This is a genomic window from Pseudomonas sp. LS2P72 (genome assembly GCF_054897865.1).
In genome coordinates this window covers 173,014-228,309 of record NZ_CM142708.1, presented here as the reverse complement: position 1 = coordinate 228,309, position 55,296 = coordinate 173,014, and the positions used below count along the sequence as shown (strand labels likewise).

Genomic DNA, 55,296 nt, shown 5'->3' with positions numbered 1-55,296 from the left:
TACCAGGCCCTGGTGGAGGAACACCACCTCGCTGGACACCTGACGGGCGAAGCCCATTTCATGGGTGACCAGCAGCATGGTGCGGCCTTCTTCGGCCAATGCGCGGATGACATTAAGTACTTCCTGGACCATTTCCGGGTCAAGGGCGGAGGTCGGTTCGTCGAACAGGATCACCTTGGGCTGCATTGCCAGCGTACGGGCAATGGCCGCGCGTTGTTGCTGACCGCCGGAGAGTTGCGCCGGGTAAGCGTGGCGCTTGTCAGCGATGCCGACCTTGGCCAGCAAGGCTTCGGCGACTTCAATGGCTTCGGCTTTGCTCTGGCCGAGTACGCGACGCGGGGCTTCGATGATGTTGTCGAGCACGCTCATGTGCGGCCAGAGATTAAAGTTTTGAAACACAAAACCGATCTCGCTGCGCAGGCGGTTGATCTGCTTGCCGTCGGCTGCGACCAGTTCGCCGTTCTTGGCGGCTTTAAGCTTGAGTTCTTCGCCGGCCACCAGGATCTGGCCCTGATGCGGGTTTTCCAACAGATTGATGCAACGAAGGAAGGTGGACTTGCCGGAACCGGAAGAACCCAGGATCGAGATCACGTCGCCGTCGCGGGCGGTCAGCGAGATGCCTTTGAGCACCTCAAGCTGTCCGTAGCGTTTGTGCAAGTTGCGGATTTCAAGCGCGGGCGTGGCCTCAGCCATGTGCGTTCCTCATAAGTATTTCGCTCCTGCTATTGGCGGCCTTCCTGGCGAGGCGGCCAAGCTAGCATAGCGTCTGAATGGCAGCCAACAGCGCTATGGGCGGTAAACGGGTGACCTGTGGCAGGTTGTCGCATCGGTACAGCAGACTGTCGCGCTGCTATCAACCGAACAGCCGTTTGAACCTGCTTTTAAATACAAAACAGCTACGGGTCCCGTAAAAAAGGGCGCGATGTTGCCAGCTTTGGCGGGGTGTTGGAAGCGCTAACCGGCCAAACGTTCCTGAGCCGCACTTTTATTGTGCGTCGCTATATTTTTGGGTGTGTTTCTGGTGCGCCGCTTCGTTCCTAAAGTGGGTGGCAGGGTAACGCTCTGGCGAATTGCCATTAATCTCAATGACTTGCGATGACTGTCCGGTCCGGCGGAGAGCCCCATGTCTGGGTGTTCTGTAACATTTTGGCGCAATTATTGCGTGCAGAATACGGAACGCCCCGTTGGTTTCTTTTTACGAGAAGGAACGCCACGCCGGGTGGACGCAATCGCTTTTCCTTACAAAGGTAGTTTCAATGAGCAGTACCCCAAGCTCCAATGGCCTCGAACAGGGTCTCAAACCGCGACATGTGACCATGCTGTCGATTGCCGGGGTAATCGGCGCCGGCTTGTTCGTCGGCTCGGGTCACGCCATCGCCGCCGCAGGCCCGGCCGTGCTGTTGGCGTATGCTGCCGCCGGTATGCTGGTGGTGCTGGTGATGCGCATGCTCGGCGAAATGGCCGTGGCTTCGCCGGACACAGGCTCCTTCTCGACGTATGCCGATCGCGCGATCGGTCACTGGGCCGGTTTCACCATCGGCTGGCTCTACTGGTGGTTCTGGGTGTTGGTGATTCCGCTGGAAGCCAACGCCGCCGCGACCATCCTGCACGCCTGGTTCCCGAATGTGGCCATCTGGGCCTTCACTTTGGTCATCACCTTGCTGTTGACGGTGACCAACCTGTTCAGCGTGAAGAACTACGGTGAATTCGAATTCTGGTTCGCCCTGGTCAAAGTCATCGCGATCATCGGATTCATTGGTCTTGGCATCCTGGCGATCTTCGGCTTCCTGCCGACCAGCCAGGTCAGCGGTGTTTCGCACCTGTTTGACACCCAAGGCTTCCTGCCAAACGGCATGGGCGCAGTGTTGGGCGCGATCCTGACCACCATGTTTTCCTTCATGGGCACCGAGATCGTGACCATTGCGGCCGCGGAATCGAAGAACCCTGGTCAGCAAATCTCCAAGGCAACCAACTCGGTGATCTGGCGGATTGGCTTGTTCTACCTTGTATCGATCTTCATCGTTGTGGCCCTGGTACCTTGGAACGACCCGGTACTGGCAGCCGTCGGCTCCTACCAGACCGTGCTTGAGCGCATGGGCATCCCGAATGCCAAGCTGATCGTCGACATCGTGGTGCTGGTTGCTGTGACCAGTTGCCTGAACTCGGCGCTGTACACCGCCTCACGCATGATGTTCTCCCTGGGCAAACGCGGTGATGCACCGGCCGTTTCCCAGCGCACCAACAAGAGCGGCACGCCGTACTGGGCCGTCATGTTGTCCACCGGCGCTGCGTTCATCGCGGTTTTCGCCAACTACGTGGCCCCGGCCGCCGTGTTCGAATTCCTGCTGGCCAGCTCCGGCGCTATCGCGCTGCTTGTGTACCTGGTGATCGCCATCTCGCAATTGCGTATGCGCAAGCAGCGCATGGCGCGCGGTGAAAAAATCGCTTTCAGCATGTGGCTGTTCCCGGCCCTGACCTACGCGGTGATCATCTTCATCGTTGCGGCCCTGACCATCATGCTGTTCCAGGAAGCGCATCGCGTGGAGATCCTCGCGACCGGTCTCCTGAGTTTGCTGGTGGTGGCTGCCGGTTTGTTTGTGGCTCGTCGTCGCAAGCTGCAGAAGATGGGTGCGGTGGTGCTTAACTGATTCGTGCCGCATAACGCAAAACGGCCGCTGTCAGTGATGACAAGCGGCCGTTTTTGTTTCTGTCGGTTGTACTGGCTCAATCGGGGTGAACCCAATCTTCTACGCGTAGCCCTGGCACCCGTTCAAATTCTCGTAGGTTGTTGGTGACCACTATGAATCCGCGTGAACGTGCGTGGCCGGCAATCATGTGGTCGTAGGGCCCGATAGGCGTTCCAGCCTTAGCCAGCTCGGATCGAATCATTCCAGTATGCGCGGCCGCTTCATTGTCGAAAGGCAAGACCTCAAGGCGTGCCACAAAACCCTCGATCACTGCGAGGTTCTTTTCTGGTGCCGCCGATTTTTCGGCGCTGTAGAACAACTCCATCAACGTGACGGCACTGATGCATAGCTGCCCGTTATGACGGTTGAAAGCTTCTCGTACGATTTGCGGTTTGTTCTTGATGGTGAAGATGCAGATGTTGGTATCGAGCATGTATTTGATCATCAGAACGACTCACGTTCCTGATCGGCGGGTTGATCACGATCGGTCATGAAATCTGCACTCACGCCATCCCCGTCGAACCAGCTGTCCCATGTTTCATCTGCGGGAGTGATGATGCGAGCTCTGCCGATGGCAACTACGTTGACTCGTTTCACGTCGCTTGGCATCGCAACAGCTTTGGGGAGACGGACAGCCTGGCTTCGATTGCTCATGAAAAGGGTGGTCTGTTCCATTTTGGCCTCCTGCGGTTTTGTAGGTGCTGTGAGTCCAAAGAATAGGTTTCTCAAGGGATATGTCAATGGGATATACGCGGTCGCTGACGAGGGGTCATGTCAAATCGTTTTGGGTTATTGGCTTCTCAAACAAAAACGGCCGCTGTCAGTGATGACAAGCGGCCGTTTTGGTTTCTGGGGCGAGTGTTTACTCAGCCTTTTCTTCCTGCGCATCCAGCGACTCGCGATAGCTGTCGAGCGCCGTGCCGAAGTCGGTGATGAACTGCGGGTCTGTCAGCCAGGCCTGGGCGGTGTCGCGGTCCATGCCGTCGGCCCACATGCGGTAATCGATCAGCATGTCGGCGGCCAGGTGAGTGGCGGCCATGGCTTCGTTGTCGGCGTTTTCCATGTCCAGCAGTTCTGGATGGTCGCTGATGATTTCGGCGAGGTTCGACAGCAGGGTCAGCAGCATGTCGTTGCGGCTGGTGGCTTCCGCGTCACGCATTTTGCTGAACATTGCCAGGGTGTATTCCGGGATCGGCTCGCCGATTTCTTCCAGATCATCGTCCAGTGCGGCGGGTTTTCTGCCGTGTATGTTGATTTGCTTGGCTTTGATCTTGGCGCGTTTGGCGCGTTTCTGTTGCTTGTTCAAAGAGGCCATGGGAACTCAGTTCGGTTTCTGTTGGTTTTGGGTCGCGATAGCTTCGGAAGCTGCCACGTAATCAATCTGGAAGGCCGGGGATTCGATCCAGGCCAGGGCACTGGCTTCGTCCGCTTCGGTGGACCATTGGCGGTACTCGATCAGCGCAGCGATGATGAAGTCTGTCGCTGTTTCTTCGCCTTCCTGCACCAGCACCAACGCGAGCAGCGGATGTTCAAGGAAGGCCCTGCACATGGCTTGTTGGCTGATCTTTTGCGCGTCGATCATTTCTTTGAACAGCTCGGTCAGGTCCACCGATTCGAAGTCGATGCGATCGTCGTTCGGGTCCAGCTCGACCGGCGCGGCGGCCCGTTGGGTGCGGTTCTGCTTGGCCTTGGCTTTGGCGCGCGTGGCGCGTTTGTTTTGCTTGTTGGCGGATGCCATGGGCGTTGTTCCGTATTCCGTTGAGTGGGCACATCAGTCAGTTGCGTGGCACTAGCCGCCCAGGTGTGTCGGGGGCCAGTTTGCCGGTCTGCAACCAGGACAATGCAATGGGCCATAGTGTGGCTTGGTATGGGCTACGAAAAAAGGCGAAATGTCCGACTTCTTGTTCGCCGATGTCTGCGGGGGTGATTCGCAGATGGCTGTTTGTTGCTCCGGTGAAGTAACTGAGCAGGCGTTCGATGGCCGGAATCGTACCGTAAGGATCGTCGCTGATGCTGATGGCCAGGTTTTGTGCGGTGACGGATGAGAAGGGCAGTCGCCCGGATTTTGCGTGAAGGACGCGACCGCTGGGGCGTTTCTCGTAGTGCGCAGTAGGCATGCTCCAGTCGCGAACCACGCCGGCGGGGGTGTCCTCTAGCCAGCCGAGACGTTTGCCGGGGAAGTAGCCGCAAAGCAATGTCATCAACGGCATCACCAGATGCCACTTGCCGAACATCCGCCAGCGATGGGCGGGCGCGTAATCGCGCCAGTAAGCGAATTGCGCACCGACGGTCACCAGGCGTCGAATCATATGCCCGGAAGCTCCCAGGCCCGCTGCACAGCCTCCAAAGCTGTGGCCTACAACATCGATGGGTTGCCCGGGAAATTCACGCTGAGCGCGCTTGAGCATCGCCTCAAAGTCCAGCGCGCCCCAATCTGACCATGATGCCCGAAGCCCTTTCAGCGACGCGGGTCGCGATTCGCCGATGCCACGGTAGTCGTAAGTGATCACATCGAAGCCGTTGGCGTACAGGTAATCGGCGAAGCGTGAGTAGTGGCGACAGCGGACTGAGGTGGCGGCGTTGATGATGACCGCAGGACGGGTCGAGTCTTGATTCGCATGCCGCCAGGTGAAGCCGCCAAGGATGAAACCGTCGGCGGCGGGTTCCTTGAAAGAGTCACCAGGTGTGCCGGTGGGTAACGGCAATTCAAGTTGCGACGGGGCCAGTGAGGGCATGTCCTGAAAATTCATCGGCTTTGAACCTTTGCGGTAAGCCAGTCACCATAGTCTTCACGCCGTTTATGAACAATCCACCCGTGCTTGTCGGGGCCTTTGCTTGAGTAACCGCTCCTCAAGCACCGCCCACTCCCGATCCAGTTCTGTGCGAAGTTCCTCCTCGCTCGGCAGTACCAGTCTGTAGGTACTGGCGAACAGTTGTTCGTTGCCTTGCAGCACTGAATAGCGCACCACCGATTCATCTTTTTGCGCGCAGAGAATGAGGCCGACGGTGGGGCCATCCTCCGGTCCGCGCTTGAGGTCGTCGTACATGCGCACGTACATGTCCATCTGGCCGACATCCTGGTGGGTCAGTACGCCGCGCTTGAGGTCGAAGATGACGAAGCACTTGAGCAGGTAGTTGTAGAACACCAGGTCGATGTAGAAGTCTTTGCTCTCGGTACTGATGCGTTGCTGGCGAGCGATGAAGGCGAAGCCTTTGCCCAATTCGAGCAGGAAGCCCTGGAGTTGATTGATCAATGCTTGTTCAAGTTCACTTTCCTGGATCAAGCCCGCATTGGGCAGGCCGAGAAACTCCAGTAGCACTGGGTCCCGGATGAAATCCCGAGGGCTGGCGTTCATTTGCTGGATGTTGGTGGCGGCTTCCTGTTTGACAGCAGCCCGGTCGCGGCTCGCCAGCAAGCGTTCGTAATAGAGGGTATTGATCTGGCGCTCGAGGGCGCGACTTGACCAGTTCTGCAGGGCTGATTCGTTCATGTACCAGTGGCGAGCGTTGTCGTTGTCGACTCGTAGCAGTCTGCGGTAGTGGGTCCAGCTCAATTCGGAACGCACTGCGTTCCAAATTGGAAAGGTCTGATAAAAGTCCCGCATGTATCGCAGGTTGCGCTCGTCAAAACCTTTCCCAAACTTCGACGTCAGTACTTTCGCCAGCGTCGATAGCAACTGCTTGCCATACACCGCCCGCCGAGCGCCTTCCTGCTCGAACTCCACAATATGCCGTCCAATCTGCCAACAGGTTTGCACCTGTACGGTATCGACCGCTCGCAGCACCTTCTGCCGCGCTTCGCGGATCAATTCGCCAAAATTGCCGAGCAGTGAAGTGATCTGTGGATCTTGAGTGTTACCGGGTTTGAGGGAGGTCATGACATTTTCCGCAGCTGAAGGAAACAGGCGGAAGAGGATGGCAAGAGAGTGATAGCCCGCGATGCCGGGCACGGCTGGTAAATCGGAAGGAAAGTCCGACTGGTTTTGCGGGATCACGCCGACGGCAATCCACGTTTGAGGAATACAACGTGTAGTCCGATTCGCAGTGAACCCAAGTACTAATCAATCTAAAACTTGAGCATTCAGCGAGAAATCTAAAAGGAGTAACGATTGGGTTCTATAGAACCCGGGAGTCGCCATCATGAAATGCGTCCATTCACTCGTATTGCCACTTGCTGCCATCGGTGCGTTGATGTTCCCGGCCGTCCTGCCGCATGGCGCCAGCCTCGATCCCATTGACAGCACAGGCGTGCAAGTTCAGCCGCAGCAACAAAACGGGATTTCTTACCTGTCCGGTGGTATCGGCGAGGATGAGGCAAAAGCCATTCAGCAGGCCAAGGGCTACAACTTGCACATGACTTTCTCTATCGGGGTTGAAAACAAATACGTTCCCGATGTGGATGTGGTCATTCAGAAAGAACCAGGGCAGACGGTGCTGACGCTGAGTCAGGCTGGCCCGCTGGTGTACGTTCAACTACCTACCGGCAAGTACACCGTGGTGGCGACGCGTAGTGGTGAGGCGAAGCATGACACTGCGGATGTAGGAAGCGGCACGGCCCGTAATCTGGTTTTCCACTGGAGTGGTGAAGAATAAATGGATGAGGTATTTAAGTTGATCAGCCTTCCTTTGCCATTACACTCCCGCGCCTCATAAAGCGCGTTGGAAGGGATGCTGAACTTGAAAGGGATTTTGCGTATGGGGTCTGTCGTGAGCCTTGTATTGATGCTGGCGGGTTGCGGAACAATGATCGGCCGAATGAATGGCGCGTCGGAAGAGAATTACTACAAGGGTGTTGATGGCGACCTGCACTTGCTTGGCGCAAGGGGGGGCGGTAGCAGCGGAATGCCGGCGGCTGTTATTTGTTACTTCATGATCGTCTGCCCGCTTATCACGGTGGTGTCGCTGCCGGTGGATGCAGCGCTGGACACCGTGTTGTTGCCAGTGGATTACGTCAACACGCTATGACGCTTGCTAAAGCCTGAAGCGAAGGTTCATCAGCCAAAAAAGGCGACTCGGCTTTCGTGATGCGGCGGCGGATGGGCCGGGGGATGCGAGTTTTCTTCTGGCTCATGGCGTTTGTTGCCTATTCCGTAAGAGAAGCTCGGCTGCCATCAAAATTGAAGGCAATAAGCGCTGATCAGCGCAGACCGTATTCATAACGAAGCCAATGAGTTGATGACCGCAACGCGCAAAGGATTGCTTTCTACGCTCAGCAGCTTGATGGCCAAGGCGCAGCAGACGACGATCAACATGGGTTTAATCAACCGTGGACCGACCCGAACGGCAGCTCGTGCACCCAATTGAGCACCGATGAAGGCCGCTAAAGCCATGGCTATGGCAATCGGCCAGATAATCACACCTTTGGTAATGAAGACCGACAGCGAACCCAGGTTGCATGAGGCGTTAGCAAGTTTGGTAAAACTCATGGCCCGCATCATGCCCAAGCCGCAAAGAAGTACAAACGCGACAATAAAGAAAGAGCCTACACCGGGGCCAAATATACCGTCGTAAAAGCCCAGGATCGGCGCCACGGTAAACGAAAAAAGCAGAATACCGATTCTCTTGCGTCGATCTTCATTGGCCAGCTTTGGAGAGAACGCAAAATAGACGGCTACCAGAATCAACATGATAGGCACGCAAACTTCTAGATATTGCTTATCAATAGAGCTGACCAGCAAGGCACCACTGGCACCGCCAATAAATCCGCAGAAAACCAGGAAACGACCTTCGCGCCACTCGATCAATCCTTTGCGAGCAAAGGTAATAGTTGCCGAAATAGTTGCCGACGCGGCCTGAAACTTGTTCGTTGCAATTGCACTGATCGGATCTACGCCCGCCAGAAATAAAGCAGGCAAGGTGATCAAGCCGCCACCACCGGCAATCGCATCAAAAAAACCGGCGCAAAAAGCGACGAGCGCCAACATGCCAATGACATCCCAAGACATTACATTCCCTCTTTTTCGATATTGGCCAGTCATCAAATGACGGGTTGTTCAACGGCCTGAATACTTGAAAAATCAGCCCTGTAGCAGCAACGGGTTCTCTGAAATAACGAGAGGGGAAGAAAATTTTGAAAGTCCGAAAATGCGAACCAGGACTCGTCTGTTGTCTTTGATGACATCGCGACAGTGCAAAGCCCGGATGTTATTGATAGCCATGGCCGACTCCTGGGTCAGCGTGTATTCAACCGGGGTTGCTTCGTCCACACCCCGGCAAAGGGCGGTGTAAGCCGTTTTGACAAAGGTCGAGGCGTTGTCATTGACCGAAAAGCGATAGGAGTTAAAGCGAGCTGCGAACCCGACCTTGTCGTCGAACTCCAGAATCGAAACATTGCGGCCATCTTCCCCTTTGCCACTGACAAAGGAGTCGCTACGAGTGAAATGGAAGTTTTCCGTGGTCAGCGCGAGGCAGTTGGTGACGCCAATTTTTTCAAGTATGGAAGGTAGTGGAATGATCCGCGTAGGTTCCAGGCTCGGGTTCCACAAGGCGGAAAGTATGAGCGACGACGGAGAGGGCGAGTGCCCGTCTTTCGCGTTCACGGCGCACCAGTAAGGCGCCTCGGTATGCGGGCCAAGTGCGAGGCCGGAATGGGAGCTCAGTTCTTTGATTTCCGGCTCGGCATTGATTTTGATCAGCCCGCCACCCTTGAAGTTGGCCACCAATCGAACCAGTTTTCCTTCGTTGTCCATGTCATAGGCAAAGGCACTGTTATCCACCAGTTTCAACAAGATCTGATTACGGGCGGCCAGGCAAAGGACGTCGTATCGATTTTCCAGGAATATCAGGTCTGGCAGTTCATTTGGAGGGCTGACATCGGTGATTTTTTGCAGACCTTCAAAGATCAACACGGAAACAAGGCCGTCGGAGTAGGCGTTCAGCAGTTCGCATTGGTCTTTCGAAAACGAGGACTTTAATTCGGTGGTTGCCAGAGCGGCTTTGGACTTGGCTCCTGATGCCTGTGGCCCGCCGATGGCGGCCAGTTCTTCGGCGAACTTGTGAAGCAATGTTGACTGCCGAGTATCAAAGCTGAAAGTTCTGATTTCTTGTTCAGTAAGCTCAGCGGTTTCGATGTCCGGTTTAACAGCGTCAATCATTGTCTACATCCTTGTTGTGTATCTGCTCCCGTTTATGCGGCAGCTCCTGTTCCGATTCTGCCCAATCCGATGATCAGCGTATGTCATCCATTTCCGTTAAAGCATACGGAGCGTTCCGACAGGCCCGAGAGACTATCAAGAAGGGCCGATCACCAATGTCTGAAACGTTTGTCGGGACTCGGCCTCGGCAAGCGTTACAGGCGCGTGCTGGCGTCGACAGGGGGTGGGGAACTGATGCTTCGTCCGGCGCTTCGATAGTGGCTGGAAGAGTGCCTCATCAAATCCCGGACATAAAAAAACCCTGAATCTTGCGATTCAGGGTTTTCGGTATTTGGTGCCCAGAGACGGAATCGAACCGCCGACACGGGGATTTTCAATCCCCTGCTCTACCGACTGAGCTATCTGGGCAACGGGGCGCATTAAACTGGTTTTTCAGGGGGTCGTCAAGAAAGTTTTCAAAAAAATTTTAATTATTACCGTCGCTTACGTTCCGACCCTCGAAAATGCGGGATTATTCAGCCGGCGGAACGTAGCCGTCAGCCTTGGCGTATTCCTCGCCGGAAAAGAACTTGTCCATCTCGCCTTGAAGATATTTGCGGTCTTCGGCGTTCATCATGTTCAGGCGTTTTTCGTTGATCAGCAGAGTCTGGTGCTTTTGCCAGTCTGCCCAGGCTTTGGCCGAGACGTGGTCAAAAATGTCCTGACCTTTTGCGCCTGGAAATGGAGCGCGCTCCAGGGCGGGCAATTCTTCTTTGTACTTGCGGCACATGATGGTGCGGGTCATGACGACTCTCCTGCGTTCAATACGGCGGCCGCGCGTTCGAGCAAGGTTTTGACCGGGGCGGCAAGGCCCAGGCGCGGCGGGGTGGCGAGGTTATACCAGAGCCAGTCGGCCTCGGCCACGTGATGGCCGGCCTCCTGGACCTGAACCAGCCAGGGTTCGATGGACAACTGAAAATGACTGAAGGTGTGTACCAGGCTCGGCAGCGCCTGTTGGCTGCCCAGCTCCAGCGAATGCTGCGAAGCCAGATGTTGCAGGTCGTCGAGGTCGTCGAGTTCCGGCAGGCTCCATAACCCACCCCACAAGCCCGTGGAAGGGCGACGGTAAAGCAGAATCGCGCCGTCACTGTTGGCGAGCATCGGCATCAGCGTGCGCTTCTGTGGCACGGTTTTACGCGGTTTGGGGATCGGGTAGCGCGTCTCCAGGCCAAGCATGTGCGCTTCGCAGCCCTTTTCGAGCGGGCAGAGCAGGCAGCTCGGCTTGCTACGGGTGCAAAGCGTGGCGCCCAGATCCATCATCGCCTGGGTGTAGGCATTGACCCGATCATGCGGTGTGAAGCGCTCAGCGTTCGCCCACAGCTGTTTGGCGACCTTTGGCTCGCCCGGATAGCCCTCTTGCGCGGTAAAGCGCGCCAGCACCCGTTTGACGTTGCCGTCGAGGATCGGCGCCCGCAGGCCCATGCTCAGGCTGGCGATGGCGCCCGCTGTGGACAGGCCGATGCCCGGTAGATCAACCAGCTTCTCCACATCGCGGGGAAACTCGCTGCCGTATTTGGCGACAACGATCTTCGCGGTCTTCTGCAGATTGCGTGCGCGGGTGTAGTAACCGAGGCCGGTCCACAGGTGCAGGACTTCGTCTTCCGGCGCGGCGGCCAAGGCTTCGACCGTTGGCAACGAGGCCATGAAGCGGTCGAAGTAGTTCAGCACGGTGCTGACCTGGGTCTGCTGCAACATGATTTCCGAGACCCACACCCGATATGGGGTGATGCCTTGTTGCCAAGGCAAGTCGTGGCGGCCGTGACGGTCGTACCAGTCCAGCACCGCCGATGAAAACTGCTCGGCTCTCATCGCTTGAACAGCCCCTTCAACGCGTCTTTCAGTTCCGGGCTGACTTTGTCGCCAAGCTTCTCGTCGATTTTTTCACCGATCCGTTCGCCGGCCAGTTTGCTCGCGACCTGGCCCATGCGTTCGTTATCGAGGCGGCAAGCCTTGGCGCCCAGTTCCAGCGGGCCACGGCAGCGCAGCGGCCACTCGATGCCGACGAACTTCTCGCCGACCTGGCAGGCCGGGTCCGGCATGTCGCTCTTGTCGCCTTCGACGATAACGCCCACGCGGTAATCCATACCCAGCACCCGCAGATCGACATCGCCATCGCCCTTGACGGTCATGCCCGGGATGCGCACTTTCAGGTCCGGGTTGCTGGCCACGCCGTTACGGAAGGTCAGGTTGCCTTTGAGCTCCTGGAACGGTGTGTCCTTGCCCCGTGGCTCGCCGTTGAGGGATTTACGGTTCAGGGTGGCGATGCCTTTGCACAGCTGTTGCTCGAGGTTGGCATTGAGCAGCACGCCGTTGTTGATGATGAAACTGGCGTTGCCGTTGAGGGTTTCGATCAGCGCTTTCTGGCTGTTGCCGCTGCCGGTCAGGTTGCTGTTGAGCGTCACCAGGCCTTTGACCGGTGGATTTTTACCCTGGCTTTCGAGGATTTTTTCCACCGGTACTTTGGTGATGCTCGACTGCATGTTCAGCGCTGGCACTTGTTGGCGCACGTCGAGCGTACCTTTGGCGTCGAAGTTGCCGTCGTACAGGTCGCCGCGAAGACTTTCGAGTGTCAGCAGACCGCCCTGGCCTGTGGCTTTGAGCGCAGCGTTCTGGATCGGCAATTTATCGAGCGTCAACTGACCGAAGGTCAGGTCAGCGTCCACGTCGAGTTTGCTCAGGCGTTCCACCGGCAGCAGGCGCTCGTTGCTCCACGCTTCTTTGGTCGGTGCTTGCGGCAGCGGTGTGCTGCCCGCGCCAGCCAATGCATCGGCTTCGGTGCTGGCCACTTCGGCCTTACGCACTTGCGTCGCGCTACTGGCTTCGGCGGATTTTGGTGGCAGATAACGGTCGACGTTGAAGGTGTCGGCCTTGAGGTTCGCCCGCAGCGATTGTTTGGCGAAGTCCTCGACGGCGATGCGGCCGCTGAAGGTGCTGTCGTCGACTTTCAGGTTGATGTTGTCGAGCACCACGCTGGTTGGCGTGCCGGCAAGGCGGCTGACCAGTTCGACTTTGCTCAGGCTACCTTCAGCCATCGCCGGAAGCTTCTGGCCGATGCTGTCGACGAATTTCGCCAGATCGAACTGGGCAATCGACAGGCCGCCGCTGATTTGCGGGGTTTTGTCGAGGTCGTTGACCTTCAGTTCACCCAATGCGCGCAGTTGGTTGGCAGAGATCTTGATGCCAGTCCATTCGGCGACGTTCGCGGCTTTATCGAGCAGTAACTGACCCTGAGCAGCGAAGGTCATGGTTTTGCCTTGCAATGGATCGCCAGACACTTCGCCGGAGAGTTTCATGTCTTCGAGTTTGTAGCGCTGCAGTGCGCGCTCGAAACGCAACTCGCCATTGAGCTCGGTACGCACACGCAAAACCGGCTGGTTGGTGCCCAGGAACGCGGTGAGTTTGACCGGGATATTCGTGGAGTCATGCACCGGCCCGGTACTCAGCTGGATGCTTTCGGCGCTGAATTGCTTGCCGGTTTTCTCGTCGCTGTATTCAACGCGGGCGTTGTTGACGGTCAGGCTGTCGATGTCCAGGCGAATCGGCTGGGCCGGTTTTTCCGCTTGGGCGGTGGTCTCGGTCGCGGGTTCGCCAGTGGTCGCGGGCGGCGTAGTCGGAGTGGCCGACGCCGGTGCCTTGCCGATGTCTTGCCAGTTGCCGTGGCCATCCTTGTCGCGGGTCAGGCGCAGGTTCAGGCCCTCGACGCGCACATCGCTCATCTGCACTTCACGGCGCAGCAGCGGCAGTACGCGAACCGAAAGGCCGAGCATCTGCAAATCAGCGAACGGTTCGGCGGGTTTGGCCAGGGTCGCGACACTGGCTTCGTGCAATTCCAGGCCCAACCACGGGAACAGGCTCCAGCCGATATCGCCATTGAGCGTCAGCTCGATGTGGGCCTTGTCGCGGGCTATCTGGCGAATCTCGTCTTTATAGTCGTTGGGATCAAAGAGGTGGGTCAGGGCAAAGCCCAACGCCACAATGATCAGCAACAGCCCGAGAAGTACCAGACCCAGGATTTTGCCGAACGCTTTCATGGGCGAGTCCTTGTAGTTAATCGAATTCGAAATTTAGCCGGGGAGTATAGCGCTCCGTAGCGGACGACCGGTCAGCGATCACGTCGGCAACTCATCCAGCGGCATTTTCAGTTTGGCCGCCAACGCTTGTGCCTCCAGATGTCCGGCAGGCGCCAGCAAGCGCAATGTCGCACCCGCTTGCGACGCCATTTTCTGCGCTTCGTTCACCAGGCGCTCGGCCACGCCACGCCGACGGGTAATTTTTCGTACGCAAAGTTGGGACAGATGCCAGACATCCGAATGCCGTTGCAGACGTGCCGCGCCTAACAGTCGATCGTTGAAGCGGCCAGCGATCAGCGAACCGTCCAGCAGGCAGGCTTCGATCAGCTGCAAATCTCCGGCAAACGGGGCAAACAGCCAGTCCGGTGCATCGCGGTAGATCTTCTGCAGATCTTGCTGATCCTGATAAGTGGCTTCGTTTAGCGGCTCGACAATGATCGGCATGAGGGCTCCTTCAGTGGTACGAGAACTGATGACATACAAAAGGTGATATCACTTTGATTTTTCTGTCACGTACAGATGGTAACCTCTGCCGGTTCGTCCGTCCTTCTGCGACGTGATGTCGCATCAAAATGGAGCCTCACCTCAAAAACAGTCATGCGTGCGCATAAAGGCTGGGGGTGAGGAGCGCTGACGAACCATTCTAATAATTGGGGGATACACAATGACCACGAGCATCACGGCGGACGGCTTCAAAGCCGACCAGCCCGCGTTCCTGTCCAAGGAACGCATCATCGCCAAGCCCGGTTTCAACCGTTGGCTGGTACCACCGGCCGCCCTGGCCATCCACCTTTGCATCGGCATGGCCTACGGCTTTTCGGTGTTCTGGTTGCCACTGTCCAAAGCCCTGGGCGTGACCAAGGCAGTGGCCTGCGCGCCGGACATGAGCTTCATCTCGCAAGTCTTCTCGTCCCAATGTGACTGGCCGATCTCGATGCTCGGCTGGATCTACACCCTGTTCTTCATCTTCCTGGGTTGCTCGGCCGCTATCTGGGGTGGCTGGCTGGAACACGCCGGACCACGCAAGGCTGGCGTTGTATCGGCACTGTGCTGGTGTGGCGGTCTGCTGATTTCTGCGCTGGGGGTCTATACCCACCAGATATGGCTGATGTGGATCGGCTCCGGGGTCATCGGCGGTATCGGCCTGGGCCTGGGTTACATCTCGCCCGTGTCGACCCTGATCAAGTGGTTCCCGGACAAGCGCGGCATGGCGACCGGTATGGCGATCATGGGTTTCGGTGGTGGCGCGATGGTCGGTGCTCCGCTGGCCGCAGCCTTGATGGGCCACTTCGCTTCGGCAGAGAGCGTCGGCGTATGGCAGAGCTTCCTGGTGATGGCCGCGATCTACTTCGTGTTCATGATCGGTGGCGCACTGTCCTACCGCGTTCCGCCAACCGGCTGGAAGCCTGAAGGCTGGACTGCTCCGGCGAAGAAAGCTTCCAACGCGATGATCACCCACCGTCACGTCCACGTGAATGTGGCGTGGAAAACCCCGCAATTCCGTCTGGTGTGGCTGGTGCTGTGCCTGAACGTTTCGGCGGGTATCGGCATCCTCGGGATGGCGTCGCCGCTGTTGCAGGAAGTATTCGGCGGCAAATTGATCGGTGTGGACCTGCCATTCGGTCAACTGGACGCTGGGCAACTGGCCTCGATCGCGGCGATTGCTGCCGGTTTTACCGGTTTGCTGAGCCTGTTCAATATCGGTGGCCGGTTCTTCTGGGCCTCGTTCTCGGATTACCTGGGCCGCAAAAACACCTATTTCGTGTTCTTCGCGCTTGGTTTTGCCCTGTACGCGTTGATCCCGAACCTTGGTCACCTGGGCAACGTTGCGCTGTTTGTGGCTGCGTTCTGCATCATCCTGTCGATGTACGGCGGTGGTTTTGCGACGGTGCCTGCGTATCTCGCGGACCTGTTCGGTACGCAAATGGTCGGCGCGATCCACGGTCGTCTGCTGACGGCGTGGGCGGCGGCGGGCGTGTTGGGTCCGGTATTGGTGAACTACCTGCGTGAGTATCAGTTGAGTATCGGCGTTGAACGCGCCGCGGCTTACGACATCACCCTATACATCCTCGCAGGCCTGCTGGTGCTGGGTTTCATCTGCAACCTGCTGGTGCGTCCGGTGGCTGACAAGTACTTCATGACCGACGCTGAACTGGCCGCCGAGCAGGCGCTTGGCCACGACAAAGGTGCTGACAGCAGCACCGTATTGGAGTGGAAAGCGGATGCGGGCACCAAGCCTTTGGCAGTGGCTGCGTGGCTGGTGGTGGGTATTCCGTTGGCGTGGGGTGTTTGGGTGACCCTGCAGAAAACTGCTGTCCTCTTCCACTAAGTTCAGTTAAACGCATCATCCCTTGTGGGAGTGAGCCTGCTCCGGGCGGCGCTCCGACGATAGCGGTCTGACAGTCGACAGAGATGTTGAGTGTGATGGCCTCTTCGTCGGAGCGCCGCCCGGAGCCGGCTCGCCCACATTTGATTATGTCGTCATCAAATCCGCTTGTATGGACATGTCTATCCCCGACAGCATGGGGTTCAGTCCGTCAGTCATATCACCTCCCGTGTTTCTGTTTCGCGCCCGCGCCCCTATAATGGCTGCCTTTTTCGCCCAATGATTTTGCGGAGCTGGTGATGGCCGAACGTAAGGCGTCAGTCGAGCGCGACACTCTGGAAACCCAGATCAAAGCCTCGATCAACCTGGATGGCACCGGAAAGGCCCGATTTGATATCGGTGTTCCTTTTCTTGAGCACATGCTGGACCAGATCGCCCGTCACGGGCTGATCGACCTGGATATTGTCAGCAAGGGCGACCTGCATATCGACGACCACCACACCGTGGAAGACGTCGGTATCACTTTGGGTCAGGCCTTCGCCAAAGCCATCGGCGACAAGAAAGGCATCCGTCGCTACGGCCACGCCTACGTGCCGCTCGATGAAGCGCTGTCGCGTGTGGTGATCGACTTCTCCGGCCGCCCTGGCCTGCAGATGCACGTTCCCTACACCCGTGCCACCGTTGGCGGCTTCGACGTTGACCTGTTCCAGGAATTCTTCCAGGGCTTCGTCAACCACGCGCTCGTCAGCCTGCACATCGACAACCTGCGCGGCACCAACACTCACCACCAGATCGAAACCGTGTTCAAGGCTTTCGGCCGCGCCCTGCGCATGGCGGTAGAGCTGGATGACCGCATGGCCGGTCAGATGCCATCGACCAAAGGCGTTCTGTAATGCAGACGGTCGCGGTTATCGATTACGGCATGGGCAACCTGCACTCGGTGGCCAAGGCCCTCGAGCACGTCGGTGCCGGCAAGGTCCTGATCACCAGCGATGCCGATGTGATTCGCGAAGCCGACCGGGTGGTATTCCCCGGCGTCGGCGCGATTCGCGACTGCATGGCGGAGATCCGTCGCCTGGGCTTCGATTCGCTGGTGCGTGAAGTGAGCCAGGACCGTCCGTTCCTCGGCATCTGCGTCGGCATGCAAGCCTTGCTCGACAGCAGTGAAGAGAACGACGGCGTCGACTGCATCGGCCTGTTCCCGGGCGCGGTGAAGTTCTTCGGCAAAGACCTGCACGAAGACGGCGAACACCTGAAAGTCCCGCACATGGGCTGGAACGAAGTGAAGCAGACGGTCACACATCCGCTGTGGCACAACATTCCGGACCTGGCGCGTTTCTACTTCGTGCACAGCTACTACATCGCTGCCGGCAACCCGCGGCAAGTGGTGGGTGGCGGTCACTACGGTGTCGATTTCGCCGCCGCGCTGGCCGATGGCTCGCGTTTCGCCGTGCAGTTCCACCCGGAGAAAAGCCATACCCATGGCCTGCAATTGCTGCAGAACTTCGCCGCGTGGGATGGTCGCTGGTAAATGGCCGTCAAGAAGAAGCCGCCGATCCTGACCCTCACTCCTGAACAGGAGAACGAGGCCAATCACAAGATCAAGCGCTTTATGGAAGATCGCTTCGAACTGGACCTTGGTTCGTTCGAAGCGGCTGAAATCCTTGAGCTGTTTACCCGTGAAATTGCGCCGCACTATTACAACAGGGCGATTTTCGATGTGCAGACGCACCTCAAAGAGAGGTTCGAAAGCATCGAAAGCGACTTGTGGGCGCTCGAGAAAAACTGATTTTCGAGCGAAGCTGAACAATCGAATTTGAAGGTTTGCCAGATGCTGATTATTCCCGCTATCGATCTTAAAGACGGTGCCTGTGTTCGTCTGCGCCAGGGCCGCATGGAAGATTCCACGGTGTTCTCCGATGACCCGGTGAGCATGGCTGCCAAGTGGGTGGAGGGCGGTTGCCGTCGTCTGCATCTGGTCGACCTGAACGGCGCTTTCGAAGGCCAGCCGGTCAACGGCGAAGTGGTCACCGCCATCGCCAAGCGCTACCCGAACCTGCCGATCCAGATCGGCGGCGGTATCCGCTCCCTGGAAACCATTGAACACTACGTGAAAGCGGGCGTGAGCTACGTAATCATTGGCACCAAAGCCGTGAAAGATCCGGCCTTCGTCGCCGAAGCCTGCCGCGCGTTCCCGGGCAAGGTGATCGTCGGTCTGGATGCCAAAGACGGTTTTGTCGCCACTGACGGCTGGGCTGAAATCAGCACCATTCAGGTGATCGACCTGGCCAAGCAGTTCGAAGCTGATGGCGTGTCCGCGATCGTTTATACCGACATCGCCAAAGACGGCATGATGCAGGGCTGCAACGTTTCGTACACCGCCGCCCTGGCCGCCGCGACGAAGATCCCGGTCATCGCTTCCGGTGGCATCCACAACCTCGGTGACATCAAGTCGCTGCTCGACGCGAAAGCGCCAGGCATCATCGGCGCGATCACCGGTCGAGCGATCTACGAAGGCACTCTCGATGTCGCTGAAGCGCAAGCTTTCTGCGATTCGTACAAAGGCTGAGGACTGACCATGGCGCTGGCCAAACGCATCATCCCTTGCCTGGACGTGGACAACGGTCGGGTCGTCAAAGGTGTGAAGTTCGAGAACATCCGCGACGCCGGTGATCCGGTGGAAATCGCCCGTCGCTACGACGAGCAGGGTGCCGACGAGATTACTTTTCTCGACATCACCGCCAGCGTCGATGGCCGCGATACCACGCTGCATACCGTCGAGCGCATGGCCAGCCAGGTGTTCATCCCGCTGACCGTGGGCGGCGGTGTGCGTACCGTGCAGGACATTCGCAATCTGCTGAATGCTGGCGCGGACAAGGTTTCGATCAACACCGCTGCGGTGTTCAACCCGGAATTTGTTGGCGAGGCTGCTCAGCATTTCGGTTCGCAGTGCATTGTCGTCGCCATCGACGCCAAGAAGGTTTCACTGCCGGGCGAAACCCCGCGCTGGGAGATTTTCACCCACGGTGGTCGCAAGCCAACCGGTCTCGACGCTGTTGAATGGGCGAAGAAGATGGAAGGCCTGGGCGCCGGCGAAATCCTGCTGACCAGCATGGACCAGGACGGCATGAAAAACGGCTTCGACCTGGGCGTCACGCGTGCCATCAGCGATGCACTGGGCATTCCGGTGATTGCTTCGGGCGGCGTCGGCAACCTGCAGCATTTGGCCGACGGCATCATCGAAGGCCACGCCAGTGCGGTATTGGCGGCGAGTATTTTCCACTTCGGCGAATACACCGTGCAGGAAGCCAAGGCTTACATGGCTCATCGCGGCATCGTGATGCGCTAAACAAACCGATACAGGCCAGTGGACATCATGGCGGGCTCAGGGCACTCTTGGGTACGCCATGGATCTCGGTAGCCAGACATGCTTAAACGCCTTCTTCTTGTTCTCGCCAGCGCTTCTCTATTGCTCGTCAATGGAGCGCATGCCGCAGAAAATCCCGACACCGGTCTGGTGTTGCTGACTGAAAATTTCCCCCCTTACAACATGGCGAAGAACGGCAAGAACTTCGCTCAGGACGAGAACATCAATGGCATCGCGGTGGACATCGTCCGCGAGATGTTCAAGCGCGCCGAAGTCACCTACAGCCTGACGTTGCGTTTCCCTTGGGAGCGAATCTACAAGCTCGCCCTGGAGAAGCCCGGCTACGGCGTATTTGTGATGGCGCGGTTGCCGGACCGCGAAAAGCTCTTCAAATGGGTCGGCCCCATCGGCCCCGATGACTGGATCATGCTGGCCAAGGCCGATAGCAAGATCAGCCTTGAGTCGCTGGAGCAGGCGCGCAAATACAAGATCGGCGCCTACAAGGGCGATGCGATTGCCGAGACGCTGGCCAAGCAAGGACTGAAACCGATCGTTGTGCTGCGCGATCAGGACAACGCGAAGAAGCTGGTCAATGGCCAGATCGACCTTTGGGCGACGGGTGATCCTGCCGGCCGTTACCTCGCTCGGCAGGATGGTGTGACCGGGCTCAAGACCGTGCTGCGATTTAACAGCGCCGAGCTGTATCTGGCATTGAACAAGGATGTGCCGGATGACGTCGTGGCCAAGCTGCAAGCCGCGCTGGATCAGCTACGCAAGGAAGGCGTGGTGGACGACATCATGGCGAAGTACCTGTAACCATCACTTCGATACCACCTGAGACGGAGCGGCCGGCGTCGCGCTCAAGTACACGGCACTTGTAAACACGTTATTCAGCATCGCCCTTGTCAGCTGCTGTTCCCCTGAGGCGACGCCGATAATGCACAGTGCATATGCGCCGCTTTGTGGCCCGATTTCACTATTGATGTAAGCCTCTTCAGTGCTGATGGCGGCACTGTAATTGTCGGAAGCTTTGCAGTCCCTGGCGTTACGGACCGTTTTGTAGCGATAGAAGGGCGCCTCGAGGGAAAACCTGAAGTCCCACGTAGGCAATACGATCTGCTCATCCGGGTTTTGCGTTCTATCAACGGATGACTTGAGCTTCCAGGGCTCCGTGACAGTCAGTTCGACTGGCTCCAACGAACAGTTCGCCCCATCGCTGGTGAAGACACCGTCAATAAAGCAGTTGTGTAGAAAGTTGGCAGAGTAGCTGTAGTTGAAACGTGCAGCTGTACAGGACGTCGAGTGTTCACAGCCCGGCGGCGCTGGTGTATTGCGCGAGCTCACGACTTTACTGACGATGCCGGTGATTTCATTGGTGCGGCGGTCCAGCATCGGGCTACCGGAGCTGCCAGGGCGAAGGTCGCAGCTGTTTTTCATGGCCAAAGGGAACACCCCGGGGTGATCAATGAACGTTCCGGCGGTTTGTTCCGCGCAGGCGCTCAATCGAAGCCCTTGTTCGGTGAAGCCGCCCGGCGCACCAATGTTAAGCGCATCATGACTCTCGTTGGTTTGATGGGACGCCAGCTTGAGCGGGTTGACCCCGGCCTGTATCAGCGACGCCAACGTTGCGTCGACCTCCAGTACAGCAAGATCGGTCCCGACCAGACTGCTCCATCGGGCAGTCCGGATGGCGTATTGGCGCTTACGCTGTGGCGTGTCATGAAAGTAGTGGAAGGTGACGCTGGCTTGCAAAGGCAGATTGGTCCGCGCCGAACCATACTGAAACAACACGCAATGACCGCTGGTGAGCAGGTAAGCAGGGCCGGTGGCTCGGCCTTGCCTGTTTCGCGTATCCAGTAAAGCGGCGCCGCAGGTCGCGCCCGATTGGAGACTGAGTAGTCCCACGCCGCTCCAGATTTCATAAAGATGTTCGCTGTTTTGCAGTGCCCTTGACGGTGAGTCGTTGACGGCGCCTTCGCCCAGGTCGCGGGCCTGCACTGCGGAAATAGCCAGCAGACCAATCAGGCCAGCGAAGCAAAAGAAGCTGTGGTATTTCATGTCCATTCCTTGGTGATGAAATTCAGGGTGAGTCCTATCCTGACACGCATCATTTGCCCAGAGAGATAGATAGTTATCGCTTCGAATGCGCTGCTGAAGCCGCGTGGATCAGTTACGCAATAACGGCTTCATGGCGCGGTATCTGTGACCGTTGTCGGGGCTTGCACCAGGACTGTGTGTACCTCGGAAGTATTAAAATTCCTGTCCTCGATGTAACTGCAAAACGACAGCGGAAGAAATTCCAGTGGAATAAGAAGACTATTATCTGTTTGTTCATACTTCCTGCGATCTATATCACCGCAATTATGTTCGCCAAGGTTGTTATCGTAGAATCGAGTCCACATGGAACGGGAAGACTTTTCGAACCATTCGACAGAAACATATTTCTCTGAGTATTTAAAAGTGACAGTTGGTTCAGGTAATGTGGCGACAGTCGGTTCGGTTAGCCGGGCAGACAGTATTTGGGTGTTTCTGCGTAATCCGACGCTAGGTCGTTGCTTGGCTGACTCGACACCCACCAGGCAAAGATAATACAAACCTTCCTCTCGACCGATCTCTGCATCAATTTTTGCATTGGCTGTGCTGATCGGGCGGCTATAGTGATCAGGCAAATAACAAGCGTGTGCGTCGCGTACTGTTTTAAAGCGATAGAAAGCGGTGCTCATCGAAAACTCGACATCCCAGGCAGGTGCTTGATCATTGTGGTCGACGGGTTTTCTATGAAGTGTGATGTCAGCGTTTCTTTTGGATTTGAAGTTGAAGTTCGGGTTTGTTGTGCAAGTTTTGGCGTCCGTATTAAAGCGTCCGTTGGTGAAGCAGTAAGAAAGATAGTCAACAGGAAAACTGTGGCTTGCCTGATCAGGCAAGATGGATTTTTTCTGATTATTTCCACAAAGTGCGTGCCAGAAACATAACTCATCCGTTGAGATACCATAAGTCGTTCCGGACAATACACCGATAATTTCTCCTGTCGCCGCATCAAGAACGGGAGACCCTGAAGAGCCTGATGCAATACCCTTGCAGTCGTGCTTCTGGTAATCGGTGTGGACGGCCAAGTGCTTGATCAATGTGGTGTTGGTTGGCTCCAGGGTACAGGTTGACAGCCTGAGGCCGGCGGCGATTCCAGGTGCGCCAAGGACTTGAATCGGGCGCGGTTTTACGGGTGCTTTAGACGCTAGCTTGAGTGGTGTAATTCCGTCTTTCAGTAGTGTTTCCAGGGAGTCGGTCAGTTCCAGGATAGCGACATCAGAACTGGCGAGACTATCCCAATTTACCTTGTGGATGTCGTAACGTTTGGCGCCTTCCATCGTATCGTGGAAAAAGTTGAATTGTACCTGGCCGCTGTATGGAGTATCGGCTGCTGTACCGGAGATGATTGAAGCGCAGTGCGCATTGGTCAATAGGTAAGCAGGGCCTGTTGAGATACCCATTGCGTCACGAGTATCAAGCAAACTTGCCGTGCAATTGCGGTAGCCATCCTTGAATGTACCTCCAATGCCGTTCCAGTGAGTATATTGTCCGTCAGCATTACTTAGCAGGGCGGGCTCCAGTGGCTCGGGAACAGTGTAGGCGCAAGAGGCCAGGGAGAAGGTGAGCGTTATTAGGGGGATAGTTGTACGTATCATAGATTTGTAATTCATAACCGATCCTTGGTTGTGAACGTGGATGTTAATAAAGTTGGATGTTGCCGTGGTGCGAAAGAAGTGTAATTGAAGTGGAGGGGTGTTAGTTATTGATGTGTATCCGATTGTGAGGCAGTGGCGAGTTGAGAGTGATTTATCGGCGCTGATAAAGTTTGAAATCAACTAACTAACTGCAATGAAACTACCGGGTTTGCGGAAGTCGGTAATTACCGTCCTTCCCATGCGCGGCAGTTGCACGATTGCCGCGCACACTGATCATCTGTTTGATGTCGATCCAGTCAATGCCCTGAGCCTTGAGCTTGGGCAGTTCACGTTCAAGCACCGCCAATGTCTGCGGATACGGATGCCCGATCATCACCGCGGAACCCTGCTTGCGCGCCAGGCTGATAGCCGTCTGTAGCTGAGTGAAGATCGCGGCTTCAGTGGGCTCATCATCCAGGAATACATCCCGCGAAGCGCTCGCCAGACCAATCTTCTGCGCCTCGGCGGCCGCCACGGTTTGCGCGCTGGTGCGGCTGTCGACAAAGAACTTGTGTCGGCGCTGCAAGTCCGCCATCAGCCAGGCCATGGCCGGTTGCTGAACGGTCATGCGGCTGCCCATGTGGTTGTTGATGCCAGCGGTGTAGGGCACGACCTTGAATGCTGCGTTCAGGCGTTTCTCGAGCTCGCTGATGGGCAAGTCGGGGTGCCAGGCAAACGGACCGGTGGCCGGGTCCATGGGCATGTGCAGGATGACAATCTTGCCGGCGCGATGGGCTTCGCGGGCGAATTCGGTGGCGTGGGGTGTGTCGGGCATGATCGCCGCGGTTACGGGCCCGGGCAGGGCCAGCACGCGGCGATCCTGGGGCAGGTTCTGCCCCAGGTCATCGATGATCAGAGTGATGTAGGCCTTTTGAGGGGCGGGCGCTGCGTGAGCAACACCCGCCAGACAACACAGCAGACCGAGGAATAACCGCAGGCGCATCTCAGCGACCGGAGGTGATGCTCAACCCTTTGAGCAGGCTCAAGGCCTGGGCCAATTGGTAGTCATCATCCTGCGGCATTGCCTTGGCTTTGCCACTGGCGCTGGTCGGTTTGTCGGCGCCGCCGTTGCCATTGCCCAGGTGACCTTGCAGATCGGCTTCCTTGAAGTACTCGCCGTCCTGCTCGTTGGTGATCTTGGCCCTGCGCACTTCGATGTCCGGGACGATGCCCTGAGCCTGGATCGAGCGCCCGTTCGGCGTGTAATACAGCGCGGTGGTGATCTTCAGTGCGCGTTCGTTGTTCAGCGGCAGCACGGTTTGTACCGAGCCTTTGCCGAAACTGGTGGTACCCATGACCACCGCGCGTTTCTGATCCTGCAAGGCGCCGGCGACAATTTCCGACGCCGAGGCGCTGCCGCCGTTGATCAGCGCGACCATTGGCACGGCTTCGCTCTCATCCTTGCCGGTGGCGGAGAAACGCAGCTCGGAGTTGGCGATACGGCCCTTGGTGTAAACGATCAGGCCTTTGGTGATGAAGTGGTCGACCACTTCTACCGCCGCTTGCAGCACGCCGCCCGGGTTGTTACGCAGGTCGAGGATGATGCCTTTGAGCTTCTTGCCGTTGTCCTTGCGCAGCTTGGCCAGGGCTTTGGAGACTTCATCGCCGGTCTTGACCTGGAACTGGGTGATGCGGATGTAGCCGTAGCCGGACTCCAGCAACTGACTCTTCACGCTCTTCACTTGAATGATGGCGCGGGCCAGCGTCACGTCAAACGGTGCGCCGCCGTCGCGCACCAGAGTCAGGGTGATTTTCTGGCCGATCTTGCCGCGCATCTTGTCCACGGCTTCGGTCATGCTCTGGCCGCGAGTCGGCTGGCCGTTGATCTTGACGATGAAGTCGCCGGCCTGAATGCCGGCCTTGGACGCCGGGGTGTCATCGATCGGCGAAACCACTTTGATGAAACCGTCTTCGGCGCCCACTTCGATGCCCAGGCCGCCGAATTCACCGCTGGTGCTTTCCTGCAATTCAGCGAAGTCTTCCGGGCCCAGGTAGGCGGAGTGCGGGTCGAGGTTGCTGAGCATGCCCTTGATGGCGTTTTCCAGCAGGGTCTTGTCGTCCACCGGTTCGACATAGGCAGCTTTGATCCGATCCATGACCTCGGCAAAGGTGCGCAACTCTTCCAGCGGCAACGGCGCCTTGGTGGTCGCAGCAGTGCCCGCAGGTGCGACAGCCGGAGCCGGTTGAGCGGCAAACGCCAGAGGCGCGCCGATCACCAGGGCGATCGTCAGGGCCAGCGAGGTAAGGCGGGACAAATGCAGCATGTCGAACGAACTCCTAATGTAGGTGACTCAACGCCTATCCTTGCGCGCGGCACCATTGCGCCGGATCACTCGGGTGACCCTGCTGACGAATAGCGAAATACAGCGCTGGCGTGTCCTGCCCGCCACTGTTGCCGACAGTGGAGATGGACTCACCGGCTTTTACCACGTCACCCGCAGACTTGAGCAGCGTCTGGTTGTGACCATAAAGACTCAAAAAACCGTTGCCGTGGTCGAGAATCACCAGCAGTCCGGCGCCTCGCAACCAGTCGGCAAACACCACGCGACCGCCATGCACGGCGTGCACCTGGCTGCCGGCGGAGGCGCTGATCATCACACCATCCCACTTGGTGCGGGCGTCGTCGCCACGGGTTTCGCCAAAGCGTGCCAGCAGTCGACCATCGACTGGCCAGGGAAGTTTTCCCCGACTTGTAGCAAAGGGGCCGCCAAAGGTCTCGCCTGAACTTGAAACCAATGCGCCGGGTGTCGATTTAACGGGTTTGCGTGGGGCATCAGTGGTGTCTGCATCTGCTGCAGCCTGAGCCTCACGTAAACGCTTTTTTTCGGCTTCCTGCTGGGCGATCAGCGCTTTTTGCCGCGCTTCTTCTGCCTCACGGGCCTGACGGGCCAGGGTTTCTTCAATGGTTTTAAGGACTTTAGACAGGTCTGCCTGATCCTGCTCGCGGGCTGCCAGCTTCTGATCGCGAGCCTTCACGTCGTCGCTGAGCTTGGCCAGGACTTGCTGGCGCTCCTTGCGGACTTTGTCGAGTTCGTCGCGCTGGCTGTCGAGGCTGCTTTTCTGTACCAGCAATTGCGCCTGTTGCATGGCGATGTCTTTTTCGACATTGGCCAGTTGGCGCAGGGTTTCGTTGAAATTTTTCAGCTGCTCCAGGCGGGCCTGGCTCAGGTAGTCGTAATAGGTGAGGGTGCGGGCGAATTTTTCCGGGTTCTGCTGGTTGAGCAGCAGTTTCAAGTACTCCTGACGGCCGTTCTGATAGGCTGCGCGGGCCTGAATGGCGATCAGTCGTTGCTGTTCAATCCGCGCGCTCTGGAGTTTTTTTTTCTCGGCATCGAGTCGCTGCAGCTCGGATTCGCTTTTCTTCAGCTCTTTTTGCAGGGCTTCGACCTGCTTCTCGAGCTTGCCCATCTCGGTTTCGGTGCCCTTGAGGTCTTTTTGCACACCGGACTTTTCTTCCTGGAGCTTGCCCAGCAGTTTTTTCAGCTCGGCAATGTCCTGACGCGTGGCGTCCAACTGTTGTTGGGTTTGCGCGCGCTCGTCAGCAAAGGCCGGTTGGAGCAGGCAAGTCAGGGCAAGGGCTATCAGGACGCGAAGCATAGAGGCGGGTGATACCAGGGAAAGGGACAGCCTAGTATGCCCGCCAAGCGTGGCAAAAAAAATGCCCAATTCGGACTGTGTGATGACTGGACCGGGTTGCGGAGAAAATTGTTCTATCAAACCACCCAAAACCAATGTGGGAGCGACGGTGCGACGATTCGACCTGCTCGCGATGGCGTCCTAATATTCAACATCAATGTTGGCTATCAGGTTGCTATCGCGAGCAGGCTCGCTCCCACAGGGATTAGTGGTGTTTGAACGATCGGATTACACCAGAATCGAAGTGCCAGTCATCTCGGCAGGTTTCTCAAGCCCCATCAGCATCAGCATGGTCGGTGCCACATCCGCCAGCACGCCGCCGTCGCGAACCTTGAAGTCGCGCTTGCCGACATAGATGAACGGCACCGGTTCGGTGGTGTGCGCGGTATGCGCCTGGCCGGTGGTCTCATCGGACATTTGCTCGACATTGCCGTGATCGGCAGTGATCAGCGCTTCGCCGCCGACTTTTTCCAGCGCATCGACGATGCGGCCGACACACAGGTCCAGGCATTCAACGGCTTTGACGGCAGCGTCGAACACGCCACTGTGGCCGACCATGTCGCCGTTGGCGTAGTTGACCACGATCACGTCGTAACGCTGGTTTTCGATGGCATCGACGATGCGGTCGGTGACTTCCGGGGCGCTCATCTCGGGCTGCAAGTCATAAGTGGCGACTTTTGGCGACGGAATCAGAATGCGTTCTTCGCCCGGGAACGGTTCTTCGCGACCGCCGGAGAAGAAGAAGGTCACGTGGGCGTACTTCTCGGTTTCGGCGATGCGCAGCTGGGTCTTGCCGTTTTTCGCCAGGTAGTCGCCCAGTACGTTGTCCAGGCTGCCCGCGGCGAAGGCCGATGGCGCAGGAATGCTGGCGGCGTATTGGGTCAGCATGACGAAACCGGCCAGCTTCGGCTGGCGGGCACGTTCGAATTCCTTGAAATCGTCTTCGACGAATACGCAGGTCAGTTCACGGGCGCGGTCGGCGCGGAAGTTCATGAACACCACTGCGTCGCCGTCTTCGACTTTCACCGGCTCACCGATGCTGGTGGCTTTGACGAATTCGTCGCTCTCGCCGCGTTCGTACGCGGCTTGCAGGCCTTCCTGAGCGGTGGCGGCGTTGAATTCGCCGTTGCCATCGACAATCAGGTTGTAAGCCTGGGACACGCGGTCCCAACGGTTGTCGCGGTCCATGGCGAAGTAACGGCCAACAATGCTGGCGATCCGGCCTTTGCCGAGGGCCTGGAAGGCCGCATCCAGCAGTTCGATGGACGATTGAGCGCTTTTCGGCGGCGTGTCGCGGCCGTCGAGGAAGGCGTGCAGATAGATTTTTTCAGCGCCACGTTTGTAGGCCAGTTCGGCCATGGCAACCAGGTGATCCTGGTGGCTGTGAACGCCACCATCGGACAGCAGGCCCATGAAGTGCACGGCTTTGCCGGCAGCAACGGCTTTATCGACTGCGGCGCAGATGGTCGGGTTCTCGAAGAACTCGCCGTCGCGGATCGATTTGGTCACGCGGGTGAAGTCCTGATACACCACGCGGCCGGCGCCGAGATTCATGTGGCCGACTTCGGAGTTGCCCATCTGGCCATCCGGCAGCCCGACGTCCATGCCGCTGCCCGAGATCAGGCCGTTCGGCACGGTGGCCCACAAGCGGTCCAGCACGGGCTTCTTCGCCGCAAAGATGGCGTTGGATTCAGGGCTCTCACTGTGACCGAAGCCGTCGAGAATAATCAGGACCAAAGGTTTAGGCGTGGTAGTCATGGATTCCACTCGTGGCTGAGTTAATAGAGGGCGATGGAAAAGGGAGTGGCAGTTTAAAGGCAAGTTCAATCCACGTCACCGCCGGACGGGGTTTGGCCCACCATAGTGGCTGTGTATACTGGCCGACATTTTAACGCCCTGGAACCTCCTTCGATGGTTGCTCACCTGATTGAATTTGCCACTAACCACTATCTGCTCGTCGGTATCTTCGTCGTACTGCTGGCGTTGCTGATCGCTTATCAGATGCAAGGCGGCGGCCGCAGCCTGAGCACCGGTGAACTGACCGGGCTGGTCAACAAGGACGCGGGCGTTGTGATCGACATTCGTTCGAACAAGGATTTCGCCGCCGGTCACATTGTTGGCGCGGTGAACATTCCTCACGACAAACTGACTGCTCGCGTCGGCGAACTGGAAAAGCACAAGGCCAAGACCATCATCCTGGTCGACGCCATGGGCCAGACCGCCGGCACGCATGCCCGCGAACTGATGAAGTCCGGCTTCATCGCCGCCAAGCTCTCTGGCGGTATTTCCAGCTGGAAAGGCGACAACCTGCCGCTGGTGAAGTGAAATGAGCAACGTCGTCGTCTATTCCAGCGATTACTGCCCTTACTGTTCGCGAGCCAAGTACCTGCTCGAGAACAAAGGCGTGGCCTTCGAAGAGATCAAGGTCGATGGCAAGCCGCAGGTGCGTGCCGCCATGGCTCAGAAGGCCGGACGTACGTCCGTGCCGCAGATCTGGATCGGCAGCACCCACGTGGGTGGTTGTGATGATTTGTTCGCCCTTGAGCGCGCCGGCAAACTCGACGCGCTGCTCAAGGGCTGAATGCCTTCCCTATAAGACCCCAAGATCAGAAAGGATCTGAGATGACTGACCAACAGAACACTGCAGCTAGCGAAGAAGAAACCGCACCGCAATTCTCCTTGCAGCGCATCTACGTACGTGACTTGTCCTTCGAAGCCCCGAAAAGCCCGGCCATCTTCCGCCAGCAGTGGGAACCGAGCGTCGGTCTGGATCTGAACACCCGTCAAAAGGCTCTGGAAGGCGACTTCCACGAAGTCGTGCTGACCCTGTCCGTCACCGTGAAGAACGGCGACGAAGTGGCGTTCATTGCTGAAGTGCAACAGGCCGGGATCTTCCTGATCAAGAACCTCGACGACGCTTCGATGAGCCACACCCTCGGCGCGTTCTGCCCGAACATCCTGTTCCCGTACGCTCGCGAAACCCTGGACAGCCTGGTCACCCGCGGTTCGTTCCCGGCCCTGATGTTGGCCCCGGTGAACTTCGACGCGCTGTACGCACAAGAACTGCAACGCATGCAGGCGGCTGGCGAGACTCCGACCGTTCAGTAAGCGGCTTTAAGCACCAAAGCAATTTCAATGTGGGAGCGAGCCTGCTCGCGAATAGGGAGTGTCAGATGACATCAATGTCGTCTGACACACCGCTTTCGCGAGCAGGCTCGCTCCCACATTTGTTATGCGGTGTTATTTAAAGCCCAGCTGGCGCCAGCCTTCGTACACGGCGACCGCCACGGTGTTGGACAGGTTCAGGCTGCGGCAACCTTCACGCATCGGCAGGCGCAGGCGCTGTTCGCCGGGCAGGGCATCGAGCACTTCCGCCGGCAAACCACGGCTTTCCGGGCCGAACAGGAACGCATCGCCCTCGGCGAAGCTGGCATCGTGGAACGGCCGCGAGCCCTTGGTGGTGAAGGCGAACAGTCGAGGATGACCGAGGCTTTCCAGACAGCTGGCAAGATCTGCGTGGCGCTGCAGGGTGGCATACTCGTGGTAATCGAGACCGGCCCGGCGCAGACGCTTGTCGTCCATCTCGAAGCCCAGCGGTTCGATCAAATGCAGGTGGCAGCCACTGTTGGCGCACAGCCTGATAACGTTGCCGGTATTCGGCGGAATTTCTGGTTGGAAAAGGATGACGTGAAACATGCACGGCTCCGAAGGTAAAGATGAGCGGCATTCTACGCCGCCCGTGGACAACCGTTCGAAACTATTCCCGCGAGTGATGGCTTCGCTGGCGATTGTCGGGGTAATGGTGGGGCTGATGATCGGTCGCCTGACCACGCCCGACCCCAGCGAATTGCAGCAGGTCGAGGTCACGAACGACGGGTTGGTGGTGTGGTTCAACAACGAACCCAAGGCTCACGGCGAGTTCGTCGACGGCAGCCTCGCGCTGCTGTTCGAGGCTGAAGGCAAGGCACAGAAAGGTCAGCTCAAGCTCAACGACAAGGACGTGAACTGGCGGGTGCGTTTGAGTGATGGGGGGTTGTTGCTGACGGTGGTGGCGGCCCGGCCGCTGCAGGGCGAGTGGGCCGGTAGTGAGGTCGATGACCGCTGGCGGCTGGAGATCCATCTCCGAGAGCAATAAAAGAGGGAATCCCCGGCCTGCCTGTACCAAGGTCCCCAAAACGGCGGGGCTCGCGCATTGCGTCGTGAGCCCGGTGTAAAGAAGGAACCCCTGACCTGCCTGTATCAAGGGCCCCAAAACTGCTTGGGCTCGTCGCTATTTGCGGTGTGAGCCCGATGTAAAAGAGGGGAATCCCCGGCCTGCCTGTACCAAGGTCCCCGAAACCGGGTAGTGAACTGAATCACTGAATGGACTGTTGCAGGGGGCGTGCCAGGTTTTAACAAGTTGAAACAGAATGTCGCGCTGAAACGTTGAAAGCCCCGTATTCCGGGGCTTTCGTGTTTTTTCGATAGGGGTTCGATTGTGAACTCGGGCGGGGTTTTGGATCTGTTGCCGTGCGCGATTGCGGTTCACGGTGCATTGCGGCGGTGCACGATGGCCCCAAAAGCATCGCGAGCAGGCTCGCTCCCACAGGGTTCAGTGGTGATCACAAAATTGTGAAGCACCCAAAATCCACTGTGGAAGCGAGCCTGCTCGCGATTGGATCTAAAGATCAGCGAAGAGCCAAAGGTTGTTTAACCCTCATCCCCCTCATCATCATCCCCACCATCAACCTTCATCCCCAATTCCTTGATCTTGCGCGTCAGGGTATTACGCCCCCAACCCAGCAAAACCGCAGCATCGCGGCGGCGGCCGGCGGTGTGTTTGAGGGCGGTTTCGATCATGATCCGCTCGAAGGCCGGCACGGCGCTGTCGAGCAGGCTCGACTGGCCGCGAGCCAACGCCTGATCAGCCCACTGGCGCAGCGCTTGCTCCCAGTTGGTCACCGGCGCCGAATCCTGCGGCAGGTTCAGCAGCTCCGGCGGCAGGTCGCTGATGTGCACTTCGCGACCCGAAGCCATCACCGTGATCCAGCGGCAGGTGTTCTCCAGCTGACGCACGTTGCCGCCCCACGGCAGGTTCTTCAGGTATTCCTCGGTTTCGCTTTTCAGCAGCTTCGGTTCCACCGCCAGTTCTTGCGCGGCGCGACTGAGGAAGTGCTTGGCCAGGGTCGGGATGTCTTCGCGACGGTCCGACAACCGTGGAATGTGGATGCGGATCACGTTGAGGCGGTGGAACAAGTCCTCACGGAATTTCCCGGCGTGCACCAGGGTTTCCAGATTCTGGTGAGTCGCGGCGATGATTCGCACATCGACCTTCACCGGCACATGACCGCCGACGCGATAGAACTCGCCGTCTGCCAACACCCGCAGCAAACGAGTCTGGGTGTCTGCCGGCATGTCGCCGATTTCATCGAGGAACAGCGTGCCGCCGTCAGCCTGTTCAAAGCGCCCGCGACGCAGGTTGGCCGCGCCGGTGAACGCGCCTTTCTCATGGCCGAACAGCTCGGATTCCATCAGGTCTTTCGGGATCGCCGCCATGTTCAGCGCAATGAACGGCGAAGCCGCCCGTGGACTGTGACGGTGCAGCGCGTGTGCCACCAGCTCTTTACCGGTACCGGATTCGCCGTTGATCAGCACCGTGATGTTGGAGTGGCTCAAGCGCCCGATGGCGCGAAACACTTCCTGCATCGCTGGCGCTTCGCCGATGATTTCCGGGGTACGGGTCAAGGCGACCGGGACTTCCAGGCCTTGCTGTTCCTGAGCGTGCTGGTTGGCGCGCTTGACCAGCGACACCGCTTCGTCGACGTCGAACGGTTTTGGCAGGTATTCGAACGCGCCGCCCTGATAGGACGCGACAGCGCTGTCCAGATCGGAGTGAGCGGTCATGATGATGACCGGCAGCCGTGGGTGTTGTTCGCGAATCCGCGCCAGAAGGTCCAGACCGCTGGCACCCGGCATGCGGATGTCGGAGATGATCACGTCCGGCTGCTGGCGCGCCAGGCGGCTCATCACGCCATCGGCGCTGTCGAAGCTTTGCGTGGTCATGCCTTCTTGCTGCAAGGCTTTTTCCAGGACCCAACGGATAGAACGGTCGTCATCGACGATCCACACGGTTTCACTACGGCTCATGTCGATGTGGCTCCTTGTTCCAGTGGCAGAAAGATCGAGAAGGTGGTGTGGCCTGGATGGCTGTCACATTCGATCAGGCCCTGGTGCTGGCTGATGATGTTCTGGGTAATGGCCAGGCCCAGCCCGGTACCGTCCGGGCGGCCGCTGACCATCGGAAAGAAGATGGTTTCCTGCAATTCCGCGGGAATGCCCGGGCCGTTGTCGATGATTTCGATCTTGGTCACCAGACGATGTCGCACGTGGCCGATGGTGAACTGGCGCATGGCGCGGGTGCGCAGGCTGATGCGGCCAAGGCGCAGCTCGTTCTGGCTGCTGATGGCCTGCATCGCATTTCGCACGATGTTCAGCACGGCCTGAATCATTTGTTCGCGGTCGATCAACACGTCGGGAATGCTTGGGTCGTAGTCGCGCACCAATGTGATGCAGCCCTGGCTTTCGGCCTCCACCAGGTGACAAACGCGTTCCAGAACTTCGTGGACGTTGCACATCGCCAGTGACGGCAGCTTATTGGAACCGAGCATGCGATCGACCAGATTGCGCAGGCGGTCGGCCTCTTCAATGATCACGTTGGTATAGTCACGCAGGCTTTCTTCCGGCAGTTCGCGGGCGAGCAATTGCGCCGCGCCGCGAATCCCGCCGAGAGGATTCTTTATTTCGTGAGCGAGGCCGCGCACCAGCATCTTGCTGGTTTCCTGCTTCGACAGCTGCGCCTCTTCCTTGGTGATTCGCAGCAAGCGGTCACGGGGGTGGACTTCCAGCAGCAGCATCGTGGCGCCGTTGGCCAGGATCGGTGTTACTGCGTAGTCGACGGTCAGCGTCTGGCCGGTGAGGGCGGTGAGCATCGCCTCGCGCTTGGTGAAAGGGTGCGCCTGCTGGACCGCTTGGCGCAGGGAGTTCAGCGCCTCGGTGGATTCGGTGAACAACTCGCTGATGAACTGTCCATGGCTACGCTGACCGCTGATGGCCAGGAGCATCTCCGCTGCCGGGTTCATGTACTCGAGGCGCAGTTCGGCGTCGAGCAGAATGGTGGCGGTAGTCAGGTTGTCGAGTAGCAATCGATGCAGTGCGTCGCTAATGGTCATCAGGACCTCTTTTGGAGCAGGGCATGCGCGTGAATAACGCGCCGATACAAGGAAAATGCAAAAAACAAACCAAGGCTCCGAAAAGAAGCGTTTAAGGCCTGAAACGGGCGTTTGACGCTCGTTTGCGTGGCGTTCTGCCAGCTTTGGCGGGTACTTTCGAACCAAAATGGGTTGGGATGTGAGTACGGTGCATCCAAATGCACCAATATAGTGCGCAAAGTTGAGCGGCGTTAAAAGAAACGCAGGAAGGGATTTTTTTCTTCTACGGGTTTGTCTTTGAGCGGACATTCCGGCCGTTGGCCGTAGTCGGCGAGGGCGCAGGGTTTGACCTGGCGCTTCTGCGCGAGGGAGATGCGCAGCATGTGGAACGGCTGATTGGCTGTGCGTTCGACCGTGCGGCCCTGCTCGTCGAGGATTTCAACGGAGAGGTTATGGCTGCCGCGATCGATGTTGCTCAGGGCGAACACCGGGCTCAGGCCGGGCGCTGCGGTGGGTTGGCCGTCGAGCAGCAATCGGTAGTGATGGCCGCGTTGCAGGCCGGGTTCGCTGGTGACGCTGACAATAATCTCGCCAGCACTGCTGCGCACCGTAGCGTCTGGCTCCGGCACCAGTACTCTCAGCATGTCGTAGTGGAACTGTGGTTTTGTATCGGCCTTCTTTCCCGCCATCACCGGTGCTGCGCCGCCAGGGTTAGCGGACATGCGGTTACTCGTCGCCATGGGCACGCGCTTGGCGTTGCCGGAACCTGGCTGATCGGTGTAGACCCGATTGCCCTGGGCGTCGACGTAGGTGAACACCTCGGCCGCCACCGGCAGGGTGATCAGGCAGGTAATCAGCAGCCACAGCCTCACGGCTTATGCGCCCGTTGCACGGTGAATGTCACGGTGGGGCTTTGCTGCACGAGGTTTTCCCCGTCGATCACCTGCACCGCAAGGCTATGGGTGCCGCGGTCAATATTGACCAGTTGCAGGATCGGCACGTTGCTCGGCTGGCCGTAAGGTTGATCGTCCAGCAACAGCCTGAACAGATGCGGGCCTTGCAGGCGGGGTTTGATCAGCACGTTGACGGTGAAGGTGCCGTTGTTGGCACGCAGCGCTTCGGTAGTGGGCAAGTTGGTCAGCTCCAACACCTCGTAAGCGCTATGCGGCTGTTCGCGGCTGGTGGCTTCGACAGGTGGCGCAGAAGGGGCTTGGGGCTCGACACTGTTAAGCGGCGGCAACTCGACCGGCTGAGCCTTCACGCCATCGGGCGGTTGGTTGCTGTAGGCGGTGTTGCCGTCGGCGTCGGTGTACTTATAGATCTGCGCTGCGGCGGGCAGGGCGATCAGCAGCAACATCAGTAGAAAACCACGACCCATAAAATTGACCGGAAGCGAAGGCGTTGGGTTGCAGCATAGGTCAGGGGCGCGAGTTAGCCCAAGTTGTAAACATTTGGGCATGGTTTACCAAATCACCCAAACACCGCATAACCCCTGTGGGAGCGAGCCTGCTCGCGATGGTGGCGGATCATCCAGCATCAATGTTGAATGAACGAATGCTATCGCGAGCAGGCTCGCTCCCACAGGGGTTCTTCGTCAGGCCTGAATCACGCCCACAAAAAAGGCCTCCCGAAGGAGGCCTCTCTTTTGTCACGCCGCTTGCGCAGGCGCTACTGGATCAGCAGCTGTAGTACAGCTCGTATTCCAGTGGGTGTACGAAGGTACGAACCTTGATTTCTTCTTCGCTTTTCAGAGCGATGTAAGCGTCGATGAAGTCGTCGCTGAAAACGCCGCCCTTGGTCAGGAACGCACGACCTTTGTCCAGCTCTTCCAGGGCTTCTTTCAGGCTGCCGCAAACTTGTGGGATCTCTTTCGCCTCTTCAGGCGGCAAGTCATACAGGTTTTTGTCAGCAGCGTCGCCAGGGTGGATCTTGTTCTGGATACCGTCCAGGCCGGCCATTACCAGGGCAGCGAAGGCCAGGTACGGGTTGGCTGCCGGATCCGGGAAGCGAGCTTCGATACGGCGAGCGCGAGGGCTGGACACGTAAGGAATACGGATCGAAGCGGAACGGTTGCGAGCCGAGTAGGCCAGCATTACCGGAGCTTCGAAACCTGGGACCAGACGCTTGTAGGAGTTGGTCGACGGGTTGGTGAAGCCGTTCAGCGCCTTGCCGTGCTTGATGATGCCGCCGATGAAGAACAGAGCGGTGTCGGACAGGCCGGCATAGCCTTCGCCAGCGAAGGTGTTCTTGCCATCTTTGGCGATGGACAGGTGAACGTGCATACCCGAACCGTTGTCGCCGTACAGCGGCTTAGGCATGAAGGTCGCGGTGCGGCCGTATGCATCAGCAACGTTGTGTACGCAGTACTTCAGGGTTTGAACTTCGTCAGCCTTGGCAACCAGGGTGTTGAACTTCACGCCGATTTCGTTTTGGCCAGCAGTTGCCACTTCGTGGTGGTGAACTTCGATGACCAGGCCCATTTCTTCCATGGCGTTGCACATGGAGGTACGGATTTCGTGGTCGTGGTCGAACGGCGGAACCGGGAAGTAACCGCCTTTGACGCCTGGACGGTGGCCTTTGTTGCCGCCTTCCACGTCCTGGTCGGACATCCACGAACCTTGTTCGGAGTAGATCTTGAACATCGAGCCGGAGATGTCGGACTTGAACTTCACTTCGTCGAAGATGAAGAACTCAGGCTCTGGACCAACAAATACGGTGTCGCCGATACCGGTCGACTTCAGGTATTCCTCGGCACGCTTGGCGATCGCACGTGGGTCACGGTCGTAGCCTTGCATGGTCGAAGGCTCGATCACGTCGCAAACCAGGATCAGGGTTGGCTCTTCGGTGAACGGGTCGAGAACGGCAGTGCTGTCGTCCGGCATCAGGATCATGTCGGAGGCTTCGATGCCTTTCCAGCCAGCGATGGAGGAACCGTCGAACATTTTGCCTTCTTCGAAGAAAGCTTCATCCAGCGCGTCGCGAGCCGGCATGGTCACGTGGTGCTGAGTGCCTTTGGTGTCAGTGAAGCGCAGATCAATCCACTTGACGTCATGATCTTTGATGAGTTGAACCGACTTCGACATAGTGTCCTCCGGGTGGCTTCGGGCTTAGTAGTGGATGCCCTTAGAATGTGGGTGATGCCGGCGCGAATACTCTGCCAAGGCAACCTGCCTCACAAGGGAGCAAATTGCATGCCAGTGCCCCACCATGGGTTTTTTGCCCCAATTTCACGCTTATAAAGGTGCAAAGCGGAGCAAAGCAGGAAATAGCGCCCTGTAATGTGGCGTCAAATCCCACAAATGACCTGTTTTGGTGCGCGCAAAACCTTCTGCACATTAACTGGTTAAACCTTGAGCAATTTCCGCTATAATCCGCGCCCCCCTTTTTCGGCTGGCCCAGCGCGCGCTGTTTTCATGAAACTAATCGTAAAAGTCTTCCCTGAGATCACCATCAAGAGCCGCCCGGTACGGATGCGTTTCATCCGCCAGTTGGCCAAAAACATCCGTACCGTGCTCCGCGACCTGGACCCGGCTGTGGTGGTGAACGGTGTGTGGGACAATCTCGAGCTGGAAACCCGCGTCAGCGAGCCCAAAGCCCTGAAGGAGATGACCGAGCGCCTGAGCTGCATGCCGGGCATCGCGCATTTCCTGCAGGTCGATGAATACCCGTTGGGCGACTTCGACGACATCGTCGCCAAGTGCAAACAGCACTTCGGTGACGCGTTGGCCGGGAAGATTTTTTCGGTGCGCTGCAAGCGTGCCGGCAAGCATGAATTCAGCTCGATGGACGTCGAGAAATATGTCGGCAGCCAACTGCGTCGTCAGTGCGGCGCCGCCGGAATCTCGCTGAAAGAGCCGGAAATAGAAGTCCGCCTCGAAATTCGCGACAAACGGTTGTTCGTGATCCACAGCCAGCACAACAGCATCGGCGGTTATCCGCTGGGTGCCCTGGAACAGACGCTTGTTCTGATGTCCGGTGGCTTCGATTCCACCGTCGCCGCTTACCAGATCATGCGCCGCGGGCTGATGAGCCATTTCTGCTTCTTCAATCTGGGCGGACGAGCCCATGAACTGGGCGTTATGGAAGTCGCGCATTTCATCTGGAAGAAGTACGGCAGCTCCCAACGCGTGTTATTTGTCAGTGTGCCGTTCGAGGAAGTACTGGGAGAAATTCTCGGGAAAGTCGATAACAGTCATATGGGCGTAGTTTTGAAGCGTATGATGTTGCGCGCTGCTTCCCGTATTGCCGATCGGCTGGAGATCGAAGCGCTGGTCACCGGCGAAGCGATTTCCCAGGTGTCGAGCCAGACGCTGCCGAACCTGTCCGTGATCGACTGCGTGACCGACAAGTTGGTCTTGCGTCCGCTGATCGCCAGTCACAAGCAGGACATCATCGACCTGGCCAACGAAATCGGTACTGCCGACTTCGCCAAGCACATGCCGGAATACTGCGGGGTCATCTCGGTGAACCCCAAGACCCACGCCAAGCGTCCACGCGTGGAGTACGAAGAACAACAGTTCGACATGGCAGTACTTGAGCGTGCGCTCGAGAACGCCAAACTGGTGCCGATCGATCGCGTGATCGACGAATTGGGCCAGGATTTGCAGATCGAAGAAGTCAGCGAAGCGCTGGCTGGTCAGATCGTCATCGATATCCGTCATCCGGATGCCGCTGAAGATGACCCGCTGGGCCTCGTTGGCATTGAGGTACAAACGATGCCGTTTTATGCATTGAACGCTCGTTTCAAGGAACTGGACCCTACTCGCCAGTACCTGCTGTATTGCGACAAAGGCGTGATGAGTCGCCTGCATGCCCACCATTTGCTCAGTGAGGGGCATGCCAATGTGCGCGTTTATCGACCGAGCTAAGAGCCCGGGGCTGTATGCCTGTGGCCTGCGTCACCGGCCCCCCGACTCTGCCGTCAAGCTGTAACGGCAAGGCCTGACTCTACTGTAAATCGCTGCCAAGACTTGTCAGCACACCGAATCCTCTGATCGAGATACACAAGTGATCGAAAATCTACGCAACATCGCCATCATTGCTCACGTTGACCATGGTAAGACCACCCTGGTAGACAAACTCTTGCGTCAATCCGGCACCCTGGAGCGCAACGAGCTCAACGACGAGCGCGTGATGGACTCCAACGACCAGGAGAAAGAGCGCGGTATTACCATTCTGGCGAAAAACACCGCCATCAACTGGAACGGCTACCACATCAACATCGTGGACACCCCGGGCCACGCCGACTTCGGCGGCGAAGTTGAACGCGTAATGTCGATGGTCGACTCCGTTCTGCTGCTGGTTGACGCTCAAGACGGCCCTATGCCGCAAACCCGTTTCGTGACCAAGAAGGCTTTCGAAGCCGGCCTGCGTCCAATCGTGGTGATCAACAAGGTTGACCGTCCAGGCGCGCGTCCGGACTGGGTTCTGGACCAGATCTTCGACCTGTTCGACAACCTCGGTGCTACCGAAGAACAGCTGGACTTCAAAGTTGTCTACGCCTCGGCCCTGAACGGCATTGCCGGTCTGGAACACACCGCCATGGCTGAAGACATGACCCCGCTGTACCAGTCGATCGTCGACAACGTACCTGCGCCGAAAGTTGACCGTGACGGTCCGTTCCAGATGCAAATCTCGGCACTGGACTACAACAGCTTCCTGGGCATCATCGGCGTTGGCCGTATCGCTCGTGGTCGCATCAAGCCTAACACTCAGGTTGTAGCGATCGATGCTGACGGCAAGCGCCGTAACGGTCGTATCCTGAAGCTGATGGGTCACCACGGTCTGCACCGTGTAGACGTTGACGAAGCAGCAGCAGGCGACATCGTCTGCATCAGCGGCTTCGATTCGCTGTTCATCTCCGACACTCTGTGCGACCCACTGAACGTCGAAGCGATGAAGCCGCTGACCGTTGACGAACCAACTGTTTCCATGACCTTCCAGGTTAACGACTCGCCGTTCTGCGGTCGTGAAGGCAAGTTCGTCACCAGCCGTAACATCAAAGAGCGTCTGGACAAAGAACTGCTCTACAACGTTGCTCTGCGCGTTGAAGAAGGCGACACCGCCGACAAGTTCAAAGTCTCCGGCCGTGGTGAGCTGCACCTCTCGGTACTGATCGAAACCATGCGTCGCGAAGGCTTCGAAATGGGTGTTGGTCGTCCGGAAGTAATCATCCGCATGGTTGACGGCGTCAAGCACGAACCGTACGAAAACGTGACCATCGACCTGCCAGAAGAATCGCAAGGTTCGATCATGGAACAGATCGGTATCCGTAAGGGCGACCTGACCAACATGGTTCCGGATGGCAAGGGCCGTGTGCGCCTTGAGTACAACATCCCGGCTCGTGGCTTGATCGGTTTCCGTAACGAGTTCCTGACCCTGACCTCCGGTGCAGGCATCCTGACCTCGATCTTCGACCGTTACGACGTGATGAAGTCCGGCGACATGTCCGGCCGTCAGAACGGCGTGCTGGTTTCGGTGGCTACCGGTAAGGCTCTGACTTACTCGCTGGAAACCCTGCAAGCTCGCGGCAAACTGTTCCTGGGTCACGGTGAAGACGTGTACGAAGGTCAAATCGTCGGCATCAACAGCCGCGACAACGACCTGGGCGTTAACCCAACCAAAGGCAAGAAGCTCGACAACATGCGTGCTTCGGGTAAAGACGAAACCATCGCTCTGGTTCCGCCTATCCGTTTCACCCTGGAACAAGCTCTTGAGTTCGTGCAAGAAGACGAACTGTGCGAAGTCACTCCTAAGTCCATCCGTCTTCGTAAGAAGATCCTGGGCGAAAGCGAGCGTACCCGCGCTGCCAAGAAAGCCGGTAACTGAGTTTCGACTTAGTTAGCAGCTAAAAAAAACGCCCCCGACCGCAAGGTCGGGGGCGTTTTTGTTTGTCTGGGGAAGGGAAAATTGATGGTGGAGTTCAGAATCTCGGATGACTTGGGATCGACCCCTCACCCTAACCCTCTCCCCAAGGGGTAGAGGGGACTGACCGAGTTGTTCTTTCGAGATACATCGACCTGAAATATCGAGTCGAACTCAGGTTTGAAAAGCTTGAAGATCTGCTCCCTTTCCCCCTCTCCCCACTGGGGAGAGGGCTGGGGTGAGGGGTGGTTCTCAAGAACGGCGCAGAATTAGCCCTTAGCCTCGATCAGAACTTCTCGAGCGTCCGACGGCTCTCACTGCTCTCTCGCGCCACTTCTTTCGGCTTATACGCGCAATACCCCGGACGCGGCCCGATTTTCGGGTGGTTGCGGCAAGTATCCGGGCGCTTTTCATAAATAGTGCACAGGCGGCTCTTACGATCCAGGTACAGGCAATCGTTGTTGCTCATGCGCTGAAGGGTGAAGATCTCGGACTTCTGGTTGTAACGCTCGACGATCCCTTCCTTCTGCAAGCGCTTGGCGATGTTCTTCGGCGGCTCGCCGCGCTCGAATTCATCGACGATGCCGATACGGATCAGATCCTTGATCTTGACCTCGACCGGCAGGGTGCAGCAGCTGGAAACGCACGAACCACACATCGGGGCGGAGTACTTGGCCCAGGTATCGAGGCGATCGATCTCCGCGGCGGCGATCAGGTTGGACTTCATCATCGGTTGTTACCAGCGTGCATCAGGGCGCGCGATCATACCGGGACTGGTGGATTTTTGAACAACCTTTCGCCAGATTTTTTCGTAGTCCGCCCAGTAACACCTGTAACCCGGCACGGCCCCTGCATTCTTTCCGGTGCGCGGCAAGGTAATGTCGATCTATCTCACACTAACGGGAAAAACTGCCGAACCAGAGTTCCAACGGCCTGTCAGACCATCTAGGCTCAACTACTCCACGCTCGCTCGAGGTCCTATCAATGACTCAAGAACCACTTGTTCGCGAAGCAGAGGTGGCCGCATTCCGCGACGCCGTCTTGACCAAACTCACCTACGCGGTGGGCAAAGACCCGGATCACGCCTTCGACCACGACTGGTTCGAAGCCATTGCCCTGGCGGCGCGCGATCACATGGTCGAGCACTGGATGGATCACACCCGGCAGATCTACCGCAAAGGTCAGAAGCGGGTTTATTACCTCTCCCTCGAGTTCCTGATCGGCCGGTTGCTCTACGACAGCCTGAGCAACCTCGGCCTGCTCGATGTCGCCCGCGAAGCCATGACCGAACTCGGCGTCGATATTGAACGCATCCGCCTGCTGGAACCCGACGCAGCGCTGGGCAACGGCGGCCTCGGTCGTCTGGCCGCATGCTTCATGGAAAGCATGTCGACCCTCGGAATCGCCGGCCACGGTTACGGCATTCGTTATGAACACGGCTTGTTCCGCCAGGCCATCGTCGACGGCTGGCAGCAGGAACAGACCGAACACTGGCTGGATTTCGGTAACCCTTGGGAGTTCGAACGACCAGAAGTCGTTTACACGATCGGCTTTGGCGGCAGTGTCGAAACCGTCACCGACGAATCCGGTAAATCCAAGCAAGTCTGGACCCCGGTGGAAACCGTTCGCGCGATTGCGTATGACACACCAGTTGTCGGCTGGCGCGGGGCGAGCGTCAACACGTTGCGCCTGTGGCGCGCCCGGGCCATGGAAGATTTGCACCTGGAACGCTTCAACGCCGGTGACCACTTGGGCGCCGTGGCAGAAGTCGCCCGGGCCGAAAGTATTTCTCGAGTGCTCTACCCGGCGGACAGCACCGAAGCCGGCCAGGAACTGCGTCTGCGTCAGGAGTATTTCTTCGTCGCCGCGTCCTTGCAGGACTTGCTGCGCCGTCATCGCAACATGCACACCTCGGTCCTGACCCTGGGCGATCATGCCGCGATCCAGCTCAACGACACCCACCCTTCGATTGCCGTGGCCGAATTGATGCGGCAACTGGTCGACGTCTATGACGTCGCGTGGGATGCGGCATGGCAAGTCACCGTCGACACGCTGTCCTACACCAACCACACCTTGCTTCCGGAAGCGCTGGAAACCTGGCCGGTCGGTTTGATGGAGCGGATGTTGCCGCGGCACATGCAGATCATTTATTTGATCAACGCCCAGCACATCGATTCGCTGCGGGCCAAGGGTATCCATGACTTCGAGGTCCTGCGTGCGGTATCGCTGATCGAGGAAGACAACGGTCGCCGCGTGCGCATGGGCAACCTGGCGTTCCTTGGCTCCCACAGCGTCAACGGCGTATCCGGCCTGCACACGCAGCTGATGCGCAAAACGGTGTTCTCCGAACTGCACAAACTCTACCCGGACCGGATCAACAACAAGACCAACGGCATCACCTTCCGCCGCTGGCTCTACCAGGCCAACCCGGAGCTGACCGCGATGATGGTCGATGCCCTCGGCCCGGATCTGCTGGACAACCCCGAAGAGCGTTTGCTCGGTCTGGAACCATTCGCCGAGAAAGCCGCGTTCCGCAAGGCCTTCGCCGAGCAGCGGCTGCACAGCAAGAAAGCTTTGGCGTACATCATTCACGAGCGACTTGGCGTTGCGGTCAACCCGGCGGCGATGTTCGACGTGCAGGTCAAACGGATCCACGAATACAAACGTCAGTTGCTTAACCTGTTGCACACGGTTGCGCTGTATCAGGCGATTCGCGCCGAGCCGGAAATCGATTGGGTGCCGCGGGTGAAGATCTTCGCCGGTAAGGCCGCGGCCAGTTATCACCAGGCCAAGTTGATCATCAAACTGACCAACGACATCGCCCGGGTGGTGAACAACGACCCGACGGTCCGCGGTTTGCTCAAAGTGGTGTTCTTGCCCAACTACAACGTCAGTCTGGCGGAAAGCATCATTCCGGCAGCGGATTTGTCGGAGCAGATTTCCACCGCAGGCTTCGAAGCCTCGGGCACCAGCAACATGAAGTTCGGCCTGAACGGCGCGCTGACCATCGGCACCATGGACGGGGCCAACGTCGAAATGTCCGAACGCATCGGCGTCGAGCACATGTTCATCTTTGGCCTCAGCGCTCAGCAGGTTGAAGCGCGCAAGCAGAACCATGAGTTCAATGCGACGCCGGATATTGCGGCATCCCACCGGCTGAATGACGTGCTGCAAGCAATACGCAGCGGGGTGTTCTCGCCGGATGATCCTTCCCGTTACACAGGATTGATCGATTCGCTGATCGACTACGATCGCTTCCTGGTCTGCGCCGATTTCGACTCTTACTGGGACGCGCAGATGCGCGTTGAAGCCCATTGGCACGATTCGAAGGAATGGTGGCGTTCGGCGGTGTTGAGCACTTCCCGGATGGGCTGGTTCTCGTCCGACCGGACCATTCGCGAGTACGCCACGGATATCTGGAAAGCGTTTGAGTAACTTTTAGCAATAATTACGAGCAAGGCCCGACGGTTGTTGGGCCTGGCCGATATACTGAGCGTCAGTTTGCCGAATATTTCAGTGACCGCTGCGCGGTCAATCGCGGGCAAGCCTTGCTCCTACAGGGATCGCGTTCTTCTGTAGGAGCAAGGCTTGCCCGCGATGACGTCAGCGCAGACGCCACAAGGCAATGGGCCGCTTAGGGATATCGACCATGCAATGGATGTTCATGCTGATGGGGCTGGTGCTGGGCTGGGTACTCGACGAGTCGTTCAGCGATGCGCTGCTGGGCGCGCTGCTCGGGTTGGGAATTGGCCAGGCCATTCGCATTGGCCGCTTGGGTTCACAAGCTGACGAGCAACGTAAGCTACTTGATCAGGCTCAGATCGCGCTGAGTGCGGTGCAGCAACGGCTGTCATTGCTGGAAGTGTCTGGCGTCAAGACGCCGGAAACCCACGAACCCGCGCCGTCTCCTGAATTCACGCTCGACGAAATCCCTGTCGAAGCCCCGGAGCTGATCTGGGAACTCCCTCCCGAACTGGAACCGATTACCGCGGCCGCCGCCGAAGCGAGCCGTCCAGTGCCCGTCGATGCCTGGAAACCCGAACCGGTCGCCCGCGAACCGCAACAACCCGCCATCCCGCGTGGCCCGAACTTTATCGACCGCGCCATCAGCGGCGCCCGCAACTGGTTGTTCGGCGGCAACACCGTGTTGCGGGTCGGTGTGGTGCTGTTGTTTCTCGGCTTGGCCTTCCTGCTGCGTTACGCCACCGAAGGCATGGTGGTGCCGATCGAGTTGCGTTACGCCGGTGTTGCGGCGGCCGCGTTGGGCCTGCTCGGCCTGGGTTGGTGGCTTAGAACACGCAACAGCCATTACGCGTTGATGCTGCAAGGCACCGGGATCGCGGTGTTGTACCTGACCGTGTTTGCTGCGATGCGCCTGCATCCGCTGCTCGATCCTACGGCGGCGTTAGGCCTGCTGGTCGCGGTGACGGTGTTCTCGGCGATCCTCGCCATCACCCAGGATGCCTTGGGCCTCGCTGCCGCTGCAGCATTGGGCGGTTTTGCTGCGCCGATCCTGACCTCCACCGGTGCCGGCAACCATGTCGCGCTGTTCAGCTATTTCGCCTTGCTCAACGCCGGCATCCTCGCCATCGCCTGGTTCAAGGCCTGGCGGCTGCTCAACCTGATCGGTTTCGTCGGCACCTTCGGCATCGGTTTCGCCTGGGGCCTGCGTTCCTATACCCCGGAACTGCTGTGGAGCACCGAGCCGTTCCTGGTTGTGTTTTTCCTGATGTACCTGGCCATTGGTCTGCTGTTCGCCCGACGCAAGTTGCTGGAAATGAGCGACGCACCCGAGGACGACAGTCGTGAAGCGCTGCTGCACTGGTCGGCGCGCAAGGGCGATTACGTCGACGGCACGATGCTGTTCGGTCCTCCGTTGGTGGGCTTCGGTTTGCAGTTCGCGTTGGTCCAGCACCTGGAATTCGCCGCAGCCTTCAGCGCGTTGGCGTTGGGCATGATTTACATGGGCCTGGCGCGGCGGCTGATGGGCGGACGAGCATTGTTGCTGGCTGAAACCTGTCTGGCGCTGGGGGTGATCTTTGCCAGCCTGGCGATTCCATTGGGGCTCGATGCGCGCTGGACAGCTGCTGCCTGGGCTGTCGAAGGCGCCGGCATCTTCTGGCTTGGCCTGCGTCAGCAACGACCGCTGGCCCGAGCCTTTGCCTTGCTGCTGCAATTGGGCTCGGCCTTGGCGTTTATCAGCGAACTGCGGATCGGTGAAAGCAGCCTGCTGGAAGGGGCACCGTTGGGCGCGCTGATGCTTGGCGTGGCGTTGCTGTTCAGTTTCTACCAACTGCGCAAAGCCTTGCCCGAGCAGACGTCGGAATGGGAGCGCAAAGGGCTGCCAGTGTTGGCCTGCCTCGGTCTGACCTTTCTCTATCTGCTGGCGCCGTTGTTCTTCTTGACTCACGGCACCGCGATCAGTTGGGCGCTGGCGGGGTTGGCGACGTTGTTTGTTGGCTTGCGTCTGCAATCGCGTACATTCCTGTTCACCGCGTTCGCCGTGCAGTTGCTCGGCGGTGCGTTGTTCCTGCTGCGGCTGCAGGGTTCGAGCGGTGAGTCCGGCGCTGTGTTCAGTGCAGGTTGGAGCGGTCTGCTGAGCGCATCGTTGATCGGTCTGGCGCTGATCGCTGGCATGCTGCTGGCGGCGCGCGATGAGATGGTCCGCAGCGACGTGCGATTGCTGCGCGGTTTGTCGGTGGTGCTGCTGGCCGGTCTGGTGTTGATCAATCTGGCGGTGCTGTTCGTCCTGCCTTGGCAAACGGCGAGTGCGGTATGGGCGGCCAGTGGTTTGTTCATCATCTGGCTGAGTCTGTACCTCAAGCAGCGCGTGAGTTTTGTCTTCGGTCTGCTGTTGCAGGTCATCGGCGGCGCGGCGTTCCTGATGGCCGGGCCTGATGTGCTCGGGCCGCTTGCGAGCGAAGGATTGAAGCCTCTGGCTCATAGCGGTTTCTGGACGCCGCTGGTGTTGGGTTTGGCTGCGATGGTTGGCGCCTGGCGCTTGCAGCTCGGCAATCATGCTTCGGCCTTCGATGTGCTGAGCTTGCAGCGTTTGTCTGAAGTGCTGCTGGTGTGGGGCGCGGCTTGGTGGGCGCTGGCGTGGATCAGTGAAGTGCTGCGCTTCGCACCGTTGAATCTACAAGCGACGTTGTTGCTGGCGGTCGCGGCGCTGAGCGTAGCGCAGTGGACAGTCTTGGCGCTGCGCCTGAAATGGTCGTCGCTGGGCTTGCTCTGCACCTTGCTGATGCCTGCGGCCGGTTTGGTGTTGTTGGCTGCGTGGCACTCGCGGTATCACCCGGCGGCCAATTTTGGTTGGCTGGTATGGGCGGCCGTGTTCGTGGTGCATTTCCTCTCTCTGCGGCGTCTGGCACCGATGTTGCCGGCGCGCGCCCTCAGTACCGCCCATGTGCTCGGCTGCTGGCTATTGATCGGTGTGTTGGCCCTGGAGCTGCGTTACGGCCTGTTGCTGTTGTCCGAGCAGTACAACGCCTGGCGCTGGTTGGGTTGGGCGATTCTGCCGAGCCTGTATCTGGTGCTGATGGCCGCGCCCCGTGCCTGGCCATGGCCGGTGTCGGCGTATTCGCGCGAATACCGTGTGTATGCGGCGGCACCGCTGGCGTTGCTGATGCTCGGCTGGTTCTGGCTGGCGAACGTCGTCAGCGACGGCACCGCCGAGCCGTTGCCTTACGTGCCGCTGATCAACCCGCTGGAGTTGGGTCTGCTGTTTGCGCTGTTCGGCGTCTACGTGTGGTCCCGCAGCGCCGTGGCGCAACTCGCGATTCGCAAGGACTATGCCGATCACGCCACGCAACTGATCGCTGGCGCCTCGCTGTTTGTGTTCTTCACGGCGCTGGTGATGCGCACGGCCCATCATTGGGGCGGTGTGCCGTTCGAGCTGGATGCGTTGCTTGAATCCATGCTGGTGCAGGCCGGTCTGTCCATCGTCTGGACCTTGATGGCCCTGAGTCTGATGATCGGCGGCCATCTGCGTCATCGCCGCGAAGTCTGGCTGATCGGTGCGGCGCTGATCGGTGTGGTGGTGGCCAAACTGTTCTTTGTCGAATTGAGCAACCGCGGCGGACTCGCCCGGATCGTCTCGTTTATCGGCGTTGGCGTGTTGCTGTTGGTGGTGGGCTATTTCGCCCCGTTGCCGCCCAAGCGCTTTGATGCTGTGCCGGAGGCTGAAAAACCGGTCCCGCAAACCGAAGGAGTGTCGTCTTGAGTCAGAAGCTGAACCGTGTCTGGTTGGGCGCTGTTGCGCTGGGTGTGGCGCTGTCGGCCAGTGCTCAGGAAAAACTGGCGGACTTCGCCACGCAGGTGCCGTTGTCGGTCAGCGGCGAAGGTCCGTGGTATCGCCTCGAATTGCCATTGAGCGTGCAATTGAATGCGCGGCAAACCGATCTCAGCGATGTGCGCGTGTTCAACGCCGCCGGTGAGGCTCAGGCGTATGCCTTGGCGCGCGCGCCGGCGCAGACCAGCGACAACCGCACCCTGACTGACGTGAAATGGTTCCCGCTGTACAACTCGGCGGATTCGACCGAGCACGCACCGAGCGTGCGGGTGCAATCGAGCGCCAATGGCACGCTGGTCGAAGTGCAGCCGTCCAGTCAGCTGGAGGCGGGCGAAGAAATACTGCGCGGCTGGTTGCTCGACGCCAGCGCCATCAAGGCACCGCTGCAGCAATTGATCCTCGACTGGACCAGCGAACGCGATGGTTTCCAGCGTTTCACCATCGAAGCCAGCGACGACCTGCAGCATTGGCAATCATGGGGCGAAGGGCAGGTGGCACGCCTGACGTTTGCCGACGAGCGGGTCGAACAACATGAAGTCGCCTTGCCGGGTCAGTCGGCCCGTTATCTGCGCTTGCTGTGGAACACGCCGCAATCGGCACCGACATTGACCTCGGCGCAACTGCAAAGCGCCAAGACCCGCAGCCTGCCGCTACCGCTTGTCTGGTCGCAACCGCTGGCCGGCAGCAGCGTAAAGGCCGGTGAATACACCTGGCAATTACCCATGGGGCTGAATGTCGAGCGCTTGCAGGTCGAGTTGAGTCAGCCCAACAGTTTGGCGCCCGTGACCTTGTCCGGTCGTCGGGAAAGCAGCCTGCCGTGGCAGCCGCTGGGCAGCGGTTTGCTCTATCGCCTGACCCAGAGTGGCCAGGACGTGGTGCAGAACGAATTGCAGTTGTCGGGGCAAACCGTTCAGCAGTTGAAGCTGACGGTGGACGAGCGTGGCGGCGGCTTGGGTGCCGAGGCTCCGACTGTGCGGTTCGCCGTGCGCTCCATTCAATTGGTGTTCCTGGCGCGCGGAGCGGGGCCTTATACGCTCGCGCTGGGCAGTGCCACAGTGAAGGCGGCGAACCTGCCGCTGGCGACGTTGATTCCGGATTACAACGCTGCAAAATTGGCAACATTGGGCAAGGCAACGGTGGAGGACGGGGCGGTGGTCACACCAGCGTCGACCGTGACAACGGCTGCGACGACAGACACCAACTGGAAGAAATTCGGGTTGTGGGCGGTGTTGCTGCTCAGTGTTTTGTTTCTGGCCGCGATGGCGTTCAGTCTGTTGCGCAAGCCGCCGGTCAAGCCTTGAAGGCGGGTGCTGCGCACCCCAATCGCGAGCAGGCTCGCTCCCACAGGTTCCGCATTCCCATGTGGGAGCGAGCCTGCTCGCGATGGCGGTTTCCAGGTCGGTAAAAATGCCGGTTTCGAACTACGCTCAACCGGGCGCATGAACTCTATTGGGTGTAACACGTCTGATAGGAGGAAATGCGCCCCGACTCGCGTTAAACTGCGCGGGTTTTTAGCCCCCCATTCCACCGGAGCCTTCCATGTCCCGCGTTACCCTGAGTCGCTATTTGATTGAGCAGACCCGTAGCAATAACACCCCTGCCGATCTGCGTTTCCTGATCGAAGTGGTGGCGCGTGCTTGCAAAGAGATCAACCACGCCGTGTCCAAAGGCGCCCTCGGTGGTGTTCTGGGCAGCATGGGCACCGAAAACGTCCAAGGTGAAGTGCAGAAGAAACTCGACGTGATCTCCAACGAGATCCTGCTCGAAGCCAACGAATGGGGCGGTCACCTGGCCGGCATGGCGTCCGAAGAAATGGACAACGCCTACCAGATCCCGGGCAAATACCCGAAAGGCGCGTACCTGCTGGTATTCGACCCACTGGACGGCTCGTCGAACATCGATATCAACGCGCCGGTCGGTACTATCTTCTCGGTGCTGCGTTGCCCGAACGAATACCTGAGCCAAAACGAGCCCTTGAACGAAAAGGCTTTCCTGCAGCCAGGCACCGAGCAAGTGGCTGCCGGTTACGCGATCTACGGTCCACAGACCATGTTGATCCTGACCTTGGGCGACGGCGTAAAAGGCTTCACCCTGGACCGCGAAATGGGCAGCTTCGTCCTGACCCATGAAGACATCAAGATTCCGGAGTCCACTCAGGAATTCGCGATCAACGCGTCCAATCAGCGTCATTGGGAAGCTCCGGTACAACGCTACGTCAGCGAATTGCTGGCTGGCGAAGAAGGCCCGCTGAAAAAGAACTACAACATGCGCTGGGTCGCCGCGATGGTCGCGGACGTGCACCGCATCCTGACCCGTGGTGGCTTGTTCATGTACCCACGCGACAGCCGCGAGCCGTCCAAGCCGGGCAAGCTGCGTCTGATGTACGAAGCCAACCCGATGTCGTTCCTGGTTGAACAGGCCGGTGGCGCTTCCACCGATGGCCATCAGCGTATCCTCGACATCAAGCCTGACGGCTTGCACCAGCGCGTAGCGGTGTTCCTCGGCTCGAAAGAAGAAGTCGCACGCGTCACGGCTTACCACAAGGAATAAACCATGACCGCGCCCTGGCAGCCGTTGCTCGAATGGTGGTTCGGTTCTTTCGAATCCCCCAACGAAATAGCGGCTGACAAGGGCAAGTTATGGTTCGGCAAGCGCGACAGCCAGGACCTCGAAGCGCGCACGCGTTTCGGGGACTGGGTCGAGCAGGCACTGGCCGGCGGATTGACCGAGTGGGCGCAACGCCCCGAAGGTTGGCTGGCCTTGGTGCTGCTGCTCGACCAACTCCCCCGAATGATCTATCGCGACACTCCCAAATCCTTTTCAGGTGATCTCAGGGCTCAGGCACTCGTGGCGCAAGGTATTGCTGCGGATTTCGATCGGCAGTTGCGGCCGATCCAGCGAGTGTTCATCTACTTGGTGTTTGAGCATTGCGAGAATCTGGCGGTGCAGAACGAAGCGGTTTCGCGGTTTATCGATCTGGTGGCGCAGCAGCCTGAGGCTGATCGGGCGGTGTTTGCCGATAACCTGGATTATGCCGAGCGGCATCAGAAAGTGATTGCGCGGTTTGGACGGTTTCCGCATCGCAATGCGGTGTTGGGAAGGGAGTCTACGGCTGAGGAGATGGAGTTTCTTTCGGGGCCTGGTTCAAGGTTTTAAATCTTCATCGCGGCTGATGCCGTCATCGCCAGCAGGCTGGCTCCCACATTGGGTTTGTGTTGTTCACACATCCCCTGTGGGAGCCAGCCTGCTGGCGATGAGGCCAGTGAAAGCAGCTTAAATCCGGAAGCTGCCGACCAACTGTTTAAGCCGCGCCGCCTGCTGCTCAAGGTCTGAACACGCGCGCAAGGTCGCCTGCAAGTTCTCCACGCCTTCCTGATTCAGCGTGTTGATCTCGGTAATGTCGACGTTTATCGACTCCACCACCGCCGTCTGCTCTTCCGTCGCAGTGGCGACCGACTGGTTCATCCCGTCGATCTCACCGATACGCTGAGTCACGCTGCCCAGGCGTTCGCCCGCCTGGTTGGCGATGCCGACGCTGCTTTCGCTTTGGCGCTGGCTGTCGGTCATGGTGATCACGGCTTCCCGGGCGCCGATTTGCAGTTCCTCGATCATCTTCTGCACTTGCTGCGCCGAATCCTGAGTACGGTGCGCGAGGTTACGCACCTCATCTGCCACCACGGCAAAACCACGACCGGCTTCACCGGCACGGGCCGCCTCGATGGCTGCGTTGAGTGCCAGCAGGTTGGTCTGCTGGGAGATGCTGGTGATCACTTCCAGAATCTGCCCGATGTTCACGGTGTTGCTGTTGAGCGTTTCGATGTTGCCGCACGAATCGCTGATCTTCGCCGAGAGCTGCTGCATCGCCGCGATGGTTTTATCCACGACTTGCTGACCGTCTTCGGCCAATGCGCGAGCATCGCTCGAATGCTGCGAGGCGAGGGCGGCGTTCTGAGCGATTTCCTGGGCGGCGGCGCCCAGCTCGTTGATGGCGGCGGCGACGCTGCTGGTGCGCGAGGCTTGCTGGTCGGAGTTGAACATCGACGAGTTCGACGCGGCAACCACACGCAAGGCGACTTCGTTGACCTGGCCGGTGGCCGAGGACACTTCGCGAATCGAGGTGTGAATACGCTCCACAAAACGGTTGAACGAAGTGCCCAGCGCACCGAATTCGTCCTGGCCGTGAATGGTCAGGCGTTTGGTCAGGTCACCTTCGCCTTCGGCGATGTCATGCATGGCGCGGCCCATGGTCAACAGCGGCTGCATCAGGAAGCTGATCAGCATGCCCAACAGCGCGATGATGATCACCACGGCAATGACCATGGCGATGATCGCCGAGGTGCGAAATTCGCTGAGCATCGAGAACGCGGTGTCCTGATCCAGCACCAGCGCCACGTACCAGTCTGCCGAGGGCACACCGTTGACGTGGGTAAAGGAAATGAACTGAGTCTTGCCGTCGATCTCGACTTCTTTCATGCCTGGGCTGACTTTCGGCGCGCCGTTCGGGTAGGCGTCGGTCAGGCTCTTGAGCACCAGTTTGCTGTCCGGATGAATCAGGATCTTGCCGTCGGCACTGACGATAAACGCGTGGCCGTGGCCGCCGAAGTTCAGCGAGTTGATGATCGCGCTGACGCTGGACAGGTCGATGTCTGCACCGGCGACGCCGATCATTTGATTCTGATGTTTCACCGGGGTGGCGACGGTGATCACCAGTTTGCCCGACGACGCGGCGATGTAGGGTTCGGTGACGATGGTCTGTTGTGCGCTGTTGGCCGCCTTGTACCAGCCGCGGGCGCGGGGGTCGTAATCCGCGGCACGATTGCCGGCCGGGACCGAGAACATCACGCCGTCGGTGCCACCGAAGTAGCTCAGCTGAAAATTACTGGTGTAGGCGGGCAGGTCGATGGCGCGCTTGAGGTTGGCCTGGGCGCTGCCGTCCACGGCGATCTGCTGGGACAGCGATTGCAGCAACTGAATGCGGCTTTCCAGCCAGGTCTGGATGTTGCTGGTGGTCAGGCTGCCGAGTTCCTGCATCGAGGATTCGGTACTGCTGCGCAGGGTTTGCCGCTGGCGGTAGTCGTTGAAGAGGATGAAACAAGCGAATGCAACGGCCACCACGAGGGCGGCAGCCAACAAGATCTTGTGGCTGAACTTCATGTTTCTGGTCATTAAGAGAGCTACCGCGGAGAGGCTGGTCAACAAAGGGGGCGTCAATTTGCCACAGTGGTGGGGTTTGCGCTGTTTTTATGTCGACTGACCGGCGCCAAAGATTAGGCGGATTTTGTGAAAACCGACGAAATACTCAATAGCGAAAGAAAGTTGCTGATTTGTCGCAACAAGGCAGACGAGCGGCCTGAGAAATAGCCGGCCAGCCAGGGAACCAGACAGGGGTTTTCTCTTCTAAGCTTCAGCTTGGCAGCCATGCCATTCCCCTTCGCCCCAGGAGCTACACCATGTCGCTGCGTTCTATCGCCCTGCTTTCGTTCTGCGTGTTGCTGGCCGCGTGCAGCAAGGTTAATCAGGAAAACTACTCGAAGCTGTCGTCAGGCATGCCCAAGGCCGAAGTAGAAACCTTGCTGGGCAAACCCTCCGATTGCTCGGGCGCGCTGGGCATGTCCAGTTGCACTTGGGGCGACAAGAACAGCTTTATCAGCGTGCAGTACGCCGGTGACAAAGTGCTGATGTTTTCCGGCCAAGGCCTGAAGTAATCCGGGGCTATGCGCCCACGGGAGAAAAATAATGATGCGGTTACTGATAGTCCTTTTAGCCGGCCTGGTATTGGCCGGCTGCGCCACTTCCGGCGTAGATCCGTTGGCACCGAAAACCGTCAACAGCGTCAATCTCAAGAAGTACCAAGGGACCTGGTACGAGTTGGCTCGTCTGCCGATGTATTTCCAGCGCAACTGCGCGCAATCCGAAGCCCATTACACGCTCAAGCCTGACGGCAAGGTGTTGGTGCTCAATCGCTGCCTGACGGCGGACTGGCAATGGGAAGAGGCCAAAGGTGTGGCCTGGCCACAGGAGCCAGGTAAAACCGACAAGTTGTGGGTCGAGTTCGATACCTGGTTTTCGCGGTTGATTCCGGGTGCGGCGAAGGGTGAGTACTGGGTGTTGTACGTCAGCGATGACTACAAGACCGCCATTGTTGGCGACCCGAGCCGCAAGTACCTGTGGCTGCTGTCACGGACCCCGACGGTCAATGGTGTAGTGCGTGAGGAACTGCTGAGCAAGGCACGTCAGCAGGGCTACGACACTACGCGGCTGATCTGGCGCGCGACCGATACGCAGATGGCCAAGACCTCGAACTGACGGTCGCCGAATATCAAAAACGGTGGGAGCGAGCCTGCTCGCGATAGCGGTCTGTCATCAACACTTCTGTTGAATTGGACGGCCTTATCGCGAGCAGGCTCGCTCCCACATTTTTTTGTGTTAGCCCAACAGATCGCGCAGGACTTGGGTGAACGCGCGGTTACTTTCTTCTTCGCCCGCATGACGCCCGTCGCGCACAACCCACTGGCCATTGACCAGCACATCCCGCACCTGACGATCACCACCGGCAAACAACCAACGATTGAGAATCCCGTCGCCGCTGGCTGTCGCCAGGTACGGATCGTTGCCATCCAGCACCAGCCAATCCGCACGTTTGCCAACTTCCAGCGTACCAATCGACTGACCCAGCGCTTGAGCGCCGCCATCCAGCGCCGCGTCGTACAGCGTGCGGCCAACCATCGGCTGATCCGCGCCATACAGACGATTACGCCGTTGATCACGCAGACGCTGGCCGTATTCCAGCCAACGCAACTCTTCCACCACGCTCAATGACACATGGCTGTCGGAACCGATGCCCATGCGCCCGCCCTGAGCGAGGAAATCCACCGCCGGGAAGATCCCGTCGCCGAGGTTGGCTTCGGTCGTCAGGCATAGGCCGGCGATGGCGCGACTCCTGGCCATCAGCGTTACTTCTTCCGGGTTGGCGTGAGTCGCGTGAACCAGGCACCAGCGCTGATCGACTTCGG

At 58.5% G+C, this 55,296-nt stretch carries 52 protein-coding genes and 1 tRNA gene (2 of these 53 cut by a window edge); 23 read left to right on the top strand and 30 right to left on the bottom strand.

Annotation, left to right across the window (positions count from 1 at the left end; all coding sequences use genetic code 11):
• Positions 1-693: the 5' portion of an ABC transporter ATP-binding protein gene (locus ACYZUA_RS00965; protein ID WP_007897462.1), read on the bottom strand. It extends 81 nt beyond the left edge of the window; only the first 693 of its 774 coding nucleotides appear in the window; it begins with the start codon at positions 691-693; the stop codon falls past the left edge of the window.
• A gap of 563 nt (positions 694-1,256) precedes the next feature.
• Between ACYZUA_RS00965 and gabP the strand changes: the two genes are divergently transcribed.
• Positions 1,257-2,648, top strand: a complete 1,392-nt coding sequence (gene gabP, locus ACYZUA_RS00960) for a GABA permease (RefSeq protein WP_283189654.1) — start codon at positions 1,257-1,259, stop codon at positions 2,646-2,648.
• A 76-nt stretch (positions 2,649-2,724) separates the two neighbouring features.
• On the opposite strand, the gene vapC is transcribed toward gabP, so the two are convergent.
• The 6 genes from vapC to ACYZUA_RS00930 form a co-directional block, all read right to left on the bottom strand.
• Positions 2,725-3,132 carry a type II toxin-antitoxin system tRNA(fMet)-specific endonuclease VapC gene (gene vapC, locus ACYZUA_RS00955; RefSeq protein ID WP_461961730.1) on the bottom strand — a complete coding sequence of 136 codons (408 nt, stop codon included), beginning with the start codon at positions 3,130-3,132 and terminating at the stop codon, positions 2,725-2,727.
• Complete coding sequence (gene vapB, locus ACYZUA_RS00950; RefSeq protein WP_461961729.1) at positions 3,132-3,362, bottom strand: type II toxin-antitoxin system VapB family antitoxin; 231 nt, start codon at positions 3,360-3,362, stop codon at positions 3,132-3,134. Before vapB ends, vapC begins: the two co-directional genes overlap by 1 nt.
• Before the next feature lie 187 nt (positions 3,363-3,549).
• The gene (locus ACYZUA_RS00945; RefSeq protein ID WP_461961728.1) at positions 3,550-4,002 is read right to left on the bottom strand and encodes a hypothetical protein; all 453 of its coding nucleotides are present in this window, start codon (positions 4,000-4,002) and stop codon (positions 3,550-3,552) included.
• A 6-nt stretch (positions 4,003-4,008) separates the two neighbouring features.
• Entirely contained in the window at positions 4,009-4,425 is a 417-nt protein-coding gene (locus tag ACYZUA_RS00940) for a hypothetical protein (protein WP_461961727.1), read from the bottom strand.
• A 37-nt stretch (positions 4,426-4,462) separates the two neighbouring features.
• Positions 4,463-5,437, bottom strand: a complete 975-nt coding sequence (locus ACYZUA_RS00935) for an alpha/beta hydrolase family protein (protein WP_461961726.1) — start codon at positions 5,435-5,437, stop codon at positions 4,463-4,465.
• A 48-nt stretch (positions 5,438-5,485) separates the two neighbouring features.
• A complete protein-coding gene (locus tag ACYZUA_RS00930) occupies positions 5,486-6,565 on the bottom strand; it encodes a PDDEXK nuclease domain-containing protein (protein ID WP_461961725.1) in 1,080 nt (359 codons plus the stop codon).
• 262 nt (positions 6,566-6,827) lie between these two features.
• On the opposite strand from ACYZUA_RS00930, the gene ACYZUA_RS00925 reads away from it, so the two are divergent.
• The gene (locus ACYZUA_RS00925) at positions 6,828-7,280 is read left to right on the top strand and encodes a carboxypeptidase regulatory-like domain-containing protein (protein ID WP_461961724.1); all 453 of its coding nucleotides are present in this window, start codon (positions 6,828-6,830) and stop codon (positions 7,278-7,280) included.
• 75 nt (positions 7,281-7,355) lie between these two features.
• Positions 7,356-7,652, top strand: a complete 297-nt coding sequence (locus ACYZUA_RS00920) for a YceK/YidQ family lipoprotein (RefSeq protein ID WP_461961723.1) — start codon at positions 7,356-7,358, stop codon at positions 7,650-7,652.
• A gap of 188 nt (positions 7,653-7,840) precedes the next feature.
• On the opposite strand, the gene ACYZUA_RS00915 is transcribed toward ACYZUA_RS00920, so the two are convergent.
• The 7 genes from ACYZUA_RS00915 to ACYZUA_RS00885 form a co-directional block, all read right to left on the bottom strand.
• A complete protein-coding gene (locus tag ACYZUA_RS00915) occupies positions 7,841-8,632 on the bottom strand; it encodes a TSUP family transporter (protein ID WP_461961722.1) in 792 nt (263 codons plus the stop codon).
• A gap of 72 nt (positions 8,633-8,704) precedes the next feature.
• Positions 8,705-9,781 (bottom strand): hypothetical protein, encoded by a 1,077-nt coding sequence (locus tag ACYZUA_RS00910; protein ID WP_461961721.1) that lies wholly within the window; start codon positions 9,779-9,781, stop codon positions 8,705-8,707.
• A gap of 332 nt (positions 9,782-10,113) precedes the next feature.
• Positions 10,114-10,189, bottom strand: a tRNA-Phe gene (locus ACYZUA_RS00905).
• Between the two features lie 103 nt (positions 10,190-10,292).
• A complete protein-coding gene (locus ACYZUA_RS00900; RefSeq protein WP_008149405.1) occupies positions 10,293-10,565 on the bottom strand; it encodes an oxidative damage protection protein in 273 nt (90 codons plus the stop codon).
• A complete protein-coding gene (gene mutY / locus ACYZUA_RS00895; RefSeq protein WP_461961720.1) occupies positions 10,562-11,629 on the bottom strand; it encodes an A/G-specific adenine glycosylase in 1,068 nt (355 codons plus the stop codon). The genes ACYZUA_RS00900 and mutY overlap by 4 nt, the downstream gene beginning before the upstream one ends.
• Positions 11,626-13,851 (bottom strand): AsmA family protein, encoded by a 2,226-nt coding sequence (locus tag ACYZUA_RS00890; RefSeq protein WP_461961719.1) that lies wholly within the window; start codon positions 13,849-13,851, stop codon positions 11,626-11,628. The genes mutY and ACYZUA_RS00890 overlap by 4 nt, the downstream gene beginning before the upstream one ends.
• A 78-nt stretch (positions 13,852-13,929) precedes the next feature.
• Positions 13,930-14,334 carry an acetyl-CoA sensor PanZ family protein gene (locus ACYZUA_RS00885; protein ID WP_046045555.1) on the bottom strand — a complete coding sequence of 135 codons (405 nt, stop codon included), beginning with the start codon at positions 14,332-14,334 and terminating at the stop codon, positions 13,930-13,932.
• 220 nt (positions 14,335-14,554) lie between these two features.
• Here ACYZUA_RS00885 and ACYZUA_RS00880 point away from each other — a divergent pair, with 220 nt between their 5' ends.
• The 7 genes from ACYZUA_RS00880 (at position 14,555) to ACYZUA_RS00850 (ending at position 20,399) form a co-directional block, all read left to right on the top strand.
• Positions 14,555-16,219 carry an OFA family MFS transporter gene (locus ACYZUA_RS00880; protein WP_461961718.1) on the top strand — a complete coding sequence of 555 codons (1,665 nt, stop codon included), beginning with the start codon at positions 14,555-14,557 and terminating at the stop codon, positions 16,217-16,219.
• A 296-nt stretch (positions 16,220-16,515) separates the two neighbouring features.
• Positions 16,516-17,109 (top strand): imidazoleglycerol-phosphate dehydratase HisB, encoded by a 594-nt coding sequence (gene hisB, locus ACYZUA_RS00875; protein WP_003218037.1) that lies wholly within the window; start codon positions 16,516-16,518, stop codon positions 17,107-17,109.
• Entirely contained in the window at positions 17,109-17,747 is a 639-nt protein-coding gene (hisH, locus tag ACYZUA_RS00870) for an imidazole glycerol phosphate synthase subunit HisH (RefSeq protein ID WP_076028989.1), read from the top strand. The genes hisB and hisH overlap by 1 nt, the downstream gene beginning before the upstream one ends.
• Positions 17,748-18,005: a DUF2164 domain-containing protein gene (locus tag ACYZUA_RS00865; RefSeq protein WP_008024930.1), complete on the top strand. Its 258-nt coding sequence runs from the start codon at positions 17,748-17,750 to the stop codon at positions 18,003-18,005.
• Positions 18,006-18,047: 42 nt separating this feature from the next.
• On the top strand, positions 18,048-18,785 hold the full coding sequence (gene hisA, locus ACYZUA_RS00860; protein WP_007897434.1) for a 1-(5-phosphoribosyl)-5-[(5-phosphoribosylamino)methylideneamino]imidazole-4-carboxamide isomerase: 738 nt from the start codon (positions 18,048-18,050) through the stop codon (positions 18,783-18,785).
• A 9-nt stretch (positions 18,786-18,794) separates the two neighbouring features.
• Positions 18,795-19,565, top strand: coding sequence for an imidazole glycerol phosphate synthase subunit HisF (gene hisF, locus ACYZUA_RS00855; RefSeq protein ID WP_121731627.1), 771 nt, complete (start codon positions 18,795-18,797; stop codon positions 19,563-19,565).
• Between the two features lie 78 nt (positions 19,566-19,643).
• Positions 19,644-20,399: a substrate-binding periplasmic protein gene (locus ACYZUA_RS00850; RefSeq protein WP_461961717.1), complete on the top strand. Its 756-nt coding sequence runs from the start codon at positions 19,644-19,646 to the stop codon at positions 20,397-20,399.
• 3 nt (positions 20,400-20,402) lie between these two features.
• Here the strand turns inward: ACYZUA_RS00850 and ACYZUA_RS00845 are convergent, their stop codons facing one another.
• From ACYZUA_RS00845 to gpmI, 6 genes are all read right to left on the bottom strand, one after another.
• Positions 20,403-21,641 (bottom strand): trypsin-like serine peptidase, encoded by a 1,239-nt coding sequence (locus ACYZUA_RS00845; protein ID WP_461961716.1) that lies wholly within the window; start codon positions 21,639-21,641, stop codon positions 20,403-20,405.
• 128 nt (positions 21,642-21,769) lie between these two features.
• Positions 21,770-23,281, bottom strand: a complete 1,512-nt coding sequence (locus ACYZUA_RS00840) for a trypsin-like serine peptidase (protein ID WP_461961715.1) — start codon at positions 23,279-23,281, stop codon at positions 21,770-21,772.
• 184 nt (positions 23,282-23,465) lie between these two features.
• Positions 23,466-24,248, bottom strand: a complete 783-nt coding sequence (locus ACYZUA_RS00835) for a divergent polysaccharide deacetylase family protein (RefSeq protein ID WP_461961714.1) — start codon at positions 24,246-24,248, stop codon at positions 23,466-23,468.
• A 1-nt stretch (position 24,249) separates the two neighbouring features.
• Positions 24,250-25,569: a S41 family peptidase gene (locus ACYZUA_RS00830; RefSeq protein ID WP_283182567.1), complete on the bottom strand. Its 1,320-nt coding sequence runs from the start codon at positions 25,567-25,569 to the stop codon at positions 24,250-24,252.
• A 34-nt stretch (positions 25,570-25,603) separates the two neighbouring features.
• Positions 25,604-26,902: a murein hydrolase activator EnvC family protein gene (locus tag ACYZUA_RS00825; protein ID WP_461961713.1), complete on the bottom strand. Its 1,299-nt coding sequence runs from the start codon at positions 26,900-26,902 to the stop codon at positions 25,604-25,606.
• 267 nt (positions 26,903-27,169) lie between these two features.
• Complete coding sequence (gene gpmI / locus ACYZUA_RS00820) at positions 27,170-28,699, bottom strand: 2,3-bisphosphoglycerate-independent phosphoglycerate mutase (RefSeq protein WP_461961712.1); 1,530 nt, start codon at positions 28,697-28,699, stop codon at positions 27,170-27,172.
• 153 nt (positions 28,700-28,852) lie between these two features.
• On the opposite strand from gpmI, the gene ACYZUA_RS00815 reads away from it, so the two are divergent.
• The 3 genes from ACYZUA_RS00815 to secB are packed head-to-tail and all read left to right on the top strand — an operon-like array spanning position 28,853 to position 30,049.
• A complete protein-coding gene (locus ACYZUA_RS00815) occupies positions 28,853-29,266 on the top strand; it encodes a rhodanese-like domain-containing protein (protein WP_461961711.1) in 414 nt (137 codons plus the stop codon).
• A gap of 1 nt (position 29,267) precedes the next feature.
• Positions 29,268-29,522 (top strand): glutaredoxin 3, encoded by a 255-nt coding sequence (gene grxC, locus ACYZUA_RS00810; RefSeq protein WP_461961710.1) that lies wholly within the window; start codon positions 29,268-29,270, stop codon positions 29,520-29,522.
• Positions 29,523-29,563: 41 nt separating this feature from the next.
• On the top strand, positions 29,564-30,049 hold the full coding sequence (secB, locus tag ACYZUA_RS00805; protein ID WP_007949026.1) for a protein-export chaperone SecB: 486 nt from the start codon (positions 29,564-29,566) through the stop codon (positions 30,047-30,049).
• A 132-nt stretch (positions 30,050-30,181) separates the two neighbouring features.
• Here the strand turns inward: secB and ACYZUA_RS00800 are convergent, their stop codons facing one another.
• Complete coding sequence (locus tag ACYZUA_RS00800) at positions 30,182-30,637, bottom strand: tRNA (cytidine(34)-2'-O)-methyltransferase (RefSeq protein ID WP_007949025.1); 456 nt, start codon at positions 30,635-30,637, stop codon at positions 30,182-30,184.
• On the opposite strand from ACYZUA_RS00800, the gene ACYZUA_RS00795 reads away from it, so the two are divergent.
• Positions 30,636-31,076 carry a hypothetical protein gene (locus tag ACYZUA_RS00795; RefSeq protein WP_461961709.1) on the top strand — a complete coding sequence of 147 codons (441 nt, stop codon included), beginning with the start codon at positions 30,636-30,638 and terminating at the stop codon, positions 31,074-31,076. The genes ACYZUA_RS00800 and ACYZUA_RS00795 overlap by 2 nt on opposite strands.
• Positions 31,077-31,630: 554 nt before the next feature.
• Here ACYZUA_RS00795 and ntrC read toward each other — a convergent pair.
• From ntrC to glnA, 5 genes are all read right to left on the bottom strand, one after another.
• Positions 31,631-33,067: a nitrogen regulation protein NR(I) gene (gene ntrC, locus ACYZUA_RS00790; protein WP_008149434.1), complete on the bottom strand. Its 1,437-nt coding sequence runs from the start codon at positions 33,065-33,067 to the stop codon at positions 31,631-31,633.
• Positions 33,064-34,149: a nitrogen regulation protein NR(II) gene (glnL, locus tag ACYZUA_RS00785; protein ID WP_008149435.1), complete on the bottom strand. Its 1,086-nt coding sequence runs from the start codon at positions 34,147-34,149 to the stop codon at positions 33,064-33,066. The genes ntrC and glnL overlap by 4 nt, the downstream gene beginning before the upstream one ends.
• Positions 34,150-34,379: 230 nt before the next feature.
• Positions 34,380-35,000: a DUF4124 domain-containing protein gene (locus ACYZUA_RS00780; RefSeq protein ID WP_461961708.1), complete on the bottom strand. Its 621-nt coding sequence runs from the start codon at positions 34,998-35,000 to the stop codon at positions 34,380-34,382.
• Complete coding sequence (locus tag ACYZUA_RS00775) at positions 34,997-35,506, bottom strand: DUF4124 domain-containing protein (RefSeq protein WP_461961707.1); 510 nt, start codon at positions 35,504-35,506, stop codon at positions 34,997-34,999. Before ACYZUA_RS00775 ends, ACYZUA_RS00780 begins: the two co-directional genes overlap by 4 nt.
• Positions 35,507-35,804: 298 nt before the next feature.
• Complete coding sequence (gene glnA, locus ACYZUA_RS00770) at positions 35,805-37,211, bottom strand: glutamate--ammonia ligase (protein ID WP_419113757.1); 1,407 nt, start codon at positions 37,209-37,211, stop codon at positions 35,805-35,807.
• Between the two features lie 330 nt (positions 37,212-37,541).
• Between glnA and thiI the strand changes: the two genes are divergently transcribed.
• Both thiI and typA read left to right on the top strand, forming a co-directional pair.
• A complete protein-coding gene (thiI, locus tag ACYZUA_RS00765; RefSeq protein WP_046045569.1) occupies positions 37,542-38,996 on the top strand; it encodes a tRNA uracil 4-sulfurtransferase ThiI in 1,455 nt (484 codons plus the stop codon).
• Between the two features lie 139 nt (positions 38,997-39,135).
• Positions 39,136-40,956 carry a translational GTPase TypA gene (gene typA, locus ACYZUA_RS00760; RefSeq protein ID WP_461961706.1) on the top strand — a complete coding sequence of 607 codons (1,821 nt, stop codon included), beginning with the start codon at positions 39,136-39,138 and terminating at the stop codon, positions 40,954-40,956.
• Between the two features lie 322 nt (positions 40,957-41,278).
• Here typA and ACYZUA_RS00755 read toward each other — a convergent pair whose 3' ends face one another.
• Positions 41,279-41,722, bottom strand: a complete 444-nt coding sequence (locus tag ACYZUA_RS00755; protein ID WP_046045571.1) for a YkgJ family cysteine cluster protein — start codon at positions 41,720-41,722, stop codon at positions 41,279-41,281.
• Positions 41,723-41,976: 254 nt separating this feature from the next.
• Between ACYZUA_RS00755 and ACYZUA_RS00750 the strand changes: the two genes are divergently transcribed.
• The 5 genes from ACYZUA_RS00750 to ACYZUA_RS00730 all read left to right on the top strand — a co-directional run bounded on the left by ACYZUA_RS00750 (position 41,977) and on the right by ACYZUA_RS00730 (position 51,439).
• Positions 41,977-44,427, top strand: coding sequence for a glycogen/starch/alpha-glucan phosphorylase (locus ACYZUA_RS00750; RefSeq protein ID WP_461961705.1), 2,451 nt, complete (start codon positions 41,977-41,979; stop codon positions 44,425-44,427).
• Positions 44,428-44,641: 214 nt separating this feature from the next.
• On the top strand, positions 44,642-48,214 hold the full coding sequence (locus ACYZUA_RS00745) for a DUF2339 domain-containing protein (protein ID WP_461961704.1): 3,573 nt from the start codon (positions 44,642-44,644) through the stop codon (positions 48,212-48,214).
• On the top strand, positions 48,211-49,584 hold the full coding sequence (locus ACYZUA_RS00740; RefSeq protein ID WP_461961703.1) for a DUF3999 domain-containing protein: 1,374 nt from the start codon (positions 48,211-48,213) through the stop codon (positions 49,582-49,584). Before ACYZUA_RS00745 ends, ACYZUA_RS00740 begins: the two co-directional genes overlap by 4 nt.
• A gap of 238 nt (positions 49,585-49,822) precedes the next feature.
• Positions 49,823-50,833 carry a class 1 fructose-bisphosphatase gene (locus ACYZUA_RS00735; RefSeq protein WP_461961702.1) on the top strand — a complete coding sequence of 337 codons (1,011 nt, stop codon included), beginning with the start codon at positions 49,823-49,825 and terminating at the stop codon, positions 50,831-50,833.
• Positions 50,834-50,836: 3 nt separating this feature from the next.
• Complete coding sequence (locus ACYZUA_RS00730) at positions 50,837-51,439, top strand: DUF924 family protein (RefSeq protein WP_461961701.1); 603 nt, start codon at positions 50,837-50,839, stop codon at positions 51,437-51,439.
• A 117-nt stretch (positions 51,440-51,556) separates the two neighbouring features.
• Here ACYZUA_RS00730 and ACYZUA_RS00725 read toward each other — a convergent pair whose 3' ends face one another.
• Together ACYZUA_RS00725 and ACYZUA_RS00720 are read right to left on the bottom strand one after the other, a co-directional pair.
• Positions 51,557-53,449, bottom strand: coding sequence for a methyl-accepting chemotaxis protein (locus ACYZUA_RS00725; RefSeq protein ID WP_461961700.1), 1,893 nt, complete (start codon positions 53,447-53,449; stop codon positions 51,557-51,559).
• Between the two features lie 101 nt (positions 53,450-53,550).
• A complete protein-coding gene (locus tag ACYZUA_RS00720) occupies positions 53,551-53,703 on the bottom strand; it encodes a hypothetical protein (protein WP_461961699.1) in 153 nt (50 codons plus the stop codon).
• Between the two features lie 30 nt (positions 53,704-53,733).
• Here ACYZUA_RS00720 and ACYZUA_RS00715 point away from each other — a divergent pair, with 30 nt between their 5' ends.
• On the top strand, positions 53,734-53,988 hold the full coding sequence (locus ACYZUA_RS00715) for a hypothetical protein (RefSeq protein WP_461961698.1): 255 nt from the start codon (positions 53,734-53,736) through the stop codon (positions 53,986-53,988).
• 31 nt (positions 53,989-54,019) lie between these two features.
• Positions 54,020-54,589, top strand: coding sequence for a lipocalin family protein (locus ACYZUA_RS00710; RefSeq protein ID WP_461961697.1), 570 nt, complete (start codon positions 54,020-54,022; stop codon positions 54,587-54,589).
• Between the two features lie 120 nt (positions 54,590-54,709).
• Here the strand turns inward: ACYZUA_RS00710 and ACYZUA_RS00705 are convergent, their stop codons facing one another.
• On the bottom strand, positions 54,710-55,296 hold the 3' portion of the coding sequence (locus ACYZUA_RS00705) for a formimidoylglutamate deiminase (RefSeq protein WP_461961696.1). Its footprint extends 778 nt past the window's final position; only the last 587 of its 1,365 coding nucleotides appear in the window; its start codon lies off the right edge, out of view — the gene reads right to left on this strand; its stop codon occupies positions 54,710-54,712.

Excerpts from the sequence above, each read along its gene's own strand:
- gabP (WP_283189654.1), top strand. The coding sequence starts at position 1,257 with ATGAGCAGTACCCCAAGCTCCAATGGCCTCGAACAGGGTCTCAAACCG.
- vapC (WP_461961730.1), bottom strand. The coding sequence starts at position 3,132 with ATGATCAAATACATGCTCGATACCAACATCTGCATCTTCACCATCAAG.
- vapB (WP_461961729.1), bottom strand. The coding sequence starts at position 3,362 with ATGGAACAGACCACCCTTTTCATGAGCAATCGAAGCCAGGCTGTCCGT.
- ACYZUA_RS00945 (WP_461961728.1), bottom strand. The coding sequence starts at position 4,002 with ATGGCCTCTTTGAACAAGCAACAGAAACGCGCCAAACGCGCCAAGATC.
- ACYZUA_RS00940 (WP_461961727.1), bottom strand. The coding sequence starts at position 4,425 with ATGGCATCCGCCAACAAGCAAAACAAACGCGCCACGCGCGCCAAAGCC.
- ACYZUA_RS00935 (WP_461961726.1), bottom strand. The coding sequence starts at position 5,437 with ATGAATTTTCAGGACATGCCCTCACTGGCCCCGTCGCAACTTGAATTG.
- ACYZUA_RS00930 (WP_461961725.1), bottom strand. The coding sequence starts at position 6,565 with ATGACCTCCCTCAAACCCGGTAACACTCAAGATCCACAGATCACTTCA.
- ACYZUA_RS00925 (WP_461961724.1), top strand. The coding sequence starts at position 6,828 with ATGAAATGCGTCCATTCACTCGTATTGCCACTTGCTGCCATCGGTGCG.
- ACYZUA_RS00920 (WP_461961723.1), top strand. The coding sequence starts at position 7,356 with ATGCTGAACTTGAAAGGGATTTTGCGTATGGGGTCTGTCGTGAGCCTT.
- ACYZUA_RS00915 (WP_461961722.1), bottom strand. The coding sequence starts at position 8,632 with ATGTCTTGGGATGTCATTGGCATGTTGGCGCTCGTCGCTTTTTGCGCC.
- ACYZUA_RS00910 (WP_461961721.1), bottom strand. The coding sequence starts at position 9,781 with ATGATTGACGCTGTTAAACCGGACATCGAAACCGCTGAGCTTACTGAA.
- ACYZUA_RS00900 (WP_008149405.1), bottom strand. The coding sequence starts at position 10,565 with ATGACCCGCACCATCATGTGCCGCAAGTACAAAGAAGAATTGCCCGCC.
- mutY (WP_461961720.1), bottom strand. The coding sequence starts at position 11,629 with ATGAGAGCCGAGCAGTTTTCATCGGCGGTGCTGGACTGGTACGACCGT.
- ACYZUA_RS00890 (WP_461961719.1), bottom strand. The coding sequence starts at position 13,851 with ATGAAAGCGTTCGGCAAAATCCTGGGTCTGGTACTTCTCGGGCTGTTG.
- ACYZUA_RS00885 (WP_046045555.1), bottom strand. The coding sequence starts at position 14,334 with ATGCCGATCATTGTCGAGCCGCTAAACGAAGCCACTTATCAGGATCAG.
- ACYZUA_RS00880 (WP_461961718.1), top strand. The coding sequence starts at position 14,555 with ATGACCACGAGCATCACGGCGGACGGCTTCAAAGCCGACCAGCCCGCG.
- hisB (WP_003218037.1), top strand. The coding sequence starts at position 16,516 with ATGGCCGAACGTAAGGCGTCAGTCGAGCGCGACACTCTGGAAACCCAG.
- hisH (WP_076028989.1), top strand. The coding sequence starts at position 17,109 with ATGCAGACGGTCGCGGTTATCGATTACGGCATGGGCAACCTGCACTCG.
- ACYZUA_RS00865 (WP_008024930.1), top strand. The coding sequence starts at position 17,748 with ATGGCCGTCAAGAAGAAGCCGCCGATCCTGACCCTCACTCCTGAACAG.
- hisA (WP_007897434.1), top strand. The coding sequence starts at position 18,048 with ATGCTGATTATTCCCGCTATCGATCTTAAAGACGGTGCCTGTGTTCGT.
- hisF (WP_121731627.1), top strand. The coding sequence starts at position 18,795 with ATGGCGCTGGCCAAACGCATCATCCCTTGCCTGGACGTGGACAACGGT.
- ACYZUA_RS00850 (WP_461961717.1), top strand. The coding sequence starts at position 19,644 with ATGCTTAAACGCCTTCTTCTTGTTCTCGCCAGCGCTTCTCTATTGCTC.
- ACYZUA_RS00845 (WP_461961716.1), bottom strand. The coding sequence starts at position 21,641 with ATGAAATACCACAGCTTCTTTTGCTTCGCTGGCCTGATTGGTCTGCTG.
- ACYZUA_RS00840 (WP_461961715.1), bottom strand. The coding sequence starts at position 23,281 with ATGAATTACAAATCTATGATACGTACAACTATCCCCCTAATAACGCTC.
- ACYZUA_RS00835 (WP_461961714.1), bottom strand. The coding sequence starts at position 24,248 with ATGCGCCTGCGGTTATTCCTCGGTCTGCTGTGTTGTCTGGCGGGTGTT.
- ACYZUA_RS00830 (WP_283182567.1), bottom strand. The coding sequence starts at position 25,569 with ATGCTGCATTTGTCCCGCCTTACCTCGCTGGCCCTGACGATCGCCCTG.
- ACYZUA_RS00825 (WP_461961713.1), bottom strand. The coding sequence starts at position 26,902 with ATGCTTCGCGTCCTGATAGCCCTTGCCCTGACTTGCCTGCTCCAACCG.
- gpmI (WP_461961712.1), bottom strand. The coding sequence starts at position 28,699 with ATGACTACCACGCCTAAACCTTTGGTCCTGATTATTCTCGACGGCTTC.
- ACYZUA_RS00815 (WP_461961711.1), top strand. The coding sequence starts at position 28,853 with ATGGTTGCTCACCTGATTGAATTTGCCACTAACCACTATCTGCTCGTC.
- grxC (WP_461961710.1), top strand. The coding sequence starts at position 29,268 with ATGAGCAACGTCGTCGTCTATTCCAGCGATTACTGCCCTTACTGTTCG.
- secB (WP_007949026.1), top strand. The coding sequence starts at position 29,564 with ATGACTGACCAACAGAACACTGCAGCTAGCGAAGAAGAAACCGCACCG.
- ACYZUA_RS00795 (WP_461961709.1), top strand. The coding sequence starts at position 30,636 with ATGCACGGCTCCGAAGGTAAAGATGAGCGGCATTCTACGCCGCCCGTG.
- ACYZUA_RS00800 (WP_007949025.1), bottom strand. The coding sequence starts at position 30,637 with ATGTTTCACGTCATCCTTTTCCAACCAGAAATTCCGCCGAATACCGGC.
- ntrC (WP_008149434.1), bottom strand. The coding sequence starts at position 33,067 with ATGAGCCGTAGTGAAACCGTGTGGATCGTCGATGACGACCGTTCTATC.
- glnL (WP_008149435.1), bottom strand. The coding sequence starts at position 34,149 with ATGACCATTAGCGACGCACTGCATCGATTGCTACTCGACAACCTGACT.
- ACYZUA_RS00775 (WP_461961707.1), bottom strand. The coding sequence starts at position 35,506 with ATGGGTCGTGGTTTTCTACTGATGTTGCTGCTGATCGCCCTGCCCGCC.
- glnA (WP_419113757.1), bottom strand. The coding sequence starts at position 37,211 with ATGTCGAAGTCGGTTCAACTCATCAAAGATCATGACGTCAAGTGGATT.
- thiI (WP_046045569.1), top strand. The coding sequence starts at position 37,542 with ATGAAACTAATCGTAAAAGTCTTCCCTGAGATCACCATCAAGAGCCGC.
- ACYZUA_RS00755 (WP_046045571.1), bottom strand. The coding sequence starts at position 41,722 with ATGATGAAGTCCAACCTGATCGCCGCCGCGGAGATCGATCGCCTCGAT.
- ACYZUA_RS00750 (WP_461961705.1), top strand. The coding sequence starts at position 41,977 with ATGACTCAAGAACCACTTGTTCGCGAAGCAGAGGTGGCCGCATTCCGC.
- ACYZUA_RS00745 (WP_461961704.1), top strand. The coding sequence starts at position 44,642 with ATGCAATGGATGTTCATGCTGATGGGGCTGGTGCTGGGCTGGGTACTC.
- ACYZUA_RS00735 (WP_461961702.1), top strand. The coding sequence starts at position 49,823 with ATGTCCCGCGTTACCCTGAGTCGCTATTTGATTGAGCAGACCCGTAGC.
- ACYZUA_RS00730 (WP_461961701.1), top strand. The coding sequence starts at position 50,837 with ATGACCGCGCCCTGGCAGCCGTTGCTCGAATGGTGGTTCGGTTCTTTC.
- ACYZUA_RS00725 (WP_461961700.1), bottom strand. The coding sequence starts at position 53,449 with ATGACCAGAAACATGAAGTTCAGCCACAAGATCTTGTTGGCTGCCGCC.
- ACYZUA_RS00720 (WP_461961699.1), bottom strand. The coding sequence starts at position 53,703 with ATGGCTGCCAAGCTGAAGCTTAGAAGAGAAAACCCCTGTCTGGTTCCC.
- ACYZUA_RS00715 (WP_461961698.1), top strand. The coding sequence starts at position 53,734 with ATGTCGCTGCGTTCTATCGCCCTGCTTTCGTTCTGCGTGTTGCTGGCC.
- ACYZUA_RS00710 (WP_461961697.1), top strand. The coding sequence starts at position 54,020 with ATGATGCGGTTACTGATAGTCCTTTTAGCCGGCCTGGTATTGGCCGGC.